Source organism: Ardenticatenales bacterium (genome assembly GCA_020634515.1).
GTDB lineage: Bacteria > Chloroflexota > Anaerolineae > Promineifilales > Promineifilaceae > JAGVTM01.
Genome location: JACKBL010000007.1, coordinates 115,344 through 173,014, shown reverse-complemented (window position 1 = coordinate 173,014; position 57,671 = coordinate 115,344). Strand labels below are relative to the sequence as shown.

Annotated in this window: 37 protein-coding genes and 1 tRNA gene; 17 read left to right on the top strand and 21 right to left on the bottom strand. The window is 58.5% G+C overall.

Annotated elements, in window-relative coordinates; genetic code table 11:
- Positions 1 to 664: 664 nt before the first annotated feature.
- Positions 665 to 2,902, bottom strand: coding sequence for a hypothetical protein (locus tag H6650_18240; protein ID MCB8953950.1), 2,238 nt, complete (start codon positions 2,900 to 2,902; stop codon positions 665 to 667).
- Positions 2,903 to 3,045: 143 nt separating this feature from the next.
- On the bottom strand, positions 3,046 to 4,503 hold the full coding sequence (locus H6650_18235; protein MCB8953949.1) for a PQQ-binding-like beta-propeller repeat protein: 1,458 nt from the start codon (positions 4,501 to 4,503) through the stop codon (positions 3,046 to 3,048).
- A 1,230-nt stretch (positions 4,504 to 5,733) separates the two neighbouring features.
- On the opposite strand from H6650_18235, the gene H6650_18230 reads away from it, so the two are divergent.
- Positions 5,734 to 5,805, top strand: a tRNA-Arg gene (locus H6650_18230).
- Positions 5,806 to 5,871: 66 nt separating this feature from the next.
- Here the strand turns inward: H6650_18230 and H6650_18225 are convergent.
- Complete coding sequence (locus H6650_18225; protein ID MCB8953948.1) at positions 5,872 to 6,315, bottom strand: heme-binding domain-containing protein; 444 nt, start codon at positions 6,313 to 6,315, stop codon at positions 5,872 to 5,874.
- A 374-nt stretch (positions 6,316 to 6,689) separates the two neighbouring features.
- Here H6650_18225 and H6650_18220 point away from each other — a divergent pair, with 374 nt between their 5' ends.
- Entirely contained in the window at positions 6,690 to 9,731 is a 3,042-nt protein-coding gene (locus tag H6650_18220; GenBank protein MCB8953947.1) for a transglycosylase domain-containing protein, read from the top strand.
- A 183-nt stretch (positions 9,732 to 9,914) separates the two neighbouring features.
- The gene (locus tag H6650_18215; GenBank protein MCB8953946.1) at positions 9,915 to 12,116 is read left to right on the top strand and encodes a DUF4397 domain-containing protein; all 2,202 of its coding nucleotides are present in this window, start codon (positions 9,915 to 9,917) and stop codon (positions 12,114 to 12,116) included.
- Between the two features lie 169 nt (positions 12,117 to 12,285).
- On the opposite strand, the gene pdxT is transcribed toward H6650_18215, so the two are convergent.
- Positions 12,286 to 12,900: a pyridoxal 5'-phosphate synthase glutaminase subunit PdxT gene (gene pdxT / locus H6650_18210; protein MCB8953945.1), complete on the bottom strand. Its 615-nt coding sequence runs from the start codon at positions 12,898 to 12,900 to the stop codon at positions 12,286 to 12,288.
- 8 nt (positions 12,901 to 12,908) lie between these two features.
- Positions 12,909 to 13,820: a pyridoxal 5'-phosphate synthase lyase subunit PdxS gene (gene pdxS, locus H6650_18205; GenBank protein ID MCB8953944.1), complete on the bottom strand. Its 912-nt coding sequence runs from the start codon at positions 13,818 to 13,820 to the stop codon at positions 12,909 to 12,911.
- Positions 13,821 to 14,350: 530 nt separating this feature from the next.
- Here pdxS and xylB point away from each other — a divergent pair.
- From xylB to H6650_18180, 5 genes are all read left to right on the top strand, one after another.
- Positions 14,351 to 15,841: a xylulokinase gene (gene xylB, locus H6650_18200; protein ID MCB8953943.1), complete on the top strand. Its 1,491-nt coding sequence runs from the start codon at positions 14,351 to 14,353 to the stop codon at positions 15,839 to 15,841.
- Positions 15,842 to 15,865: 24 nt separating this feature from the next.
- Entirely contained in the window at positions 15,866 to 16,570 is a 705-nt protein-coding gene (locus H6650_18195; GenBank protein ID MCB8953942.1) for a class I SAM-dependent methyltransferase, read from the top strand.
- 140 nt (positions 16,571 to 16,710) lie between these two features.
- The gene (locus H6650_18190; protein MCB8953941.1) at positions 16,711 to 17,292 is read left to right on the top strand and encodes a GrpB family protein; all 582 of its coding nucleotides are present in this window, start codon (positions 16,711 to 16,713) and stop codon (positions 17,290 to 17,292) included.
- Between the two features lie 233 nt (positions 17,293 to 17,525).
- Positions 17,526 to 17,831: a hypothetical protein gene (locus H6650_18185; GenBank protein MCB8953940.1), complete on the top strand. Its 306-nt coding sequence runs from the start codon at positions 17,526 to 17,528 to the stop codon at positions 17,829 to 17,831.
- Between the two features lies 1 nt (position 17,832).
- Positions 17,833 to 18,381 (top strand): dihydrofolate reductase, encoded by a 549-nt coding sequence (locus tag H6650_18180; protein MCB8953939.1) that lies wholly within the window; start codon positions 17,833 to 17,835, stop codon positions 18,379 to 18,381.
- Between the two features lie 96 nt (positions 18,382 to 18,477).
- On the opposite strand, the gene H6650_18175 is transcribed toward H6650_18180, so the two are convergent.
- Complete coding sequence (locus tag H6650_18175) at positions 18,478 to 19,863, bottom strand: hypothetical protein (protein ID MCB8953938.1); 1,386 nt, start codon at positions 19,861 to 19,863, stop codon at positions 18,478 to 18,480.
- 382 nt (positions 19,864 to 20,245) lie between these two features.
- On the opposite strand from H6650_18175, the gene acs reads away from it, so the two are divergent.
- Complete coding sequence (acs, locus tag H6650_18170; GenBank protein ID MCB8953937.1) at positions 20,246 to 22,147, top strand: acetate--CoA ligase; 1,902 nt, start codon at positions 20,246 to 20,248, stop codon at positions 22,145 to 22,147.
- A 52-nt stretch (positions 22,148 to 22,199) separates the two neighbouring features.
- Here acs and H6650_18165 read toward each other — a convergent pair whose 3' ends face one another.
- The 3 genes from H6650_18165 to H6650_18155 all read right to left on the bottom strand — a co-directional run bounded on the left by H6650_18165 (position 22,200) and on the right by H6650_18155 (position 26,776).
- Positions 22,200 to 22,976, bottom strand: coding sequence for a hypothetical protein (locus tag H6650_18165; protein MCB8953936.1), 777 nt, complete (start codon positions 22,974 to 22,976; stop codon positions 22,200 to 22,202).
- Between the two features lie 75 nt (positions 22,977 to 23,051).
- Positions 23,052 to 24,866: an exo-alpha-sialidase gene (locus tag H6650_18160; protein MCB8953935.1), complete on the bottom strand. Its 1,815-nt coding sequence runs from the start codon at positions 24,864 to 24,866 to the stop codon at positions 23,052 to 23,054.
- A gap of 35 nt (positions 24,867 to 24,901) precedes the next feature.
- The gene (locus tag H6650_18155; protein ID MCB8953934.1) at positions 24,902 to 26,776 is read right to left on the bottom strand and encodes a glycoside hydrolase family 13 protein; all 1,875 of its coding nucleotides are present in this window, start codon (positions 26,774 to 26,776) and stop codon (positions 24,902 to 24,904) included.
- A 952-nt stretch (positions 26,777 to 27,728) separates the two neighbouring features.
- Between H6650_18155 and H6650_18150 the strand changes: the two genes are divergently transcribed.
- Genes H6650_18150 through H6650_18135 form a run of 4 tightly spaced genes read left to right on the top strand, consistent with a single transcriptional unit; the run spans position 27,729 to position 37,150 of the window.
- Complete coding sequence (locus H6650_18150; GenBank protein MCB8953933.1) at positions 27,729 to 35,201, top strand: hypothetical protein; 7,473 nt, start codon at positions 27,729 to 27,731, stop codon at positions 35,199 to 35,201.
- Positions 35,202 to 35,229: 28 nt separating this feature from the next.
- Positions 35,230 to 35,601 carry a hypothetical protein gene (locus H6650_18145; protein ID MCB8953932.1) on the top strand — a complete coding sequence of 124 codons (372 nt, stop codon included), beginning with the start codon at positions 35,230 to 35,232 and terminating at the stop codon, positions 35,599 to 35,601.
- Positions 35,602 to 35,624: 23 nt separating this feature from the next.
- Entirely contained in the window at positions 35,625 to 36,764 is a 1,140-nt protein-coding gene (locus H6650_18140) for an RHS repeat-associated core domain-containing protein (protein MCB8953931.1), read from the top strand.
- Entirely contained in the window at positions 36,761 to 37,150 is a 390-nt protein-coding gene (locus tag H6650_18135) for a hypothetical protein (protein ID MCB8953930.1), read from the top strand. The genes H6650_18140 and H6650_18135 overlap by 4 nt, the downstream gene beginning before the upstream one ends.
- Before the next feature lie 78 nt (positions 37,151 to 37,228).
- On the opposite strand, the gene H6650_18130 is transcribed toward H6650_18135, so the two are convergent.
- Positions 37,229 to 38,014, bottom strand: a complete 786-nt coding sequence (locus H6650_18130) for a transposase (protein ID MCB8953929.1) — start codon at positions 38,012 to 38,014, stop codon at positions 37,229 to 37,231.
- 487 nt (positions 38,015 to 38,501) lie between these two features.
- Between H6650_18130 and H6650_18125 the strand changes: the two genes are divergently transcribed.
- Positions 38,502 to 39,842: a hypothetical protein gene (locus H6650_18125; protein ID MCB8953928.1), complete on the top strand. Its 1,341-nt coding sequence runs from the start codon at positions 38,502 to 38,504 to the stop codon at positions 39,840 to 39,842.
- A 631-nt stretch (positions 39,843 to 40,473) separates the two neighbouring features.
- On the opposite strand, the gene H6650_18120 is transcribed toward H6650_18125, so the two are convergent.
- The 8 genes from H6650_18120 to H6650_18085 form a co-directional block, all read right to left on the bottom strand.
- The gene (locus tag H6650_18120) at positions 40,474 to 41,523 is read right to left on the bottom strand and encodes a hypothetical protein (GenBank protein ID MCB8953927.1); all 1,050 of its coding nucleotides are present in this window, start codon (positions 41,521 to 41,523) and stop codon (positions 40,474 to 40,476) included.
- Between the two features lie 84 nt (positions 41,524 to 41,607).
- Positions 41,608 to 42,924: an ABC transporter permease gene (locus H6650_18115; protein MCB8953926.1), complete on the bottom strand. Its 1,317-nt coding sequence runs from the start codon at positions 42,922 to 42,924 to the stop codon at positions 41,608 to 41,610.
- Complete coding sequence (locus H6650_18110; protein ID MCB8953925.1) at positions 42,921 to 43,613, bottom strand: ABC transporter ATP-binding protein; 693 nt, start codon at positions 43,611 to 43,613, stop codon at positions 42,921 to 42,923. Before H6650_18110 ends, H6650_18115 begins: the two co-directional genes overlap by 4 nt.
- Before the next feature lie 78 nt (positions 43,614 to 43,691).
- Complete coding sequence (locus H6650_18105) at positions 43,692 to 45,260, bottom strand: efflux RND transporter periplasmic adaptor subunit (GenBank protein ID MCB8953924.1); 1,569 nt, start codon at positions 45,258 to 45,260, stop codon at positions 43,692 to 43,694.
- A 172-nt stretch (positions 45,261 to 45,432) separates the two neighbouring features.
- Positions 45,433 to 46,776 (bottom strand): HAMP domain-containing protein, encoded by a 1,344-nt coding sequence (locus tag H6650_18100; protein MCB8953923.1) that lies wholly within the window; start codon positions 46,774 to 46,776, stop codon positions 45,433 to 45,435.
- A gap of 9 nt (positions 46,777 to 46,785) precedes the next feature.
- Positions 46,786 to 47,472, bottom strand: a complete 687-nt coding sequence (locus tag H6650_18095) for a response regulator transcription factor (GenBank protein ID MCB8953922.1) — start codon at positions 47,470 to 47,472, stop codon at positions 46,786 to 46,788.
- Positions 47,473 to 47,623: 151 nt separating this feature from the next.
- Positions 47,624 to 47,851 carry a hypothetical protein gene (locus tag H6650_18090; protein MCB8953921.1) on the bottom strand — a complete coding sequence of 76 codons (228 nt, stop codon included), beginning with the start codon at positions 47,849 to 47,851 and terminating at the stop codon, positions 47,624 to 47,626.
- Between the two features lie 212 nt (positions 47,852 to 48,063).
- On the bottom strand, positions 48,064 to 48,630 hold the full coding sequence (locus H6650_18085) for a TetR/AcrR family transcriptional regulator (GenBank protein ID MCB8953920.1): 567 nt from the start codon (positions 48,628 to 48,630) through the stop codon (positions 48,064 to 48,066).
- Positions 48,631 to 49,022: 392 nt separating this feature from the next.
- On the opposite strand from H6650_18085, the gene msrA reads away from it, so the two are divergent.
- Positions 49,023 to 49,601: a peptide-methionine (S)-S-oxide reductase MsrA gene (gene msrA / locus H6650_18080; GenBank protein MCB8953919.1), complete on the top strand. Its 579-nt coding sequence runs from the start codon at positions 49,023 to 49,025 to the stop codon at positions 49,599 to 49,601.
- A 45-nt stretch (positions 49,602 to 49,646) separates the two neighbouring features.
- Here msrA and ppc read toward each other — a convergent pair whose 3' ends face one another.
- Together ppc and H6650_18070 are read right to left on the bottom strand one after the other, a co-directional pair.
- Entirely contained in the window at positions 49,647 to 52,430 is a 2,784-nt protein-coding gene (ppc, locus tag H6650_18075) for a phosphoenolpyruvate carboxylase (protein MCB8953918.1), read from the bottom strand.
- Positions 52,431 to 52,579: 149 nt separating this feature from the next.
- Entirely contained in the window at positions 52,580 to 53,569 is a 990-nt protein-coding gene (locus H6650_18070; protein MCB8953917.1) for a ketoacyl-ACP synthase III, read from the bottom strand.
- Positions 53,570 to 54,502: 933 nt separating this feature from the next.
- Between H6650_18070 and H6650_18065 the strand changes: the two genes are divergently transcribed.
- Together H6650_18065 and H6650_18060 are read left to right on the top strand one after the other, a co-directional pair.
- Positions 54,503 to 55,087 (top strand): class I SAM-dependent methyltransferase, encoded by a 585-nt coding sequence (locus H6650_18065; protein MCB8953916.1) that lies wholly within the window; start codon positions 54,503 to 54,505, stop codon positions 55,085 to 55,087.
- A 115-nt stretch (positions 55,088 to 55,202) separates the two neighbouring features.
- Positions 55,203 to 56,576, top strand: coding sequence for an aspartate aminotransferase family protein (locus H6650_18060; protein MCB8953915.1), 1,374 nt, complete (start codon positions 55,203 to 55,205; stop codon positions 56,574 to 56,576).
- Positions 56,577 to 56,631: 55 nt separating this feature from the next.
- Here the strand turns inward: H6650_18060 and H6650_18055 are convergent, their stop codons facing one another.
- Positions 56,632 to 57,603 (bottom strand): hypothetical protein, encoded by a 972-nt coding sequence (locus tag H6650_18055; GenBank protein ID MCB8953914.1) that lies wholly within the window; start codon positions 57,601 to 57,603, stop codon positions 56,632 to 56,634.
- Positions 57,604 to 57,671 lie beyond the last annotated feature (68 nt).

Genomic DNA, 57,671 nt, shown 5'->3' with positions numbered 1-57,671 from the left:
CATAAAAAAAGCGGGGATACCCGCTCTCGGTTCATTTTGTAGGTACACGGGGTGTACAAAACGTGGGACGTAGGTTTGAAACGAAGCGATTGTAATAGAGTTCACAATCACTGTCAAATGAAACTGACCGGTCATTGGTGCTGATGAGAAAAGGGGGGCAACTATTCTTTGCCACCACTTCCCTGGCGTAACCACTCCGGGTTCGCGCCGGCCGTAGGACAATTTGCCGAAATTGTCCCTTCACGGCGGAGGACAATTCAGCGAATTGTCCTACAGCAGGCAGCAGTCAACTGAAATGAGACACACCCTTTGCCAAATCGCCCGCCCGCACCGTAGGACAATTTGCCGAAATTGTCCCTTCACGGCGGAGGACAATTCAGCGAATTGTCCTATAGCAAGCAACAGTCAACTGAAATGAAACACACCCATTGAGAAGATGCTCCAACAAGCAAGAACCCTTCCAACGCATCCGTCATTTCCAAATCTTAACGCCCTTAACCTATTGCCTGCGCCTTTGGGCCGTTGCCGGAGCCTGCCGAGGGCAATATGGGCTTCGACAAGCTCAGCATGCAAACGGTGAAATGCCGCTTCCAGCTTCCGGAGCCTGTCGAAGGCAGTGTGGGTGTGGACAGGCTCAATCCGGGAGAGGGTGCGCGGTTGCTCCCTAGCGCACAATCTCAATAGCGTCCACCACCTCGCTCCCAAAGCCATAGGCCGACCCATCCCAGTAGAGATCAGGCTCAAAATCGCAAGAAGCATTACTTCCTAACACGATGGGATGGCAAATGAAGATGTCGGACCCGGTGCCGCTCACGCCGCTGACACTAAAATTGCCATCCGTCGTCAGGTAGATGTCACCGTTTGCCGGGTCAATCCACACACCCTTCGTGTCTTCGCTGGACGAGTTGCCCAGACCCACATCAGAAGCATCCAGGTACAGGTTCCACGTGCCGACCGTATCGGTTCCCAGGTTGACGGGAGAAAATAGAACCAGGTCCTCGTCATCTCCCGACGCGCCGCTAACGTTGTAGCTGCCAACAAAGCTCATAACCAAACGGCCATCCGGGCGAATGTGCAGCGCGTCAACGTCTTCACCGCTGGTGCTCAAACCCACGTCGGAACCGTCGAAGTAGAGGGAAAAAGTGCCGGACGTATTCGGCCCAAGCAACGCAGGCGCGAAATGCACAATATCGGAATCATCCACGGAGATGCCCCCCAGGGTGGTGGACGAATCCACGCTCAACAGCAGTGAACCATCGGCCAAGAAGGAGAAGGCATCCACGTCCCCCGTCAGCCCCACGTCGGAGCCATCAAAAACCATGGCCCATTCGCCGCTGCCCGTGTCGTAGCTGATTATGTCTTCATCATTAAAGGAAATGCCGCCCACATTACCGTTCGTCGTGGAACTGAGGTAGATGACGTCATGGGGAGGGGCGACCGGCGCGCCAATTGTCCAGGTGCCATTGGTCTGGTTCGTAAAAAAGATACGGGGGCCATAAGTCCCGGTTGTAATGGGGAACTGTCCAGCGGTGGAGACATTGTCGGGAACCTGCGCCTTCCACAGCAATGAGTGGGCGCTCAGATCAACGGCGACGACATAAGAAGAGGAGACACCGCCACCCTCCTGGGAAGAAGATGCGCCCACGATCATAACGGGGGTGCTGTCCGTCCCCATCAAGGTCATGGCCGAGGAAGGAACGTGAACGCCAGTCTCTCCCACAAGCTCGTCCAGATCGATCTGTTCCAGCACGTCGCCGATACCATCCCCGTTGGTGTCATACATACTCAGGCGATATAGCCAGCGGTTGTCGGAAAGTGGATTTCCGATGGAATAGGCCCACATACCGCCGCGCCTGTCGAAGGCAAACGAGGCTTCCATGTGCCCGGGCATGCCTTTGGTCCACAAGAGCTGGCGGGTTGTGCCCAGGTCGCGCAAGGCGTAGATGGTGGGGGTATCGGCGCCGGCCAGATCGCGGTCACCATCAAAATAGATCATATCGGCGTCGTAGGCAAAAGGGCTGGTGCCGCTGGGGCCGTTAAACGGGTAGTACCAGGCCACCTCCAGGGAGTCGGGGAGGCCGCCGCCGCTGGAGACCATGTCAATCGCGTAGAGGCGCCCGGAGGAAGTGTCAACGTTGTGATTGGTGGAAATGTAAATGCGGTCGCCGCGCACGGCGGGCGTGTTGGCTGTGTGGTAGCGTCCGCCGTTGGCGACCAGGTCCAGGGAGGCCAGCATCGTGCCGGTGGCGATGTCGTAGATGGAAACCGGGCCGCCCGCCGTGCCCATGACGATCACGCCGCTGTCGCTCATCACCAAACTGATGGGGCGTCCGCCGGGGGTGGGGGTGTTCCAGAGGAGGTTGCCGCTGGCACCGAAGCGGACGATGCGCTCGTTGTCGGCGGCTACAACGCTCCCCGACGCCAGCACCAGGGGGGCGGAGCTGAAGGCGGCGCAGTTGAGCGTGGTTCCCGACCCCCACATGCGGTAGGGCATGCCGTCGTTGCCGGCATAACCGTAGGCCACGAGCGTATCGACGACATCTTCGCAGGGGGTGTTGGGGAAATCCTGGGGCAGGCGGCCAAAAGTGCAGACCGCGGAGGTGCCGTTGGCAACGCAGCCGAGGCCGCGCCCGGAACCAATCGGATCACCCGTACTGGTGGTGACGGTATCGTGCCAGATAATTTGCGCGCCGGCATCGGGAGGAGCCATGCCCGCCCAATCGCTCATGCGCGAATCGCAGTGCGCCATGAAGCAGCCAAAAATGCCCAACAATTGCCCCTCCGTCCCTGACTTTTCCGTTTCCGGGGTGGCGGCTGTGGCGACGTGATGCGTGATGAAGAGAATGCCGGCAATGCCCGCTACCAATAACACCCATAAACCCGAACCACGAACCTTATTCATCGACAACAATCCTCCGTGACAACTTTCCGCGTAAGATAGTGGTCAGTATTTGCCGTCCTGCAAGAGCAAGATAGCAGGAAAGCTCAACGTTCGTCCTGGACGTTGAGCTTTCTCCAAACAGACGACAAAAACAGCGCCGACGGCTATGGTGTGCCGATCACCCACGTACCGTTGGTCTGATTCGTGAAGAATATGCGAGAGCCGTAGGCTCCCCCCGTGATGGGGAACTGGCCCGAGGAAGAGACGTTATCCGGAACCTGCACCTTCCACAACAGCGCGCGCGTGTTCAGGTCAATCGCCACAACAAAGGAGGAACTGACACCGCCCCCCTGGAGGTACGCGGAGGCGCCCACAATCATCACGGGCGCGCTGGCCGTGCCGGCCATCGTCATGGCGGAAGAGGGCACATGCACACCCGGCTCGCCAACCAGCGCATCGAGATCAATTTGCTCCAGCACGTCGCCAATACCGTCCCCGTTGCTGTCGTACATGCCGATACGATAGAGCCAGCGATTGCTCACGGGGGGATTGCCCACGGAATAAGCCCACATGCCGCCGCGCTTGTCACGGGCAAAAGAGGCTTCCATCTGCCCGTTCATGGCTTTGGTCCAAAGAAGCTGCGGCGAAGCGCCCAGGTCGCGCACGGCGTACATGGTGGGAGCATCCGCGCCGGCCAGGTCGCGGTCGCCATCAAAGTAAACCATATCCATATTGAAGGCAAACGGGCTGACGCCGCTGGGTCCGTTAAATTCAAAATACCAGGCCACTTGCAGGGAATCGGGCAAACCGCCACCACTGGATACCATATCAATAGCGTAGAGGCGACCGGAGGATGGATTGACGCTGTGGTTAGTGGAAATGTAAATGCGATTGCCGCGCACGGCGGGCGTGTTGGACGTGTGGTAGCGTCCGCCGTCCTCAATCAAGTCCAGGGAGGCCAGCATCGTTCCCGTGGCGATGTCGTAAATGGAAACCGGGCCGCCCGCCGTGCCCATGACGATAGTGCCACCATCGCTCAACACCAGGCTAATGGGGCGTCCGCCGGGGGTAGGCGTGTTCCAAAGGAGGTTGCCGTTGGTGTCGAAGCGGACGATGCGCTCGTTGTCGGCGGCCACGACGCTGCCCGATGCCAGCACCAGGGGGACGGAGCTGAAAGCGGCGCAGTTGAGAACAGTTCCCGACCCCCACATACGATAAGGAACGCCGTCGTTGCCGGCATAGCCATAAGCCACCAGTGTATCGACGACATCTTCACACGGCGTGTTGGGGAAATCCTGCGGCAGGCGGCCAAAGGTGCAGACGGCGAAGGTGCCGTTGGCGACGCACCCAAGACCACGCCCGGAACCAATCGGGTCCCCCGTGCTGTTGGTGACGGTGTCATGCCAGATGATTTGCGCGTCGGCGCTGGGGGGGGCCATGCCCGCCCAATCACTCATACGCGAGTCGCAGTGCGCCATGAAGCATCCCAGGGGAATTTGCATTGGCGCGTCCAGTTGCCATTCCATTTGGGCAAAGACGGTGTGATGAGAGAAGATTAATGTGATGCCGGCAATGACAGTCACCAGAACAAACCACGCGACAAAACCACGAACCCTATTCATTGACAAAAAATCCTCCGTAACTTCCTTCTGTTCTGTCCACACATATCAGTCATTTCACACGTCGCCACGAAAGCGACGAAAAAAACAGGGAGTAGTGACCATTGCTCCTCAAAAACATGTGCCTTGCGCGAATGGGAGCGAAATCTGAAGACAGATTGTTGATTTACGCGGGGAAAAAGTATGCTGCTATTCATTTTTGTCGCCCGGACCGTGGGAAAACCTGCCGTGACTATACAGGTCATCTGCCCAGATTGGACCAATTTGCTCTGGTTGAATCTTATTGATGTCTACAAAATTGGTCCAATCTCTCGGAGACGTGAATAGTTACAACCTGCCGCGCTCACCAGGGTGCCAGACAACTTCATCCTTCGTTCCCAAAATATACGGTTTTCCGTTGTGCGCTACGCGCCTGTAAATACCCAGAAGCGTCCCACTACCAGGGTATTAGCAGGCACAGCTTACCCAACCACGAATCGCATGAGGCCCAACTTCTCAATATTCTGGGGAAACCGCCACCTGAGCCTGTCGAAGGTCGTCGGTTTCGACAGGCTCAACCAACTTTGCCCCACTTTATTGAGAAGACGTAACGACTAACGCTCTGGAGATTAGAAAATTGGTCCAATCTGGCTTAGCAGTTACGAGAAAACACTACAAGGCCAACAAAAGCAGTTGTTCTTTCTATTGAAGATCAGGCAGCACAGCCTTTTTCCACTTTTGCTTTAGAAAATTCGGTTGTCGAGAAAAACGTGGGCGGCTTTCCGTATACGCCAGCGCATTGCCGTCGCAAGTGGTCTTGTCACCGCAAGGTCGGGAACAAATTTACCCCGGTAAGCCACCAAACTGGAACAAGAAGACGACGAATAGCAGTGTGTCCGTTTGATGCAACCCATATTGCCGTATATGACAAATAGCCGAAAATGGTTTTCGATAACCAAGTGGGTATGTACTCAAGTACTAAATTGCATCAGGAATAGGCGCGTGCATATTACATGAAAATCCAGAATTGGCAAGATAATTGCCGGTGAAATCAGGCCGAATACGGAAACTCGTGCGTTGGTGCCCGCCCAAACGCGCCGCAAACCCGCCCACGGCGCACACAGGACAAGAAAAGAAGGGCGGGCACGCTGCCGGGCGGTTGTGGAAGGGGGGCAATCCGTGTTGTGGCCCCCGTGTGCATAGGCGGTATTTGACATTTCCCCCTGGCTATGGCAAACTTGCGTTCACCTAAAGGCCCCCGTAGCTCAGAGGACAGAGCGCTGGCCTCCGGAGCCAGAAGCCCAGGTTCGAGTCCTGGCGGGGGTATGAAAAGTGCCGGCATTTCTGCCGGCACTTTTTCTCTACATACGCCCCCTCCCCCACCAAATGGCGCTACTTTTGCACCGCCGAAGCCGCCAGCGTCGCCTGCAAACCGCGCAAAAGTTGCTCCCGCTCCGCCGCCGTCAGGCGCGCGTTGGCATGAATCAGCGTATACTGCAACGGTGGCATCTCCCCACTATTGAGGGCCTTATCGATCTCATCCGCTTCCTCGCCACGCCGCCGGCTCGTCCCCCATTCAGAAAAATTCAGGTGGCTGCGCCCCTCTTCCACATCCCGCTGCACCAGCCAGGAAGCGGGCGCGATGTTCGTGTACCAGGGCCAGACCGTTTCGTTGCTGTGGCAGTCAAAACAGGCCGTTTGCGCCAGCGCCCGCGTCTCCGGGCTGTCCCAGTTTGGTTCCTTAATCACGGGCGGGTTGGTATGGTTACGTCCATAGGGCACCAGTTGGATCAGCAACAGCAACACAACCAGCCCGATCAGGACATTGGCAATCATACGCCCACGACTACGTTTCTTCATTGACTTTTCTCCTTGCGACTTCTATGCTCGTCCATCGCGGTTCCGCGCCAGTCTGACGACCGGAACCGCCTTACATAAACCCTTGAGTATAGGGTGTTCATCTCCAAAACGGCAAACATGGAGAAGCGTTTATTACGCTAGACTAACCTGCGAGGAATAGTCGCTTGAGCGGGGGAAAGGTTATGGGGCGGATTTGCTTTTGGCGGAAAATGCCGGCACAATCCCCACACATAAACCAGAAATAACGACGAACCCTCGCGTCGGCTAAGCCGGTTGCCGGCAACAGGCTGACAATCAAAAAACACCCGACGCGAACCACGCGCCCTCGCCATCCACCCACGGTAAACCACATGCCGCGAACCACACGCATCATGCAGCGGCGTCTGCGCCGCCAACAAAACCGGGGAGGAGGCAAACGCCTGGCCCTGCGCCTCCTCGCCGTCTTCGTCGCCCTCTCGCTCACCGCCCTCTTCCTCCTCACCTTCACCAGCGTCACCACCGTCGCCGCCGTCTACGCCTACTTCACCCAAGATCTGCCCGACTTCACGGAAATCGAAACCCTGGGCCAGAATACGGACACCTTTGAAACCACCAAAATCTACGCCTGGGGCGCAGATCAGGACCACGACGGCAGCCGCGACCTCGTCCTCATCAATGAAGTCATCGACCCGCGCGGCGGCGACCGACAATGGCTACCCTTCGCCCAGATTCCGCCCGCCGTCATCGACGCCACCGTGGCCATCGAAGACCGCACCTTTTGGACCAACAGCGGCTTCGACCTGCAAGGCATTGGCCGCGCCTTCTACGAATACGTGCTGCAAGGTGGCTCCATTCAAGGCGGCTCCTCCATCACGCAGCAGCTCGTCAAAAACAACCTCATCGCCCCCGAACGGCGCGTCGTCGTCGGCCAGGTCTCCTTCGATGACTATCGCCGCAAAGTGGAAGAACTGCTGCTGGCGCAAGAAATCTCCCGCGTCTACACCAAAGAGCAAATCCTGGAATGGTATCTAAACACCAATTTCTACGGCAACCTGGCCTACGGCATTGAAGCCGCGTCCCGCGTTTACTTCAACAAGCCCGCCGTGCAACTGACCATCGCCGAAGCAGCCATGCTGGCGGCCATCCCTCAATCCCCCGCCCTCAACCCCATCGACAACCCCACGGAAGCAAAAACCCGGCAAGAACTGGTGCTGGATGCCATGTTCCGTGAAGGGTATCTCACCCGCGAGCAGTTGGTCACGGCCAAATACACGCCTATCCAGACGCAATCCAGCGTCGCCAGCCGCTTCGACATCATTGCGCCCCACTTCGCCCTCTACGTGCGTAAGGCATTGGAGCAGCAGTTTGGTCCGGAAATGGTACTGGGCGGCGGGCTGCGCGTCTACACGTCGCTGGACCTGGAGATGCAGCAGCAGGCGGAGTGCGTCATGCGCGCCCAGGTAGCCCGTCTCTCCGGGCGCGTGGGCGACGAACTGCCCGTAGACGAGCGCGCCGCCTGCGCCGCCCTCGCCTATCTGCCGCCCCTGCCCCGTGCCGACGTCGGCATAGACCATAAGGTGAACAATGCCGCGCTGGTGGCCCTGGACCCTACCACGGGAGAGATCAAAGCCATGGTCGGCAGCCTGGACTATTGGAACGAAGCCATTGATGGCTCCTTCAACGTGGCCGTAGATGGCCTGCGCCAGCCCGGTTCCTCCTTCAAGCCGTTTACCTATCTCACGGCGTTGAGCCAGGGGTATACGCCGGCGACGATGGTGCTGGACGTGGAAACGGATTTCGGCACGCCCTACAACGGCGTCGCCTACGTGCCGCAGAACTACGACCGCCGCTTTCATGGTCCCCTGAGCATCCGCCGCGCCCTGGCAAACAGCTACAACGTCCCCGCCGTGCAGGTGATGAGCTGGGTGGGCGTGGATAATGTGATCCGCACCGCGCACAGCCTGGGTATCACCAGCCTGGACCAGGGCGCCAACGCCTATGGCCTTTCGCTCACGTTGGGCGGCGGGGAAGTGAAACTGCTGGACATGGTTTATGCCTTTTCCGTGATGGACAACATGGGGGTGATGGTGGGGCAGCCGATCCCCGAGGAGCGGCAGCGGCTGGGCTTCCGTGGCCTGGACCCCGTGGCGATTTTGCGCGTGGAGGATCGTGCCGGCAATATCCTCTACGAATACAACCAGCCACAGCGGCGCGAAATCCTCACCCCGCAGTTGGCCTTCCTCATGAACGACATGCTCTCCGACCGCAACGCCCGCTGCGCCGGCTTTGGCTGCCCCAATGCCCTGGAACTCCCCGACAACCGCCCCGCCGCCGTGAAGACGGGCACAACCAACGACTACCGCGACGCCTGGACGGTCGGCTATACGCCGCGGTTGGTGACGGGGGTGTGGGTGGGCAACACGGACAACACGCCCATGGAGAATGTGCCCGGCTCTAAAGGAGCGGCCCCCATCTGGCACGCCTTCATGAGTTGGGCACTGGCGGAAGAGCCGTCGCCGGGTTGGAACCAACCTGCCGGCATTGTCGAACGATCCGTCTGCTACCCTTCCGGGCTGCTGCCTACCGACCTCTGCCCCCAAGTGCGCGAATATTTTATAGAAGGGACGGAGCCAACGCTGTACGACAACATGTACCAGGCGTTTCGCGTCAATCGGGAGACGGGGCGACTGGCGACCATCTCCACGCCGCCCGATCTGGTGGAGACAAAGGTGTACCAGATTTACCCGGAACAGGCGGCGGACTGGGTGCGGGAGAACGAAATCGAACAGCCGCCGACGGAATTTGACACGCTGACCGGCGGCGGCGAAAGCCAGGGAGAAGTCGCCATTCTCTCGCCACAGCCCTTCCAGTTTGTCAAAGATCGGCTAACCATCGTGGGCAGCGCCCGCGGCGACAACTTCGCCTACTATCGCCTGGCCACGTTCAAAGGCCTCACGCCGGTGGATGTGACGCCGATTGTGGACAACGTGACGGAGCCGAAAGATAACGCCGTGCTGGGGGAGTGGGACGTGGCAAACCTGAACGGTCTGTACACCATTTTGCTGACGGTGGTGCGCGCGGACGGCACGTTTGCCGAAGCCAGCGTGCAGGTGACAATTGACAACACCCCACCCACGGCGGACATCCTCTTCCCGCTGCCGGACCAGAGCATTTTCACGGACGAGGAGTGGGTGATCATCCAGGCGCAGGTGACGGATGACGTGTCGGTGGCGCGGGTGGAGTTTTATGTGGACGGCGCGGGCGTCCCCTTTGCCATCAGCACGGTGCCGCCGTTCACGGAAAAGTGGACAATACCTGGACCAGGCTGCCATCAGTTTCGCGTGGTGGGGGTGGATGCTGCCGGCAACGAAACCCCCAGTCAACCCGTTCGCGTCTGTCTCGTCGCCCGTTGATCCCCCTTCAAGGAGCCAATCAGCCGCTTTGTCGCTATTTTGTACATGAATCGCACAGATTAAGCGATTCTGAGACATATTTACAAAACATGGACATTATCAGTGCATTTGTTGTATTATCCCTTGTGTCGCGCTGCGATAAGAAGCCCTGAAAAATCACTATGTTTCACACAAGGAGAAACAATGAAACGCCTGACAATCTTTTTGTTCGCCCTGACGGCCTTGATGGCCCTGGCCTTGAATACGGCCCAAGCCGCCGAGCCAACCGCTGCTGATAGCCAGGCTAATGCGCGAGTGCGCGTGGCCCACGCCTCCCCCGATGCCCCCGCCGTGGATGTTCTGGTGGATGGGGCAGTCGCTTTTGCCAATATCCCTTTTGAAGAGATCACGAACTACGCCGCGCTTCCTGCCGGCACGTATAACATCCAGGTCGTCCCCGCCGGACAACCCGGCCCGGTCGTCATCGAAGCCGACCTCACCCTGGCCGCGGGAACAGACTACACCGTCGCCGCCATCAACACCCTGGCGAATATCGAGCCGCTGGTGATGATCGACAACAACAGCCTGCCCGCCGTGGGCAACGCCCACGTTCGCTTCGTCCATGCGTCGCCTGACGCCCCCGCCGTGGACATTGCCGTCGCCAATGGCGGCCCCGTCCTCTTCGGCAACGTGGCATTCGGCGAAGTGGGCGACTATCTGCCCGTGGCCGCCACGACGTATGACCTGGAAGTACGCATTGCCGGCACAAATACCGTCGTCCTCTCTTTGCCCGGCATCGCCCTGGCTAACCGCACCGTCTACACCGTTTTCGCCACCGGCTTCGCCCTCGGCGGGCAGCCGGCGCTGAACGCCGTCCTCGTCGCCGACGCCGGCCCCACGCGCGTTCGTGTCGTCCATGCCTCCCCTGATGCGCCCGCCGTGGACGTTCTCGTCAATGGCGCTGCCGCTTTCACCAACATTCCTTTTGAAGACGTGACCGATTACGCCATTCTTCCTTCCGGCAACTACCAGGTCCAGGTTGTGCCGGCAGGGCAACCCGGCCCCGTGGTCATTGACGCCTACCTCGATCTGGAAGCGGGCACGGACTACACCGTCGCCGCCGTGAACACCCTGGCGAACATTGAGCCGCTGGTGCTGGTGGACAACAACGACCTGCCGCAAGACGGTTGGGCGCACGTCCGCTTCGTCCACGCCTCCCCCGATGCCCCTGCTGTGGACATCGCCGGCGAGGGTGGCAACATCATCTTCAGCAACGTCGCCTTCAAGGAAGCCACCGCGTACACGCCCCTGCTCGCGGGCACGTATGGCGCGGAAGTGCGCCTGGCGGGCACGAACACCGTTGTTCTCTCCATCCCCAGTGTGACCGTGGATAACCAGATTGTGTACACCGTCTTCGCCACGGGCTTTGCGCTCGGTGGGCAGCCGGAACTGAACGCCGTGGTCAGCGCGGACGCCGGCGCGGCGCGTGTGCGCGTGGCGCACCTCTCGCCTGACGCGCCTGCCGTGGATGTGCGCGTGAATGGCGCCGTGGCTTTCGCCAATGTGCCCTTCGAAGAAATTACTGACTACGCGGCGCTGCCCAATGGCGCTTATCTGGTGGAAGTTGTGCCGGCAGGCCAGCCAGGCCCGGTCGTGATTTCCGCGGTGCTGGACCTGCAACTGGGCACGGATTACACGGTGGCCGCCGTGAATACGCTGGCAAACATTCAGCCACTGGTGTTGGTGGATGACAACACAATCCCGATGGCGGGTAAGGCGCACGTACGCTTCCTGCACGCTTCGCCGGATGCGCCGGCGGTGGATATCGCCGTCGCCAATGGTGGGCCGGTGTTGTTCAGCAACATTGCTTTCACGGAAGTTGGCGGGTATTTGCCCGTTGATGCCGGCACATACGACCTGGAAGTGCGTCTTGCCGGCACGAACACCGTCGTCCTCAGCCTGCCCGGCATCCTGCTGCAAGCGAAAACCGTCTACACCGTTTACGCTACCGGCTTCGCGCTTGGGGGAACCCCCACACTCAACGCCGTCATCAGCCGCGACGCTGCCGGCATCAAGCCTGTCCTGGAAGTCAACTTCCTCTTCGACGATGGCGACGGCTACAACCTGAACAACTTCACCCTCTACAGCAACCTCTCCTTCGTGGACGGCAACAACGACACCGGCTACTGGATCTTCCAACCCACCAACGACCGCCTCTACTTCGCCTATAACAACGGCGGTTGCGATGGCGCTTACCTGGGCGCGGTCAACGGAAACAGCATTGCCGGTCTGTACATCTGCCGCGACGGTTCCGGCCAGGCGGGCATCTGGTTCGGCACAGTCAACGGCGCGACGGCGCAGCTCCCCGTGAGCAACGACGTTCCCGCCTCCTTCTGGGCGCGTTAAAAGCCCATTTGCTTCTGGTCTCCTAAAAAAAGAGACGGTCCCCTCGGGGGCCGTCTCTTTTTTGTATCTACTAACGCTCTCTGGAGATTGGACCCATTTCACCAGAGAAAATTGGTCCAATCCAGCTTGGCAGTTACTCTTTTTTCCGTTTTCGTAACGGCTAACTTTCTCAACCGGGCGCCGTTTGCGCCATTGCCACCATGCGCAGGAAGTATTGATGAAAGCGAGGGTCGTCGGTGAGTTCCGGGTGGAACGACGTGACCAGCCAGTGACCCTCCTGCGCGGCCACGGCGGTTCCGTCCGCCAGGCGCGCGAGGATGGTGACGCCATTTTCGGCGGCCACGAGGCGGGGCGCGCGGATGAAAACGGCGTGATAGGGCGCGGGGGCGCTGCCGTTGGCGGAGGGGAGAGAGGGCAATGCCGGCACTTCCAAATCCACTTCAAAGCTATCTACCTGCCGCCCGAACGCATTTCGCTCCACCACGATGTCCATCACACCCAGCAGCGGCTGGTCCCGTCCAATATCGCGGGCCATGAAGATCATGCCGGCACACGTCCCCCAAACAGGCTTCTCGCGGGCAAACCGGCGCAGCGGCTCCATCAAGCCAAACGCCTGCGCCAGTTTGCCAATCGTCGTGCTTTCGCCACCCGGAATGATCAACCCATCCAGGTCCGCCAGGTCTGCCGGCAGCCGCACCTCCACCGCCGCCGCGCCCAGCTTCCGCAGCATCCGCACATGTTCACGAAAAGCCCCTTGCAAGGCCAAAACACCAATTCGCATCACTTTCCTCATCACCAGCCGCGCGTCGCCAACTGCTCCGCCTCTGGCAAGCTGCTGACGCTGATGCCCACCATCGGCTCGCCCAGATTCTCGCTCACCTGAGCCAGAATCTCCGGGTTGTTGTAGTGGGTGGTCGCTTCCACAATGGCCTTCGCCCGCCGCGCCGGATCGCCGCTCTTGAAGATGCCGGAGCCGACGAAAACGCCATCAACGCCCAACTGCATCATCAGAGCCGCGTCGGCGGGCGTGGCAATGCCGCCGGCGGCGAAGTTGACCACCGGCAGACGCCCCAGCGACTTGGTTTCGCGCACCAGTTCATACGGCGCGCCGATCTCTTTGGCATAGGACATCAGCTCTTCGTCCGGCATCAATTGCAGGCGGCGGATTGCGCCCAAGACGGCGCGCGCGTGACGCACCGCTTCCACCACGTCCCCCGTGCCGGCCTCCCCTTTGGTGCGGATCATGGCCGCGCCTTCGCCAATGCGCCGCAGCGCCTCGCCCAGGTTGCGGCAGCCGCAAACAAAGGGAATCTTGAAGGCGTGCTTGTTGACGTGGTGGGCTTCATCGGCGGGAGTGAGAACTTCGCTCTCGTCCACGTAATCAACGCCGATAGCCTGCAAAATCTGCGCCTCGACGAAGTGCCCGATGCGGCATTTTGCCATCACGGGAATGGTGACGGCGGCCATGATCTCCCGAATCAGACCGGGATCGGACATACGCGCCACGCCGCCCTGCACACGAATATCCGCCGGCACGCGCTCCAACGCCATCACCGCGCACGCCCCCGCCTGTTCCGCGATGACGGCCTGCTCCGGCGTCACCACATCCATGATCACGCCTCCCTTCAACATCTGCGCCAACCCGCGTTTGACGTTGACGCTGCCTAGTTCGCGCTGTCCATTTTCACTGTGCCCGGTGTCCATGTTTTACCTCCAAAGTTGTTTGCGCCCCCTGAAGGCCGGACATGCCCGCAAGCGAGATGAGCGGAATGATCAGCGTGGCGCGAAAGTTTTCAGATTTTCCAGCTCCGGGAGCGAGATGGCGACCAGTCCCATCACGCCGGAACCGTTTTGGCTTGTTCGCCGACGAGGCGCATTGCCGCCCACGCACGGAAAACCAGTCTGCAATCTATTTTAGAGACAGGGCAAGCCGGTTTCAATGGAATTGGCTCTACTGTTTTTTGTCAAAATGCGCCAATTCGCGTCCAATTCCAAAAGAGCGGGGGAGGACGCAGGGGCAAAAGGGGGCGCGGCGCAGCGGACCACGGACAACCACCGACTGACGACTTTCTGGCATGAGGATGTGGTGGATTGACCGCCACATGATAGAATGCGGGGCGCAACCTGACCCGGCGCGGCATTGCGCCGCGTGAATCCGCCAAAGCGAGTAACGACTAACGCTCTCTCTGGAGATTGGTCCAATCGGGCCTGGCCGTTACCAAAGCGAGATGATTATGGATTACTTCATCGGCATTGATAGCTCAACCACGGCCACCAAAGCCCTGCTCATGGCCGCGGATGGCCAGGTCGTGGGCGTGGCCGCGTCGTCCTATGATTACGAGACGCCGCACCCGTTGTGGAGCGAGCAACAGCCGGAACGCTGGTGGGCGGCCACGGTGGAAAGCATTCGGCAGCTCCTGGCGGAGACCGGGGTAGACGCGGCGGCCATTCGTGGCGTGGGTCTCACGGGGCAGATGCACGGGCTGGTGCTGCTGGATGCCCAGGACCGGGTGCTGCGCCCGGCGATCTTGTGGAACGACCAGCGCACCGAAGCGGAATGCGACGAGATGCGAGCCAGGATAGGGCGACAGCGCCTTATCCAGATTACGGGCAACGATGCCCTCACCGGTTTTACCGCGCCCAAGATTTTGTGGGTGAAGAACCACGAGCCGGAGGTGTTTGCCCGCGTCGCGCGCATCCTGCTGCCGAAGGATTACGTGCGCTTCCGCCTCACGGGCGAATTTGCCACGGATAAGGCGGGGGCTGCCGGCACGCAGTTGTTCGATTTGCGTCGGCGTGACTGGTCGGGGGAGGTGCTGGCGGCGTTGGGCATTGACGAAAAATGGTTGCCGCCCACCTTCGAGGGCACGGCGATCACGGGGGCCGTCACCGCCGCCGCCGCCGCCGCCACGGGGTTGCCTGCCGGCATTTCCGTTGTGGGCGGCGGGGGAGATCAGGCGGCGAACGCCGTGGGCACGGGCGCGGTCGTGGATGGCGTGGTCGCCCTCAGCCTGGGCACATCCGGCGTGGTGTTTGCCAGCAGCGACATCCCCGTGGTGGAGCCGGAGGGCCGCCTGCACGCCTTTTGCCACGCGGTTCCGGGCAAGTGGCACATGATGGGCGTGATGCTGTCGGCGGCGGGCAGCCTGCGCTGGTATCGGGACACCGTGGCGCCGGAGGTGGCCTTCGCCGATCTGGTCGAATCCGCCGCCGCCATTCCGCCCGGCGGCGACGGCTTGCTTTTCCTCCCTTACCTCACCGGCGAGCGCACGCCCTATCCCAACCCGTTGGCCCGCGCCGCGTTTGTGGGTCTGACGGTGCGCCACACGCGCGCGCACATGACGCGCGCCGTGTTGGAGGGGGTGGCGTATGGGCTGCGGGATAGTTTTGAGTTAATGAAGAATGCCGGCATCTCCCCCATCAACCAGGTACGCACCTCCGGCGGCGGCGCGCAAAGCCCGTTGTGGCGACAAATCCTGGCGGATGTGTTCCAGGTCGAGTTGCTCACGGTGAACACGGTGGAGGGCGCGGCTTATGGGGCGGCGCTGCTGGCGGCCACCGGCCTGGGTGCGTTTGGGACGGTGGCGGAGGCGTGTGATGCCGGCATCCAGATCACCGGCATCACCTCCCCCGGACCCAACAGCCCCGCCTACCAGACGCACTACCCACTCTACCGCGCCCTCTATCCGGCGCTAAAACCAACCTTTGATCATCTGGCCGCCTGACAAACGACAGCAACGAGGCTTTTGATGCGCCAAATAGATGCAGGATTGACGACAACCGAGGCGCGCGCCTACTATGATAGCTTTGGCGCGAAGCAGGATACGCAGGGCTTCTATGAGGACCCGGCGCTGGACGATCTGATCGCGCACGCCGATTTTGGCGGGGCGCGGCGCGTCTTCGAGTTTGGCTGCGGCACGGGGAAATTGGCGGCGCGTTTGTTGGCGGAGGCGTTGCCGGCATCGGCGAGCTACCTCGGCTGCGATGTCAGTGAGACCATGGTGGACCTGGCGAGGCGGCGGCTGGCCGATTTCGCTGCGCGGGCGGTGGTGCAGCAAACGGATGGCGCGGTGCGCTTCCCCCTGGCGGACGAGACGGTGGATCGGGTTGTCTCCAGTTATGTGTTGGATATTTTGCCGGCATCCGCCATCCACGCCGCCTTTTCCGAAGCGCACCGCGTCTTGCAGCCCGGCGGCAAACTCTGCCTCGTCAGCCTCACCCACGGCGTCACCATCCCCTCCCGGCTGGTATCCACCCTGTGGACCGCCGTCTTCCGCCTGCGCCCCGCCCGCGTCGGCGGCTGCCGTCCCATCCACCTGGCCGCCTACGCCGACCCCGCCCACTGGCGCATTGCCCATCGCCGCGTCGTCACCCCCTACGGCATCCCTTCCGAAGTCCTCGTCCTGGACCGCGGCGAAGCGTCCCAACGCCCCCAAGCGCATCAAGCCGGGTAGAAGCCATTGCCCGCCTGATCGCCGCCCAAAAAGGCTGACAACCCCGCGTCATTTGCATGGCAACTTGCCATGACTTTTGGTATGCTTGCACTCGCCGCGCTAACCGTTTCCGGCGAAACAGACATCCATTACACCACCCGATCATGATCATCATTCACGACTACAACCCGCTCTGGCCGCAAGAATTCGCCACGCTGCGCCAATCCTTGCGCCTCGTCCTCGGTTCGCTGGCCGAGCGCATTGACCACATCGGCTCCACGTCCGTCCCCGGATTGGGCGCGAAAGACGTGATCGACATCCAGGTGACGGTGCGCGCCTTGTCGCCGGAAATTGTGGAGCGTATGACGGCGGCGGGGTATCGTCAAAGCCGGCATACGCGAGACCATGTGCCGGCAGGCGAGGACGAAGACCCGCGACTGTGGACGAAGATGCTGTTTACGGAACCGGAGGGGGAACGGCGGGCCAATGTGCATGTGCGTATTGCCGGCAATCCCAACCAACAGTACCCCCTCCTCTTTCGTGACTACCTGCGCGCCCACCCCCGCGCCGCCCGCTCCATCGAACGCATCAAGCGGGAGATCGCCCGGCGGCACGCCGACGACGTAGAGACGTACTACGACATCAAAGACCCCGTCTACGACCTCATCTGGGAGGCCGCGCAAGAGTGGGCCATCTACACCAACTGGCAGCCAGCCCACACCACCCAACCACCCATCTCCTGAAAAGACTTCATGCGCCGCGGCACACCACCATCAATGACAACATCTTCCCGGAAGCTGTTGCCCAGAGCCAGCATCCGTGACGAAGCTTCCGGGAAGATCATTTTCGCAGGAGACTTCACCGGCTGTCGCCGACCACCATGAATGAAAATGATGTGCCGTCGTAGCCCGATTTTCCAAATCGGGCGGGCGATTTGGAAAATCGCCCTAAATTTTCAGAGGAGAGGTAAACGAGCATGACACTTTTGCCGCTGCGCGGAAACGCGCTGGGAATCATGATGCTGGTTGTGAGCGCGTTAATCGCCTTTGCCGGCGGCTTCTTACGCAAACTGCCGGACGCGCCCGTGATGATCGCCGTCGGCGTCGGCCTCATCCTGATGGACGCCGTCGCGCGCCTTCGTTTTCGTCGGCAGCGGGGCTGGCTCACCAGACGCGACTTTGGCGGCTACCTCTTTGTCCTCCCCGTTTGGGGCATTGGCCTCATCGTCATCCTGATCAACGTCATCAATACCGTTGTCGCGCAGGCGACGCCAGGAGGGTAACATGAAAGCATCCGTCTACATTGCCACCTCGCTTGATGGATTCATTGCCCGCGAGAACGGGGCGCTGGACTGGCTGCCCGGCAGCGATGGCGCGGCGGGGGCGGGCGACGAGCAGGAAGATTACGGCTACCAGGCGTTCATGGACTCCGTGGACGTGATCGTGATTGGGCGCAAAACGTATGAAATCGTGCTGACATTTGGGCCGTGGGCTTATGGCCGCCAGCGCGTGGTGGTGATGAGCCGCACGCTAACGAAGCTGGCGGAAGGATTGCCGGAGACGGTTTCGCTACACGCCGGTTCCGCGTTGGAACTATGGACGGAACTGGAAGCCGCGGGCGCGCGCCATCTCTATGTGGATGGGGGCAAAACGATACAAGGCTTCCTGGCAGGGGGACTGATTGACGAGCTAATCATCACCCGCGTGCCCGTGCTGATTGGCACGGGCATCCCTCTCTTCGGCCCCTTGAATGCGGACATCCGCTGGCAACACGTGGAAACCATCGCTTACAAAAGCGGATTGGTGCAAAGCCGGTATAGGAGGGACGAGTAGCGAGAGGTGAGGGGCGAGGGGCAAGTAGCATCCTTCATACCTCATACCTCATACCTCATACCTCATACCTCATACCTCATCCTTCTGCCTTCTTTTTCAAAACTGTGGCAGGTAGTCGGCGAACTGAGTCAGGTAGTCGTCCAGGATGGCCTCGGCGCGGGCGATGTCGTCGATCATGGGGTCGAGAAGCAGGGCTTGCAGGGCCAGTTTGCGGTCGCCGCTGACGGCGGCGTCTACGACGAGTTCGACGAGGGCGGCTTCGCGGCGGCATAGTTCGGCGATGGCGGGCGGTAGGGGGCCGACGGGTAGTGGTTGGACGCCCATGCGGTTGATCAATGCCGGCACTTCCACCACCACCTCCGCCCCCAAATTCGCAATCGCCCCCCGATTGGGCACATTCACCGTCTCGTCATACACATTCAAATTCCCCCACATCCCCTCAATCAACTCCACCGCCCCCTCACTCCGCGCCTCCTGCATGGCGGCCACCGACATCTTCCCCACCGCCATCTGCCGCAACAAATAAAGATTCAAATCCCGCCAGTTTTCATTTCCGCCCCAATCGTACAGCGGAATCTCGTACCGCTCCCACGGGCGCGCCTGCGCGTCGTGCAGCCAGGGCAGATATTCGCACAAATGCGTGTCGCCAGGGACGGGGCAGTAGCCAAAAATACGGAACAAATCCATCGAGAGCGGCTCCATCGTCGGCGGCGCATCCGCCCGCGCCGCGCGCAAGGCGGGGTACAAATCCTCTCCCGTGCGGCGGTCGCGCACGTCCAGCAGCCAGATAAAGTGATTCAGCCCGGCCACCTTGATTTTCACATGCTGCTGCCCCGCCTCGGCCATCACGCCAATGTTGGAGACATTGCCCGGGTCGGAGTGAAACCGCACGCCCGGCGGCACGGTAATGCCATAGCGCCCGGCCAACAGGGTGGCCACAATCGCGTATCCGACCTTGATCTGGTGGCATTTCCCCACTGTTTTGATGCGCGTGTATTTGCTGATGGCGCGTGTCAGGCGGGGGAGGGGGTTGCTGAAGTTGATCAGCCAGGCGTCGGGGCACAGGGTTTCCATGTCGCGGGCGATGGCTAATAGGGGAGGGATTTGCCGGCATGTGTGCATAAAACCACCCGGTCCGCCATTTTCGCCATAAGGCTGCCGCAGCCCATGCTTGAGGGGAATCTCCCAATCCATGCGCCACAACACCTCGCGCGGCGGCACTTCAATGGACACCACCACGAAATCCGCGCCGGGTAGCACCTCCCGCCGCTCCGTGCTGGCGCGAATCGTCATCTCCGCGCCCCACTCCGCGTTCATGCGCCGCGCGACCTGCGTGACCAGGTTCAGGGATTCCTCATTCAAGTCTACCAGGCTGAGGTGGCTGCCGCGCAGCGCCTCGCTGCGCAGGAGCGTTGCCACCGTGCCCGGACCAAAGCTGGCGCTACCTGCGCCAATGATGACGATATGGGGTTGTGCCGGCATAACCAATTCCTCTTCCGAAAACACCCTATAGGGCGAAAAGATTGGCAACTACTAACGCTCTCTGGAGATTGGACCAACTTCACCAGAGAAAATTGGTTCAATCTGACTTAGCCGTTACATTTTTTCAAGATTCAAAAATCGGCGCGACAAGCATGGGGCGCGCCGTTTTACGTTTTGCCCATTCCTAATTATACTTAGAGATGGGAGAGGGAAAATATATTCATATTCCGAGGCTGCGACGTATCCACCCACACGAGGCAACGCCACGAAAAAGATTCACCCACATGGAAAGGAATGTGTCGCCCTTTTCACTTCATGTGACACGGCTGGCGCGCAGTTTCCGGCAATCGTCAACCAACAATCATCTTGAGGAGATCCCCACATGAGTGACAAACAAATGACTGGTGACGTCTATTATCCCGCGCCGGAAGTCGTGCGCGCGGCGCATGTGCCCGACTACGACGCCGTCAATGACGCGGCAACCACCGACCTGCCGGGATTCTGGGGCAAAATCGCCGCCGACAACTACGAATGGTTCAGCCCCTGGACAACCGTGCTGGACGATAGCAATGCGCCGTTTTACAAGTGGTTTGTGGGCGCCAAAGTCAACATTGTCCATAACGCCCTCGACCGCCACATGCACACTTCCGTGCGCAACAAGGCCGCTCTCATTTTTGAAGGCGAGCCGGGCGACACCCGCACCTTCAGCTATCATCAATTGAATATCGAAGTGTGCAAATTCGCCAGCGTTCTCCGCTCCATGGGCGTGCAAAAAGGGGATCGTGTCACCATCTATATGGGGCGTATCCCGGAATTGATGATCGCCATGCTGGCCTGCGCCAAGATCGGGGCCATGCATTCCGTCGTCTACGGCGGCTTTTCCACGGAAGCCCTGTTGGGACGCATTGAAGACAGCGGTTCCAAGCTGTTGATTACGTGCGATGGGGCCTGGCTGCGCGGCAAGATCATTGAGTTGAAGAAAATAGCCAACGAAGCGGCGGATCGTGCCGGCACGCTCCAATCCGTCATTTGCGTCAAACGCACCGGGCAAGAAGTAGACATGGTGGCCGGGCGCGACTACTGGTATCACGACCTGATGGCCTTGCCCGTCGTCGATCCCAAATCCCCCACCGAAGTGATGGACGCCGAAGACCCGCTCTTCATTTTGTACACGTCAGGCACAACGGGCAAGCCGAAGGCGATCCTGCACACCCACGGCGGCTATATGGTGGGAACCAGCACCACGCTCAAATGGGTGTTCGACATCAAGCCGGAAGATGTGTGGTGGTGCGCCGCCGATCCCGGTTGGATCACGGGACACAGCTATATCGTCTATGCGCCCCTCATCCTGGGGGCGACCAGTTTCATGTACGAGGGCGCGCCAACGCACCCGTACCCTGACCGCTGGTGGTCGATGGTGGCGAAATATGGGATCACCCTTCTCTACACGGCTCCGACCGCCATTCGCGGCCTGATGCGCTTTGGCGAAAGCTGGCCCAATCGGCACGATCTCTCCAGTTTGCGGCTATTGGGTTCCGTGGGCGAGCCGATCAACCCGGAGGCGTGGAAGTGGTATTATCGGGTCATTGGCAAGGAAAAATGCCCTATCATGGACACGTGGTGGCAGACAGAGACGGGGAACTTCATGATTACGCCGCTGCCCAGCGTGCCGTTGAAGCCGGGTTCGGCTACGCGCGGTTTCCCCGGCGTGCAGGTGGATGTGGTGGATGAGGAGGGGGATTCCGTGCCGGCAAATGAAGAAGGCTACCTCGTGATCAAAACACCGTGGCCGGCCATGCTGCGCACCATCTTCGGCGATCCCGACCGCTACGTAGCCCAATACTGGAGCCGCTTCGCCGACCAGGGCTGGTATCTCCCCGGGGACAGCGCCAAGCGCGACGAAGACGGCTACATCTGGGTCATTGGCCGTATTGACGACGTGATCAAAGTTTCCGGCTACCGCCTGGGCACGGCGGAAATCGAAAGCGCCCTCGTCAGCCACCCATCCGTGGCCGAAGCCGCCGTCATCGGCGTCCCCGACGAGCTGCGCGGCAACATCATCAAGGCATTCTGCATTTTGCGGCAGGGATTTGAAGGCAGCGAAAAGCTCTCCATGGAACTGCGCGACCACGTAGCGCACGAAATGGGGCCAATTGCCAGGCCCACCACCGTGGATTTCGTAGACAGCCTGCCCAAGACGCGCTCCGGCAAAATCATGCGCCGCGTCCTCAAGGCGCAAGTGCTGGGGCACGAGATGGGCGACCTCTCCACGCTGGCGGATTAATTGCGCCCCAAAAAACCGGGTTTTCAAAAAAACCCGGTTTTTTTAGCCTGCATCAAACGGCATACGAGCGCCGGCGGACCAATCGCCCTCCCCAAATGATGAAGGTGACGAGGACCGTCCAGGCGGCGATGAGGCGCGCGGACGTGGCGTTGACCGTGGTTGTGCGCATGGCGACGGGGTCGTGGGGGAGGAGAAAGGCCGCATACACGAAAAGAAGAAGGCTGACGGCGGAGAGAATGTCCATCAGCCGGCTCGGTTCAAAGCGGCGGGGATCCAGTTTCCGGCCACGCACGGTCAGGTAAAGGACAAACGCGCCCGCGGCGAAGACGAGCAGCATCATCAGGTAGCCAATGGGGCGGCCACGGGGGATTTCGGGACTGCGCTGGAAGAGAAAGATTACGAACAGATTCAGCAGCAGGGCGATCCCCCAACCGCCACGCGACAACGGCCGCGCGCTCCAATCCCGCGCCACCACGCGGTTAGCAATGTAGAACGTGAGGACGGACTGCACCGTGCCCCACCAGAAGATGAGGGTGAATAGCACCTGCCCCCAGTTGATGCCCAGGAAAGTGGGTTCCTGAAACGCCACGCCGGAGAAAAGGCATTGGTAAACCATGCCGTAGGTGAAGGCCAGAATGAACAGGTGGTAGTCGCGCAGGTGGTAGCGGCGTATGAGTCCGTCTTGCAGTGTGAAGAGGGTGAAGTAGGCGGTGAACATGATGACGATGAAGAAGGGGCGGGCGAGGAAGGCGTTGATGCCGCGCAGGGCGTACTCAAACAGGACGTTGAAAAGCGTGGCGACCAGGGTCAACTGAAGACGGTTGGACATATTCTATCCTTTCTGACGTGGATTTCTGTTTCCAGAGCGTGGAGCAGTTTTGAAAACTGCCCCAGTCTGGAAGATTTACGGTTGTAGCGTCCAGACGCCACGAGCATTGAGACCGCTACTCAAGTTGTCGAAATCTTGTGCCCGCAGCCATGCCTGGTAGGTTCCGCAGCCGCCGGGCGGGCAACTGGTGAAGGTGACGCGCCACTGGATAAGCAGCACGTTTTCGCCATAGGCGCTGACCTGGCTGTGGGCGCAGTCTACCTGGGCATAGCTATGTGATAGGGTAGCGGTATCTCCTGGTTGACAAATGCCGGCAACGCCTGTACCGGCCTCATTAAGCAAGATCAATTGGTTCTGGCCGGCGTCGTAGAGCAGACCAAGCCCGTTGGCCGGCGTGGGTTGCGTATTCAGCCAGAAGAAGGCGCGGCGCACGTTGCCGCCGCCATTGGCGTCATAGGTGGCGGTGAACAGGTTTTGCGGCGCGCCCACCTGCCCGCCACCGCCATTGGGCGCAAACAAGACATTGATGGGAGCGGTCGGGGGCGGGCCATCGTTGCGCAGGTGATAAATGTCAAACACGCCACCGGTTGGTTTGCCGGCATAAACCACCTGAATCGCGCCTGTTCCATCCACAACAGACTGCGCCCGTTCCACCGACCCATACCGCACCGGCGTGAGCGCGGCAGGGCTGCTCCAACCCCCAGGCCCCAGCACAACCTCGTAGATCGTCACCCCGCTGTTGCCGAAAATAGCCACGCTATCCCAGAGCAAATGCAGCGCCCCATCCGCCCACAGCAACGTCGCGGTGAAGTCCTGGGCCGTGTTGGGCGTCTGGCTGATGTTTTGCGGCGGGGACCAGTTGTTGCCGGCATCGCGGCTGGTGTAGAAAATGTCCGCCTGCCCCGGCGTCCAGTCGTAATAGGCCACATGCACCACACCATCGTCGCCAACCAGCAGCGTCGGATCGTTGGCATCACCAGAACTGTTGGAGACGTTCTCGAAGCTGCTCCAATTGCCTCCCGCCGGCTTGCGCGCATACACGATGTCGCCCGCGCCGAAGCCCGGCCCTTCATCCCAGACGGCGTGCAGTATTCCGTTGGCGTCCAAGACCATGCGCGCGTCGGTGGACCAGTTGCTGCTGTTGCTCACGTTGACGGGCACGCTCCAGTTGGCGCTGCCGGCCAGCCGCTCGGTGTAGTAAACGTCATAATCGGAACCGGGATTGGGTTTGTCGTCCCAATACATCAGATAGAGGTTGTCGCCGTCTACGATGAGTTGGGGGTCGTTGGCGTCGCTGGTGGAGTTGGATACGTTGACCGGTGGCAGCCAGTTCCCCCCGGCCGGTTTTTCCGCGAAGTAGATGTTGTAGACGGCTCCTGTGCCGGCATATTCCTCCCACAACACGTACACATCGCCCCCATCACTCACGGCCACGCTGGGGAAAAAGCTGCTGTGCGACGTGTTGGAAACATTCACCGGCTGCGACCAGACATTGCCCGATTTGGCCGCGTAGTAAATCTCCTGCCCATCATAACTGCCATCATCCCATACCACATGCACCACGCCGCTTCCATCCACGGCGATGTCCACGTACTCGGACGGCGTCGTCGGACGATGGGAGATGTTGGTGGGCGCGCTCCATGGGCCACCGGGGGCGCGGCTGACGTAGTAGATGTCGCCATCTCCCAGGAAGGGGGCTTCGTGCCAGGCTACGTGCAATGTTCCGCCGGCGTCGATAGCCATTTCGGGCCAGTTGGCGTCTTCATCCGTGGCCGCCACCAGCAGGGGAGCTTTCCAGGTGCCGACGGCGGCGGACGTTATGCCTGTGATGAGCAGCAAAAATGCCGGCATTATCAGACCCGCGAGATGCCATTTTTTCTTGTTATTCATTGTCTTTCTCCCGTTCATCGCCAGGGTCATTTTCGTTACAGTTGCGCGATGAGGCCGGACCATGCCGGCATTCCCCTCACCCGCACACCCCCCTCATCCGCCATCACTTCTCCTTCGCCCCACAGCAACAGCGGCGGCGCGCCCGTCAGGGGCAACACAACCTGCGCCAACCCTTCCGCCCGCACGATTACCACCAACAGACGCTCCTCATCCTGCTCACGCACAAACGCAAACGCCTCCGCCCCCGCCCACACCAGCGACCACGATCCCGTCCGCAGCGCCGCGACTCGTTTCCGCAAAGCAATGAGCGAACGGGTCCAGGCCAGCGTCTCCTCGTCCCATTGCGCCCGCGCCTCCCAGGGAAAGGCGCGGCGACAGTCCGGGTCATGCCCCCCCGTCATGCCAATTTCATCTCCATAGTAGATGCCGGGTGCGCCCGGCAGCGTCATCTGGAACAACGTCGCCAGCCGCCAGCGGCGCGCATCCTCCCCCGCCAGATGCAAAAAACGGGGCGTATCGTGGCTGGAGAGCAAGTTCTGGTTCACCAGCGTCACCGGCCAGGGGTACATCGTCAACATTTGTTGCACGCCGTCCACGAAATCCGCCGTCGTCAGGCCGCCCTGCGCGAAATAATCAAGGCACAGGCCGCGGAACGTGTAGTTCATGGTGGCGTCAAACATGTCCCCTTGCAGCCAATGGGACGTATCTCCCCAGACCTCCGCCAGCAGATAGGCGTCTGGCTTCACCTGCTTTACCACGCGCCGAAAATCGCGCCAGAAATCATCCACCACATGCTGCGCCACGTCCATGCGCCAGCCGTCAATGTCAAACTCGCGCAGCCAGTAGGCGGCCACATCCAGGAAATAAGCCCGCGTCTCCGGGTTGGATTGGTTGATTTTGGGCATGGTGAGGACGCCAAACCACGCTTCGTAGTTTGCCTCCACCACCGGACCATCATCCTCTACCATCTCCACGGGGACGCCGCTGCTCTGGGAGAAGCGCGCCAGCCACGCCCGCATTTCCGCCTCGCTGCGCTGCCAGTGAGCGGGCGCCTTGTGTGGCCGCGCCCGCACCTTAATGGGGAATTCCCGCACCGTAAACCAGTCACGATACGGCGAATCCGCGCCCCGTCGCAGCAAATCCTGGAAAGCAAAAAACTGGGGATGGCAATGGTTAAAGGAGGCGTCCAGCACAATCTTCATTCCCCGCCGGTGCAGCCCCGCCACCAGTTCGCGCAGCGCCTCGTCGCCGCCAAAGGCCGCGTCTACGTGGTAATAGTCGGCGGTGTCGTATTTGTGGTTGCTGGGCGAGGGCATAATGGGCGTCAGATACACAACGTCTACGCCGAGGGCGTGCAGGTGGTCGAGGTGGGCCGTAATTCCGGGCAGGTCGCCGCCGTGAAATTGGTGGCTGCGCGGCGGAGTGTCCCAGGCGACTGTTCCGGGTGGGTCGCTGCCGGGGTCACCGTTGGCGAAGCGTTCCGGGAAGATTTGGTAGATGATGGCGCCGGACATCCATGCCGGCATTTCCATCGGCAACATCGCCGTCATATTCAGCACATAAGGAGACTCCACCGCATTGCTGACGCCATGTCGCCCCAAATTAATGATCATGCCATCCGCCCGCTTCAAGGCAAATGAGTAGAGCACGCGGGCGCGCGCGGGCTGCACCACCACTTCCCAAAACTGAAAGCGGCGGGTCTGCCCCCAGAGGCGCATGGGCGCGGACCGCGCTACGCCATCATTGTAGACCAGCACCACTTCGGCGAAGCCAGGCTCGGTTTGCAACCGCACGCGCCAGCGCCCATCGGGCCGCGGATCGCAAAAGGCGCGGTCCGCCTGGTCATAACGAATATCGAAAGGGTAAAGAGAACTGGGAAGGCCAAAGTAGTTGACTTCGTTGATCGGCATAGCGTTCAAATTAAAGATTGGTTCATTCTCCAAGAATGAACCAATCTTGGGGAGAACTAAATTCTGGACGCTCACGAAGGACGCATCCGTTTAAGATTGGACCAATCTCACGTGTTGTCGCAAATTCAGCGTAGGAAATGGCGCAAAGCGTGCCGTATTATAACAGGGATCGCGCAATTCCTGGCAAAAGGATTCGAGAAGCAAATTGGCTCTTTAGAATTTCAAGGTAACTGTCAAGCCTGATTGAATCCATTTTCTCTGGTGAAATGGGTCCGCTCTTCAGAGAGCGTTAGTAATTGCATTTCAAGGAGGAAGCCGCGAATTTCGCAAATGAACACGAAAAAAATCCGCAAAAATCAGCAGCATTCGCGGCATTCGCAGCATTCGCGGCAAAAATAGGCCAGCCCCCGCCAAATCCGAAAGACCCAACGAATTTTATTGAAAGACAAAATGGGGAGAAAAATCGAAAAGAACGAGTATAGTAAATTGCAACATACCTATTGCTTCTTGAGCCAGAAGCTCGTTTTGACTTGTTATGGGAGACAGTTATTCGTTTAAGGCAACTACTAACGCTTTCGGGAGATTGGACCCATTTCACCAGAGAAAATGGGTCCAATATGGTTTAGGAACGGGAATTAAATAAAATGACGAAGTTGTTTCCTTACTATTCCTGTAAACTGACGATGCAATTCCATACTTTATTTCATCGTCAGTCCTTAGTAGTTACTGTTTAAGAAGATAAGAGCCATAAGCCATATATCAGGAGAGTCATATGGGTTTTGCCAAATTATTGCCTGCGCACGTTGTCGGCCACGTGCTAGCAGTATTCAGCCTTTTGTTTCAATTGTTGTTCACCCCCTTTGCCCCCCTTCCCAACGCATTTTCACACGAGAAGAAATCGCCTCCCATCATACAAAGCCACCCGCCTGGTCGCGCGCGCGAATTCGTTATTATGACTGCGCCACCGGTTTCCACGTCGGCAAGCGCGGCATCTCCTTATTTAACGCTGACCGCCGCGCCGCTGACGCTTCCGTTCAGGGACGGCAACGGCGTGGCGCTTGCTGTGTATGTCAGAAATAACGGCACGGAAACGGCTGAAAATGTGCGCCTGTTTGTCGATAAGTCGTCGTATGTTGCCGGCAGCGACGTCACCGTAGGCGACATCGCGGCGGGCGAGACGAGAGACGTGCACTTACATGTGCTATTGACAGGCCGGCTCTATACTGCCCCGGTATATCTCTTGTTGACGGCGGTGGCCGACAATCAGTATACCCGTTCCCAGACGACGACGACTCTTACTTTTCCGCCGGCGGAAACACAAGATTTGCGCACGATGTCGGAGATACAATTGCGTGGCCTGGGTGGGGAAAATGCCGGCATCACCGTCGAACCAGTCGCGGAACGATATGCCACGGCAGAGGATCCCGTGTTTTGGTTCCGGTTCCGTTTGCATAACTGGCCGGAGACGGCAGGAGCGGACGATTCGCGCATCCAATGGCGCTTATCCAGCTACGCGGGTGCAGCCCCTATTGACCAGGCATCTTTGCAACTGACCTTCCAGCCGACCGGAAGCGACGCGATTGCCGTCCCAATTCCCTTCCTTTTCGACGAACGACAACAGACGTTGTCCTTTACGCCGCGTGGCGATGGGACTTATACGGCGGGCATCCTGGATGAGCCGGAACCCCCCTCAAGCTGGACGCCCACTTACCGTGAACCCGTCGTTTCCCTTTTTCAGGGTAGTGCCAGCTACCGTTATGGCTTCCTTACCCCGCCAGGACCGAACGGTTTTGCCCCTACGCTGGCGCTTGTTTACGATAGCAATGCCGGCAACGGACAAACGGGTAAAGCCCAAAGCGACCCCGCCGGATTTGGTTGGCAGCTATCCGGTCTGGTGGAAATCGCGCAGAGCTTGCGCCTATGCAGCTTGAACAACACGGTCTGTCCCCTCTTGACGTACCAGGATGCCGCCGGCGTCCACACCGGCGACCTACAATTTTCGTTGTCGCTGGATGGAACAGGATACGCCCTGGTACATGAAAATGGAGCAGCCAACAACGGCGAGCCTGGACGTTACCTGGCACGAGGGTTAGCCTCACTGTATGTCGAAATGTGTGACCACGACGAAGCGGCGCCCACACCTGTTTGTGACAACGAAGCAGGCGGCAACGCCGCCGACCAAATTTCGCGCCGTTACTGGGTGGTGAAGACAGGAGATAATACCACCTACCGCCTGGGCTACACGGGCGAAAGTGAACAAGAAGTCGTGGGCATGATCCCAGACGCGGACGTGGAAAATCCGGAACACCTTCTTCCTGCCCTGCGCTGGCGCGCCGACTATGGCCGTGACCGGTTTGGCAACAGCATCAGCTACGCCTATCTGGAAGACGCAACCCCGATCAGCCAGCCCGACCCCGCCGACAACTACGCTTTTACCCCGGCCAGCTACATTGACCACATCAGTTATGGCCTGAGCGACATCAACTTCACTTATTCGTCCACCGGTTCTTTCTATGCTCCGCTGCTCAATGGCAGGGTCTTATCCTGGCAGACGAAACACTTAACGGGCATGGCCGTGGAGTACGATAATCAGCCCGTTCGTTCCTACGTCTTCACCAAAACGGCAGCCCGACATGGAACGGGCAGCGCCAATGACTACCCTAACCAGACCGCATGGTGTCAAAATTGGCTGGCCGATAACCTGACAGGCTGGAAACACGTCATGCTCACGGCCATCACCGAGTACGATGCCGCCGGCAACGCCCGCGTTGCCAACCGGTCGGACGTTACCTTTGACTACGTGATGCAGCGCACCGGGCAAACATTCTATAATCCCCCTGATGGCTTCTTCATGTATTGCTACCCATACATGGACAAGGTCAAAACGCTCTACCATCCGTCCGGTCAACCCACGGTCCAATTCATTTACAATCCAGACAATGTGCGCTTCCCCTTCTACTCATATGACCCTCCTGATACGGAAACGCATTTGAGCTACGTCACCACTCAGCGCATTGACAGCGGTTGGGCCGCCGACGCGCCCCCCCGGCGGATGAGCTTCATTTACGACCAGCCGGCTTACGGTGGGCGCTACGTGGATGCCTTCGGCAACGACTCGAACCTGTTCGCGCGCACGTTTCAGGGCTTCCATACGACGACACGCCAGGCATTTGCGCAGGACACCGATACGACGCCACAATTGCACGAGATAAACCACTTCCTCGTCTACAATTACAATGAGGATACCGGAAACGAGAATCCGGCGCTCAATGGGCGGCTGCAAATGCAGGAGATTAAGGACAGCGACGATCGATTGCGTAGCCAAACCGACAACGTGTGGACACTTTTGGCTACGGGCGGCTCGCAACAGCGGCAGGCCGTTCTCATGCGGACCATTACCACCGACAAACTCAACGGGGCCGTCAATCGCACGGAGTTTGTCTATGACATGTATGGTCACCAGCAGGAAGTGCGGGAGTTTGGTTCTGATTTGGGCGGGGCAGCGCCGACGCGGACGCAGGAGACGAAATACCTGGCGAACATAAGCGCGGTTGATGGCAGTGATGACGTGTGGTTGGTCAATCTGCCCTGGCGCATCACGACCTGGGATGGTTTGCCAGGGGCCAACACCCAAATCGTTTCGCGTGTGCGGCTGCGTTACGATGGCGCCAGTTGCGGCGCGCCCTCCACGACGCCCACAATGGGTTTATTGACAAACCAGGACAGTTATTTGCCGGATGTCGGCGTGCCTCCTTGTGATGGCTGGCTAATAACGACCAATGAGTACGGCGGCGGGGGCGGCAGTCAAGGGGCGTGGTGGCAGTTGACGCGCGTGGTGGATCCGGCGGGGCGCTGGCGACGGATTGATTGGGACAGCACCGATCTGACACGTGTCAATCAAGGCGAAGACGTCATCGGCGTCACCACGTACACGTATGCGGATACCCACACGCCCTGGCTGCTCACCGGCATCACGCAACCGAATGGCAGCGAGGCGGCCTATGCGTATGATAGTTTTGGTCGTCTGACGGAGGTGTACGCGCCTGCCGGCATTGACGGCGCGCCCACTCTAAAGACAATGTATAATTATTATGACGCGGGTATCAGTGGCAACCTTCCCCTGGCCGTAGAAGAAATCACTTATCTAAACGAAGCCGGCACGAATACAGCGCACACCCGCACTTTCTACGATGCCCTGGGGCGTCCCTTGCAGCAGCGTTCCTGGGGCCTCAGCGGCGATTTCGACAAAACCCTCGTTGACTACGAATACAATGGGCGGGGACAATTAGCGTGCCAGACGGAGGTCGTTGCCGGCAGCGCCAACACCTTCAATGGCAACCTCCGCTGTGAGACGCAATACCCCACGGACCACACGGAAACCCGGTACAACCTCTTTGGCCAGGCCACAGGTGTCACAACTCCAGATGGCGTTACCACCTGGCAGCAGGCGTTGGGGCAAACCCAGCTCACCTTGAACGGCCTGGCGCAACCGCGGGTGACGCAGCAAGACACGCTCGGTCTATGGCAAACCATCGAAGAATTCAATCCTACGTATGATGGCTTCGACACGGAGACCAGCGCTTTTGATTTGGTGGGCAGCCAGTGGTGGTGGCAGGTAAATGACGCCACCGTGAACCCGGCGTATGATCTGAATGGGCAGACCGTATTGAAACTCAAGAGCTATACCACCGGTTGGAGGATGCTGCTGCACCGTAACAGTTTCAACCTGACGCCGGGCGATGGCGTTCTGTTGCGCTTTCAATTGGAGCAAACCAATTATGAAGGTCGGTTAAGCCTCTCCACGGGCGATGGCGTCAATGATGCCTTCGTGGGTCTTGCTTTTCATGGAAACCAGATTTATCCTGATTATAATCTGGGCGGCGGCGACCAAAGTTTTCCGGGTGTTGCTTTGTCGCAGCAGGGCGGCGTCTGGTACTGGCTGCAAATGAACGTGGGCACGGATGGCGTTGTTTCCTGGCGTGTCTGGTCTGAAGAGGACCCGGATGCCGCTCTGGCCTTTACCAGCGACATCCCCGCCGCTGTCTTGCTTAATGACGCCTTTCGCTTCAAAGCAGCGGTGGATACTGACGCCCTCTACATCAGTCACTACCTGGAAGGGGAGATAGCAACTACGCATTACGACTACAACCTGCGCGGCGACCTGGAGTTCATTGCGGATGCGGCTGACAACGTCTTCGCCATGACTTACGATGCGCTAGGACGAAAACTGACGATGGACGACCCCGATATGGGTAGTTGGACATACGCCTACGACGCAAGTGGCAACCTGACGCAGCAGAAAGACGCTCTCCATCAGACCCTCTGTTTTACTTACGACGCCGCCGGGCGGATGCAACAAAAATACGACGAGGGGACAGGTCCTAACGTCACCTGCGATGGTCCGGGAGCTGGCGACAATCTCCTGGCGACTTACACGTACTACGGCAGCGGTCCTGGTCTTGGTCAAGTACAAACCGTCACGGCTGCTTCCGAGGGTGTTACCATCCAGGATATTTTCAACTACGATTACGGCGGTCGCCTCCTATCGCAGAGTCGGACGCTGGATGGACTGACTTACGTCATGAGTACTACCTACGATCACCTTGATCGTCCTACCCAGACAACCTACCCTAATGGAGATGTTGTCACGTATGCTTACGACCATCTTTATCCCGAAACCCTGCACGTCAATGGGGAACCTCTGGTCACCGGTATGGTCTACAACCACCGTGGTCAACTGACGCGGATTGATCGGAACAACGGCATTGACACCGCCTTCACCTATTATGGCGGTGTCAACAACTACCGCCTGCACACCATCCAACATGGCGGAGATAGCGATGCTTTTCCCGATTTCGGCTATGCTTACGATGCTTTGGGGAACATTCTGGAACTGGATACCGACAGCAACAGCGGTGTGGATGCGCAGACGTTTGCCTACGATGCCTTTAACCGCCTTGTCGCGGCCCAGGCAACAGGGGGCGTTGCCAACTATGACCATACTTATGCTTACGATTTGTTAGGGAACATGGTCAACTACGATGGGCGCGCTTACGCTTACAACGACCCTAACCACGTACATGCGGTGACAAATGCCGGCAGCGACACCTTCAGCTACAATGCCAACGGCAACATGACCAGTCGCCACGACGACAGCGGCAACTACACTCAGGTCTTTGACATTGAAAACCGCCTCATCAGCGTCACTACTGGTGGACAGACAACCGACTTCGCCTATGATGCAAACGGCCAGCGCGTGAAAACAATCCATCCCGACGGACGTATCGTTTACTTCCCTTTTCCGCAATTCGAAGAGGAACACGTCCCCATTCCCCCCACGCCAACCCCCACCGCCACCAACACCCCCACGCGTACCCCTACCCCCACGCCGACCAACACCCCTACCCGTACACCAACCAACACCCCCACCCATACTCCGCCGCCCACCCACACGCCCACGGCTACACCCACGCACACGCCGACAGCCATTCCCACGGCCTCTGCCACGCCTACCCCCACATCGACGCGCACTCCCATTCCCCCCGGAACCGTCACCCCCGAGCCAACCGCGACCCCCAGCGCCACCGCTACACCTCTTCCCACCTGTCCACCATCGCTCATCTCTCCCCCCGATGCCGGCATCGCCCTCAACAAAACCTTTACATGGCAACCCTGCGCCGATGCCGTCCGCTATTCCCTCAACATTCGCGGCGACGGCCTGCCCCTACAAGGCATCACCATCCCCACCGCGGAGACAAGCACCACCGCCCCCTGGCTCAACCTCATCCCCGGTGGCGGCTATAGTTGGAACGTGAAAGCGTGCTACACGCTAGATTGCAGCAGCGACAGTGATTGGTCCGCCCCCTTCACTTTCTGGTATCTCTACCAGCCCACCACCACACCCCCCGCCCCTACCCCCACGCCCGGCGGGGGGACCATCGCCCCCAGCCCCACCCCCTTCGAATGCCCCACCGCCCTGCAAGAGCCGCCCGACGGCTCCACCCAAAACGAACCGCCCACCCTCCTGTGGACCGACCCTTGCACCCCCGGCGGCGGCGGCAACGGCCCCCTCAGCGGCGGCTGGTACCAGGTGGAAATAACGGGGCAGAACCAGTCCCCCATCATCGTTATCGTTGCCGCCGAGCAGCTCGACACCGGCTGGCTACTGCTACTGCCGGACAGCTATTCCTGGCGCGTGCGTACCTGCCAGGATGAGGATTGCATCCAGACTGGCCCCTGGCCCGACGCCTGGTCCTTTACCTACCAGGACGCCCCCACCCCCACGCCACAAAGCCCACAAGCGCCCGACGGCAACGACGGCGGCATCCAAACCGGCTACGCCATCACCCAACGCAGCGTCTACTTCCTCGGCGGGCAGGCCATTGCCGTGCGACAGGTGGTCGAGGGTGGACCCAGCAACACCTTGCACCTGCACACGGACCATTTGGGTAGTACCAGTATCATGAGCTATAGTGGTGGGGGGGGCGTAGTTGCCGGCAGCACCGCCCGCTACCTCCCCTTCGGCGACTACCGCACCGCACCCACCCAAACCTACACCGACCGCGGCTTCACCGGCCAGAAGCACAACGACGGCCTCGGCCTCATCTATTACAACGCCCGCTACTACCTGCCCGGCGTGGGGCGGTTTGTGAATGCGGATGCTTTTATCCCCAATCCAACGAACCCACAATCATTCAATCGCTATGCGTATACTTACAATAATCCTTTAGCTTTTGTTGATCCGAGTGGGCATTGCGGAGTTGACCCATACGATGAATACTACGATTACGGATGTTGGCAACAGTACCAGTCTTTAGTCAATCAGTTCCTATTGAATGGTTACAGCTTGGATCAACTAATAGAATTAATTGGAGATGGAAAGAATTACAAATACAGGGACATGCGGATTATTGATATCTTTGACCGCTTTGAGAACTGTGGGCATGATTTTAGTTGTGAGAATAATGCTCCCTCGATGTGCGGTGACAATAATGGCTATTATCCATGTAATCAGCAGACGCAATATCGTCCGTGTCAGTACTGGCAACCATGCTGGGAACAAGAACATCTCACTACGCATACTGAGTATAGTTTTGGGCCTTGGGCCGGTGAAATTGTAGAGGGACCCGAACTACAGCCTGTCGAACCGCCAGGATTTGCAGCGTGTGCTATTGGTTGCATAGGTTATGAGAATAAGAAGGTTCAACAAAACGGAGAGACTACAATTATCAGACAAGTAGATTTGGGGATGGGAATCGGCGTTACAATTCCCCTGCCCATTATTGGTGAATTAAATGTTCAAATATCTGTGATGATAGGCCGCTATTGGATAACACGACCAGACGGAACAGCTATCACCGGAAATACCATGATTTGGCAGATACCAGGTGTATCTCTAACGTCTACGTTAGATTTAGCCCCCTGACCCGAAGAATAGAATGGGAGGTGATTCTATGGTTCAAGAAGACCCAAGTCGGCCGATTTTGCTAAGCATATTTCTGTGCTTGATTCTTTTAAGTAGTATTTATCAAGCTGGCGAAAGATTGTTCATATTGTTGGCAGCCATCATACAAAACACATATGATGCCGATTTGCTAGTCGTTTCCATTGGCTTTCTACTCTCGTCCCTAATTGCAGTGTTTGTCTATTTGACTCTCAAATGGAAGAAGTATGGATTGTATGGGTTTCTCATACTTATAGTTGGTTCATCATTTGTTGGCTCACTTTTGCTGCAAAAAGATATTATTCTTAGTGCCGTTGTCATTGTTATTTTGCCGTTGTGGTTTGCGGCTATGTTTTGGTCATCAATCAGGTATTTCAAATAGGACAGGTGTCATTCCGAAATGGCATGCACGTATTGACAAAGCGCACGCACCAAACCGAATACCCCATCACCCAACGCAGCGTCTACTTCCTCGGCGGGCAGGCCATTGCCGTGCGACAGGTGGTCGAGGGTGGCCCCACCAACACCTTGCACCTGCACACGGACCATTTAGGCAGTACCAGTATCATGAGCTATAACGGTGGGGGAGGCGTAGTTGCCAGCAGCACCGCCCGCTACCTCCCCTTCGGCGACTACCGCATCGCACCCACCCAAACCTATACCGACCGCGGCTTCACCGGCCAGAAGCACAACGACGGCCTCGGCCTCATCTATTACAACGCCCGCTACTACCTGCCCGGCGTGGGGCGATTTGTGAATGCGGATACGATTGTGCCGGATGCCGGCATTCCCCAAAGCTTTAATCGCTACTCATACGGATATAACAATCCTGTCAAGTATTCTGATCCAACTGGACATCTTTCAGTCGATGAAATTAACGCATATTTTGGAGAATATCAAAATGAGCAAGAGATGATAGAGGCTGGGTACTCTGAGGAACTTGTATATTGGCTTTTTGATGAAGATGTAATGTTTGGCGATGTTTTCACTTATGAAAGTGGCGAAGCAATGTTAGTATTGTTTGAGGCAAATGAAGCAGGATCAGAGGTATATATAGGTGGGTTTTACGGCTTAAATGGGAATCGAGAAGGACAACAAGTTTATGCTTCAAACATCGGATGGCTAAATGATCATACCCCCGAAGCTCGTGAGCTGGAAGATCTATACTTTGATAACTGGGAGAATCTGCCGACAATGAGTGGTTCAGATGGAACACCCTACTATATTCCGTCAACATATGTTAATACATTAACCTGGGAAGCTGGGCTAGCAGGTGTTGGTATAGTTGGAGGGGGTGCGTTAGTAACAGGTTGTATAATCTCAGTCGGATGTGCAGGTGCTTTCGCCACAGGAACTGCTATTGTCGGAAGTGGGTCTACAATAATTGGCACGGCAGCTGCTATGTGGGATGTACTTACACCAGATAAAACACTTTTTGATGTGTACCCCACAATTTTGCTTCCTGAGATGAATGTATTAGGGCAATTAGAATATAAGGCTCCACGCCATTTTCATATTACCGCTCCTGAGGGAATTTACGAATGAGTACGTTATCAATCTTGGTCATAACTAATTTGCCTCTTCTCACATGGATATTTGTCGTTGCTTTTCACTATCCAATAGTGAAAAAGTGGGGGTATCCTCAATCAATAAAAAATAATCCGTTGATACTCAAGTTAGTACCCGTACTTTTTTATGGATTGCTTTTGACTGTACTTGCTGTTTATATGGTAGCTCCCTTACAGGCTCGCACTATAGGCATTTGTCTAGCCATTCCAAGTTTGCTTGTAACCTATTTATCATACAAAATGATATTCCGCCATTCAGGATCAACAACGCTTGATAAGGCACTAATCGTGATAGATTTTGCAAGAATATCTGCAATAATGATTCCTGTAGGTTATCTGCTTGTTTATTTTATAGAACACTAAATTCTTCAGTCTGATTCCTTATTTTTGTACAAAGTCGGCGGGTTTTAACTTTTTCATTCAAACTGGAGCGGTTTCAACTCAGGAAAAACGCTCAAAATAGTATCTTTCCAAACAAATTAACAGATCAGTTGAAATTTTCATTTGACTTAGCAACTTAACATAAACGAGTTTTCCTTGCTCATCAAATATAAGTGTACCAGGTACACAAAGAAGGTCGCGCACAATTCGCTTCAACCCATACGTTTCAAATCGTGACCCAATCAGAGCGTGTCGTTTGAAATCGGCAAGCAAATGATGGGCTAAATCCGTCAACAAAATGTAAGCAGTTTGTCCATTGAAGGATGCTTTTCGGCGGACTGCCATTGCCAAACCACTCTTATCTTGGCGAAATTGCTCTACTTCTGCACCGCCACGCTCCTGATAAAGGAACAAAAACTGCTTTTTGGAGGGCAAAGTCAAGGTGCTAACGAAATAACTGTGCAAAATCTTGTCCTTTTTTAATCGACGTTGCACAAAAACTCGTATGGGGCGTCCCCAATCAAAATTGGTTTTTACCTCGCCAAGCCAGATATTATCGTAGGAATCCCATCGGGTAACTTGCTTGGCTAGGGCAGCCGCCCGACTGCTGGAAAGCCCTTTGGCGTGGACATGATAACCTTGCCCTAGCAAAAGTCGGAAGTTATCTTCGCTGCCACCGCCACCATCAAAACGCCAAACGGTGCGATTACGTTGCTTTTGGTCTAAGTCTAATGAACTTTGCACACCTTCCATTGCATTTGGCAGACAATTAACAGTATGCTGATTACCTGCAAAGAGTTGTGACCAGATGGTTTCTTGGTGATCTACAGCACTAACACGAGCCAATTGTCGTCCTGTAGCGTTTTTTTACCGCTAAAATAGCCTCTTTCGCTTCCTTCAGCCTGCTGGCTACATATCAGACCGCTCAGATCGTAGTCAAGCCAGAGAAATCCACGCCAATCATGTCTTGGCGTTTTGCCATATCTTTGCTCTATTTGTGTAGTGGCATCTCTCAATTGCTCAATGTTCATTTGACTTGTCCACTTTTCCCTAACCGATAAGCTGGGACAGGTGTTGGTGAGCATTTTGAGTGGATGTGACACCATTTTTGAGGTCAATACCAAACTCCGAGGTGGCATCCCTTTAGCCAAAGCTGGCGGTTGGGAAGGCTTTGCCGACCAATCAACCCTCTCCCTAGCCTTAGATTCTCTAAGTCACTTTGGTTTTCCCTAACTGAGAGAAAACAGGGGGTGCAAAAAGGGGCGTGTTGATGGATGATTAGTATGTGAAAACAAACACCAACACCAACACGCCCACAGCTATCCATTATCAGGTGCAACAAGCAATTGAGCAAATGGTTGCCACGCTGCCGAAAGGAACCGATTTAGGAATCTGTGATGTCATCAGCGCGATGTACAGCGGATACTTTGTCGAATCAGGCGGTGGCATCATGCCCGCGGTCGACCAGTATTTGAGCGCATTCATTGATGATGAGGCAGAACGAGCCGCAAGGAGTCGTCGGGCAGCCAAAGCGATCACGTACGGTCAGTTCAATCTGGCGGAGTTGCTCGACGAGTTGAAAAAGCAAGTAGACGCGGCTGGTCAATGGCAGGCAACGGTGATTCAAGGGTACCAGCTGAAACCCGTCGATATGACGGCATACAAAAGGGCACGAGTGAAAGGGCTGAAGAGCAAAACGTATGATTCAGATGCCCACAAAGCGGTGCCCGGTGTGCCATTTGGCATGATGGGGACAACAGGGCGTGTTGGAGAACAACGGGTCGCCATCCTGGAACTACTGGTCTGCGGTGATACGAGTCAAAACGCGCCATCCGCGGAGATGGAAAAGGTGTACAAGCAGGTCGGCAAAAAGCTGACGGAGACGGACCTGGCCCTCTTTGATGCTGGATTTTCATTGGTAGATGCGGTTAGGCATGGGGTGAATAACTGTGTGGTACGGCTAGCCAAGAACTGCACCTTCGGCAAAACAGCAGGCAAGATACCGCCGCGAACCTCCAAGAAGGGGCCAACGCCCAGCCGCCACCAGGCTGAAGTGGTGCGCCCATTGGCGCGAAAACATGGGGACAATCTCCTGCCAGCGTCTCAACCAACGCAAACGCACACGCTTGTTGCTGAGGATAGCGTTGAGATAAAGGTTGAGGTCTGGTCCCCCGTCTACTTCCTGGAGCGTCATCTAGATCGGGTTGAAGACGAAAAGCGTAAGCGCAAATTGCGACACACGCCGCTCCAGGTTGTCGCCATTCACCACCCCGATTTCGAAGACCCGCTGCTGCTGGGTACACCTGTGTTGGAACTGACCGCGGCCTCCATGCAGGCGATTTACCCAGAACGCTGGCCGATAGAAGGAGTTCCGCAAACGGGCAAGTACATTTTGTCTGGTGGCGGCGGTCGGCATTATGTCCACCACCCGACCGCGCTCACGCGCTTGCCGGCGCTGACCATGATTTTCGGGTCGCTATTGAAATATCTGGCGGCGACCCTACCGCCAATCCGGACTGGCTTCTGGGACAGAGCTGCCAAACCGACGTATGGACGCCTGATGAAGCATTTAAAAAAAGTTGGTCTGCCACTTTCCAACCAACTTTCTAAGAAGGCTTCGGTTACGGCACATTTGCCGCCTGGATACGAAGCTATCCGGCTCGCAAAGGCCTGATTTCGGGTTTGAAGCACCAAAATTCAAACCCCATTTACGGAAAACTAAAGTAACATTGTCTTTTTGGTCATTAGTCATGGGCGATTTTTATCAGAATCGCTCTCAATTGTGTAATGTGACATTGTCAAAATAGTTACTTCGGGGGATTATAAGCATGGCGACCTGTTCCGCAAAGCAGCCTTCATTTGCTACAAGTTTGCTCACCATGCCAGGCTAGATTACGGAACCCACCTCATGACATTTGCTTTTCCCGGTCGCCATCTGCTGCATACCACCCTCCAACTGGATTACGCACGCCACATTCTGGCGACGCCGCCGGCGGATTGGTCTTTTTGAGGAACGGTAAGGAACCAACTTCGTTGTCTTATTTGATTTCCGTTCCTTAGCCGTTACCGAGGAATCTACGTTTTGGGATTTCGCGCAGTGGAAGGAGGCGCTACGCGGGGCGGGCTTCCGCATCGTGGAGGACCCACACGGTCCCGCCAGAGGTTCGCGTGTCTACACGAATCCCTGGATTATGCAAAACCGCTGGCAAGGCAAGGTGGCCCTGTTCCGCCGTGACCAAAATGGACTGGAGCCGCTGCCCTTTCCCCCGACGAATATCGTCCTGGTGGGTGAAAAACAGTAGCGACTACGGCGTGGGGGTGGGCGTCTCCGGCGGGGGACCAAACCGGGCAAAACTGCTGTTCAAGAAATCGTCCACGCGCTGCTCCACGTTCTGCATGTCCGCGTTGGGCTGCGCGTTGAAGGCGTCAATCAAGGCGGCGCGCACGGCGTCCACGTCGCCACCAAGGGCGGTGATCGCTTCGGCGGGGGTGGCTCCGTTCGCCATCTCCGTTTGCAGGTTTTCCACGCTGATGCCGGTTGTCTCGCTGATAAGGGGCAGGAAACCAAAGGAGGGGTCATTTGTGCGCAGGGTGGTCATTTGTGATTCGTCGATAATGCCGGCAATCACCTGCAACCGCTCAATCAACCCCGCCAACATCGCCTGACCCAGAAAAGTATTCATCTGCTCCGCATCCCCACTCCCCACGCGCTCCGCCACCCGCGTCGCCCGCTCATCCTCCGTCAACGCCGTCCCCCCCGGAGGGCCACCCGCAAAACCCCCTTCTGGAGGACCACCCGCAAAACCACCGCCGGTGCGCCCTCCCGTCGGGCCACTGTTCTGGCCGTCGCTACCTTGACCAAACCCAGCGGGGCGGAAACCAATCCCCGCCTCCTGCATCGTCGTCTGCAAATCGGCGCCGGTCAACTGCATATCCGCGATAGCCTGCAACTGCTCCGCACGCATCGTCTCCTGAATCTGCTTCAGCACCGCGTCCAACTCCACCGTCGCCGTGGTATCACTCTGGCTCAGGCTTTGCACCGCCTGCCACAGTGGAACCAACGCGGTCGCTTCCGTAGCGTCCACCGGAAAGTCCGTGTCCGCCAGCTTTAGCGTTCCCACGATCAACTGCGACTGCACCGGCAGCGCATTGTCATAATCCATCGCCAGTCCGGCAGTCGCCGTCGCCGTCTCCCCGCCGCCATCGGCACGGCAACCAACCATGAACAAAACCAAAGCCATTAGAATCAAAGATAACCGCTTCATGGTGAACTCCTGCAAAAACACCTTGTAGAGCGAATAAACAACTCGCCAGTAGCCGTCCGAAAATAACTTCACGTTTTCAGATTGGTTCATTCTCCGTAACTACGCTCTGGAGATTGGACCAATTTGCCGTTACCATTCTCCACGAATGAACCAATCTTTCTAACCCCTGATTGTTTACTCATGTCGCAGCGCCTCAATGGGGTCAAGCTGCGCCGCTTTGTTCGCCGGGAAAAAGCCAAAGAAGATGCCCACGGCGGCGGCGGAGCCAAACGCCAGACCAATAGACGACGGAAGGACCACCGTGCGCATGTCGCTGGTCGCGCCGAACAAGATCGCCCCCCCCACGCCGGCCAACACGCCAATCAGGCCACCAACCAGGCTGAGCATAACGGCTTCCGTTAGAAATTGTAGGCGGATGTCCGCCGGCGTTGCGCCCACGGATTGGCGGATACCGATTTCGCGCGTACGCTCCGTAACACTCACCAACATAATGTTCATAATGCCAATGCCGCCCACCAGCAGGGAAACGCCGGCCACCCAGGCCAACAAATTGCGGAAGGCGGCCGTCGTAGCCCCCTGCGTATCGATGATGTCCTGCTGCGTTTGAATGACGAAGGGGAGTTCATCCACGGAGATACCTTTGGAAGCTGCCAGCTTCAGTTCGATTTGTTGAATGACGGCGTCCTTGTCCGCTTTCGGGTCCAGTTGGGCGTAAATAATGCGCACGTTATCGCCGGCGAAGCGGGCAAACTGGCTGGGCATGAATTTGTCGAAGATGAGGTGAATAGGGACGTAAATCTGGGCGTCAAAATCGGTGTTGCCCACGACCCCTTTTTCCGCGGCCACGCCAATGACGGTCAGTTTGGTTGTGCCGGCAATAATCGACTGCCCAATCGGATCACTATCACCAAACAGACTCTCCGCCACCGAAGCTCCCAACACCACCACCTTCGCCGAACGGTCCACCTCCGTCTCGTTAAAGAAACGCCCCTGGGCAATATCCACCGAGCGCACCGATGGGAAATCCGGCGTCGTCCCTACCAAGGGAACCTCCGTCAAAGTTTCGCTGCCCGCCTTCACCGTCTGCGAAGCCATCTGGTCTACCACCGTGCCCAGCACACCGCTCACATTTGCCACAATAGCCGCGTCATCATAGACCAGGCGCGGCGTATTCCGGTCATTGAACGCGCCGGGTCCGCCGCGCCCAAAAGAAGCCTGAATAAAGACCAGATTCGCGCCCAGGCCCTCGATTTGTTCGGCAATGGTGGCCTCCGTCCCCGCGCTGATGGCGATCATGATGATGACGGCGGCCACGCCAATGATCACGCCCAACATCGTCAACAAAGAGCGCACTTTGTTGCGCATCACGCCTTCCCAGGCAATGCGCACGATTTCGCCAGGACGGATCAGGCCACCCGCAACGTCCTCCTGCACTACCGTTGCCACAGTACGTGAAACAGGCAAGGGGTCATGCGTTGTCGTCGCCATCATTCACCTCCCATCTGGCCGTCGGTGGCTACGCGACCATCCACCATCATGATCGTGCGTTCCGTTTCGGCGGCAATGTCTTGCTCATGTGTCACCATCAGGATCGTCCGCCCCCGACCATGTAGTTCATGCAGCAGGTCGAGGATTTCATGCCCCGTTTTCGAGTCCAGGTTTCCGGTCGGCTCGTCCGCCATCACCAGCAGCGGGTCGTTGATCAGAGCGCGGGCAATCGCCACCCGCTGCCGCTGCCCGCCGGAGAGTGCGCTGGGTTCGTGATTGGCCCGATCCGCCAGCCCAACGGCTTCCAACGCGGCCATAGCCCGTTCCTGGCGCTCTTGTGGCGAAAATCGCTGTGGTCGTTGATACACCAGCGGCAACATGACGTTGTGCAAGGCGCTGGTGCGCGCCAGCAGGTTGAAGGATTGGAAGATAAAGCCAATCTGCCGGTTACGGACAGCGGCCAACTGCACTTTGTCCAATCCGCTCACGTCTTTGCCTGCCAGCAAGTAGTGGCCCTCGGTGGGGCGGTCGAGGCATCCGAGAATGTTCATCAGGGTGCTCTTGCCAGAGCCGGAGGGACCCATTACGGCCACGAATTCGCCGACGTTGATGCGCAAATCCACGCCATCCAGGGCCGTGACGAGGACTTCGCCCATGCCGTACACTTTGCGCAGATTCCGCGTTTCGATAATTGCTTGCGCGTTCATCACATTTCCTCAAAACCCTCAAAAACCGGGTTTTTGTGAAAAACCCGGTTTTTCATCACCTCTTTAATTGGTTTGCACAATGCCAGTCGTGACCACATCGCCTTCATTCAGGCCAGACAGAATCTGGGCAAAGGTGAAGTCCATCAGACCCACTTCCACGGTATGCAGCTTGGGTTCGCCGTTTTCCATGACGAAGACGGCGTATTGGCCGGGCGACAGTTCACGCAAGGCTTCGACGGGAACGAGGAGGGCGTTGTCGGCGCGTCCGCCGATGACTTCTACGGTGGCGTTCAGGCCAACGGGGAGCGTTTGCGGTTTGGCGAAGGAGTCGGCATCAAGGAGTACCAGGGCGCGCAAGGTGGTGACGCCGTTGCTGCTGGCAAGCTGTGGGTCAATCTGGATGATGTGGCCGACAAAGGTGTCGTCAGGCAGGGCGTCGAAGGTGACGTCTACTTCGTAGTCCAGGCCGGCCATGTTCATGTCGGATTCGTCGAGGTAGATTTCCAACAGGGGTTGCTCCAGGTCGGCGAGGACGATTACGCCGCTGCCGGCATTTTCGCCCACCGCCGCGTTCACCTGCATCACCGTACCCGCCATCGGCGCCGTCAGCACCGTCCCATCCAGCGTCTGCTGCGCCGCCGTCACATTCAACTGCGCCTGCGCCAGCTTAAGCTGGTTCGCCTCCGCATTCAGCCGCGTCTGCTGCAACGCCAATTCCGCTTGCCGCACCGCCTGCTGTGCCGTGTTTATTTCATCCGTTGTCGGTCCCGTCTGCGCCGCCGCCAGGTCCTGCTGCGCGGAGAGCAGATTTGTCTGCGCGCTGACCGTGCCGCTCTGACTTGTCGAAGAAACGGTTGAATTGTAGTTCAGTCGCGCGATTTCCAGGTTTTGCTGTGCCTTTTCCAGCGCGTCGGTTGTCTGATCCCGCTCCCGCTCCAACGCATCCGCGCGGCGAGGATCGTTTAGCTCCCAGTCACGCGCCGGGTCCCAGGCGGTGTCATAGGCGGCCTGCGCGTCGGCCACGGCCTGCTCCGCGTTTTGCACAGTGTAGCTCTGCACGGTGATGTTGTTGCTGCTGGCCGCCGCCTGCCCACGCGCGGCGTTGTAGGCGGCCTGCGCCGCATCCAGGCGAGCCTGCGCCAGGGCAATCGCATCGGCGTCCGGCGTCCAGTTGAGCAGTTCGTCCAGGCTGGTCTGAGCCTGGTCCAGGTTCATTTGCGCCTGGGCGATGCTGATGTCGTCGTAGCTGACGCCGACCTGGGTGGCGGAGGCGTCTGTCTGCATTTTGGCCTGATCAAGCTGCAATTGGGCATTAACCAGCGCCTGTTGCGCGTCGCTGTCGTCAATGCGGGCCAGCACGTCGCCTTCGCTGACATGGTCGCCGACCTGGACGTTGAGTTCGGTGAGGGTGCCGCTGCCGGCAAAACTGAGGGTCAACTCCTGCGCGGGAATAACGGAACCGGCGCCCGTGGCGGAGATGATCAGACTTCCGCGACGCACAACCGATGTTTGCACGGCAGGCTCGGTTGCCGCCTGCGCCGGGGTGGAGGATTGGCGATAGAACCAGTAACCGCCCGCGCCCCCTGCAATCAAAAGGATCACGATGATCCAGGTAATTCTTTTCCGAGACATTTTTCTGCTCCTACGCCGTGAGAAGGTAAAGACGCAATCCGATGGCCCTGGCACGCCTGCTCGCGCATGGTCAAGGCCTCCCCGTCTGGCTATCGTCCGGGGTTTTGCCATCAGTGTATGCCGGCATTGTGAGGACGGTGTTGGGAAATAGTGAAGAAATTGTCAAGAACAATCAGGCGGGGGAAACAGGCAGTTCCAGATGAAAAGTCGCGCCCTGTCCCATTGCGCTGGCGGCCCAGATGCGCCCCTGGTGACTTTCCACAATCGACCGGGCAATAGCCAGCCCCAGGCCGGAACTGCCTTCCTGTCGCTGGCGCGCCTTGTCGCCGCGATAAAAGCGATTGAAGATGTGCGCCAGGTCATCCGCCGGAATGCCCGGTCCGCTGTCCCGCACCCAAAAGTGAACCATGTCATCCGCCGCCGCCGCCCCCAGCGTAATTTGCCCGCCCGCCGGCGTGAAGCGCAGCGCATTGTTCAGCAGATTATCAAACACCTGCGCCATGCGATCCGGGTCCACGTTGATTGCCGGCAGATCAGGCGGCGCTTGCAACGTCAGGGAAATATCCTGCTTCTGCGCCTGGGGCGTGTAGGCCACCAGGGCGCGCTCCAGCAGCGCCTCCGGGGCCACCGCGCGCGGTGACATTGGCAGTTCGCCCGCTTCCGCCAGGGAAAGGGTGCGTAATTCTTCCACCAGGCGACTGAGGCGCTTGGCCTCATCGTGAATGATGTAGAAGGTGTCCGGCGTGGGCGGGAGGATGCCTTCGTGCAACGCTTCGCTGTGTCCCAGGATAATGCTCAGGGGGGTGCGCAGGTCGTGGGCGATGTCCGCCGTCATTTGCCGCCGCTGGTCGCGCGCCCGCCCTAGCTGCGTACTCATCTGGTTGAACGCGGAGGCCAGTTGCCCCAACTCATCTTGCGAACGAACGGGAACCTGGAGGGTCAGGTCGCCCTGGGCCACGGCGCGGGTGGCCTGGGTCAGTTCTTGCAGCGGGTGGGAGAGGCTGCGGGCCAGCAGCACACCCATGATCAGGGCCAGGGCCGCCGCGCCTAAGGCCGCCAGGATGAGGGTCTGGTTGACGCGCTGCAGGAAGTCGAGTTGGGCGCGGTTAGGATCAAAGGCGCTGCCGGGGTTGCGGGGTGGCTCACGCCCAAGAAAGTAGCCCACCTCTTGCCCGTCAACAACGATCGGCACGGCGCGGCGCAGCATGTCGGGGGGAATCTGTGTGTCGCCGGCGGGAATGACGACGTGCCCGGTGGTGTCGGCGACGAAGTAGCCGCGCCCCCATTCCAGTTGTGGCAGAGGGCTGGTTCCTGTCTCGTGAAGGGGGCCTTGCCAGCCGTTGTTAGCGGTGTAGTATTCGGCGAGGCGGTTGACGATGGCGTCCTGGTTGAAGGCGTTGACGAAGGTGTTGGACTCGGTGCGGACGATAATGCCGGCAAATAACGCCACCAACGCGATCCCCGTTAGACTGACCGAAAGAAAGGCAAAGGCAAGTTTGGCGGCCAGAGTACGCATAGATGAAGCTCACACGTCGGCGGCAAAACGGTAGCCGACGCCATAAACGGTTTCAATGTACCGTGGTTTGCGGGGATTCGGTTCAATTTTGGCGCGTAAATTGCGGATGTGGACGTCAATGGTGCGTTCGTAACCTTCGTAGGCGGTCCCTTGCAGCCGGTCCAACAGGTCCAGGCGGGAGTAGACGCGCCCCGGAGAGGACATCAGCGCGGCCAGCAGGTCAAATTCGGAAGGGGTGAGATCGATGCGTTCCTCGTTGACCTTGACGATGAAGCTTTCCTCGTCCAGGACGATGTCGCCCACCCGTAAAACATGGCCGCGCGGCGATTCTTTGCCGGCACGCCGCAGCACCGCCCGCACCCGCGCCAACAACTCCCGCGGGCTGAATGGCTTCGTGATGTAGTCGTCCGCGCCCAGTTCCAAACCAACCACCTTGTCGTTTTCGTCCACTTTGGCCGTCAACAAAATAACCGGCGTTTCCCGCTCCCGATGGTGAACGCGCATAAACTCGTGCCCATCCATCTCCGGCATCATAATGTCCAGCAAAATCAGGTCCGGCTTTTCCTGGCGCGCCACAAACAGAGCCACGCGGCCATCGTTGGCCGTCACCACGCGAAAGCCGCCCTGTTCCAGGTAGGCTTTTACGAGCGAGACCAACCGCTCCTCATCATCAACCACAAGAATCGTCTTGGACATACCTTTCCCACCACTGTTCACAGGCGTCACCTCCGAAGAGGGAGACGCTTTCTCCGCTAAATCCTGGCATCAGAATACTAAAATAATATGAAGGAAATGTTAAGAAGCGGCGCAGAATTTGTGTGGCTCCCCCGGCGCGCGCCGTGCGCCACTACCTGCGCCGCTGCACCCATTTCTCCAGAAGTACCAGCAGCAGGTAAAGCAGGGCAATCACGCCCGCGCCGCCGAGCAGGCAGGGCAGGGCGGCGAGCAAGGCGGACCAACCGTAAATGAGGGCGATCACGGCTCCGCCGACGAGGATCAGGGCGGCGGCTACCAGGGCCAGAAGCTGGCGTTCATCGCGCCGACGGCGCTGCCTGTTGTCCGTGGGTGGGGTCATGGGATTATGCCAAAGGAGTTTCCCACGGGCGGGGTAGCCACGAGGGATGCGGCGTCACAAGGTGTGCCGGATTGTGATAATCAGGATTTCGCGGATTTGTATTCTATCCGCGTAGCTGCCAAGCCAGATTGGACCAATTTTCTCTGGTGAGATTGGTCCCCTCTCCAGAGAGCGGTTGTGGTTACCTATCCGCGTTCTTCTACGCTCTATTATCAAGAGGAGGAGGTGAAAGCAACGGTTTCGGTGGGGCGCATGATGAGTTCGCTGTAGATGTAGCCCATTTGGGCGATGGTGTAGGGCATGTCGTGGTCCAGCCACCATTTGATCAGGGCCATGGTGGAAACGGCGATGTGGTTGGCGGCGATTAATGCCGGCACAGGACTCCCCTCCCGCGCCACTTTTCCCACCAGCACCTCCCGCGCGCTCACCTCCTGCACATGCGCCAGAATATCCTGCGTGCCTTGCCCACTGAGCAAAATCCGATAAAGATCGCGCTTCTCATGCACATGCGCAAAAATTAACGCTCCTTCCGCCGCCGCCGAAGCCTCGCCCGCCTGCGAGAGCAAATCCTTCAACTCCTGGATGAACGCATTCATCACGTCAATCAGAAGTGCATCTTTATCTTTGTAATGGCGGAAAAAGGTCGCATACCCCACGCCCGCCCGCCGCGTAATATCGCGGATCGTCACGGCTTCGTACCCTTGCGCCAGCGTCAGGGCGCTGAGGGCCTCCGCCAGCCGTTTGCGCGTGCGCTGTACGCGCTTGTCCGTATTCTTCATAGTTCAGTCATCAATCCATTAATTCGTCAGAAGCGCGCCACCCAAGCCTGAACGCGACGCGCCCGGATCATACCACACTCGCCGTCACGGAATGTAAACCCTGAAGACTGGCGATGAAATCAAGCACGGAATTGCATCGTCAGTTTGAAGGAACGGTAAGGAAACAACTTCGTTGTCTTATTTATTTCCCGTTCCTTAGGGCTTGGTCTATGTTCCCACCCGCGCCAACGCCCACCTGGAGAGGAGACGGTTTCTTGAACATCTGCTGAGAAGGGGAGCATAGCGGTTTGTTGCCGACGCCGCGCTCGTTACAATCAAATATGGGCGACTGTTTTGCAACAGGCGCCTGGTCTGCCGTACTTGAATATTTTCGCAAAAGGAAGAGCTATCTTATGCAATCGAATTCTGCTCCGCAAGCCGCCACAAACATGGAAGTCGCCACATTGGGCGGCGGTTGTTTCTGGTGTCTGGAAGCTGTGTACGATGAGTTGATGGGCGTGTTGAGCGTGGAGTCCGGCTACGCGGGCGGTCGCATGCCCCATCCCACGTACCAGCAGGTTTGTGCCGGCAATACCGGCCACGCCGAAGTCATCCGCATCACATTTGATCCCGCCATCATTTCCTACAAAGAAATCCTCCAGGTCTTCTTCACCATCCACGACCCCACCACCCTCAACCGCCAGGGAAACGATGTCGGGCCGCAGTATCGTTCCGTCATCTTCTACCACTCGCCTGAGCAACAAGCGACGGCTTTTGCGGTGATTAAGGAAGTGGGAGATGCCGGCATTTGGGACCGCCCCATTGTCACCGAACTCACCCCCGCCCCCGAATTCTACCTGGCCGAGGAATACCACCAGGAATACTACGCCCGCAACCCATATCAAGGCTACTGCCGCGTCGTCATCGCCCCCAAAGTCGCCAAATTCCGCAAGCAGTACGTGAACCGCTTGAAGAAGCAACCGGCTCTGTGATCCCCCCCGGAGCGCGGGCGCAGCCCTGTTTCCCGCGCTCCTTTTCTACCCCGTATTTTTCAACCCCGAAGCCACCCCGTTAATCGTCAACGCAATCACGCGCACCAGTTGCCGCGCCTCCTCGCTATCCGCATCCGGCAGCGCCCTTAGCCGCCGCAGCAGGCTCACCTGAATAAAGTTCAGCGGATCCACATACGGATTGCGGCGGCGAATAGACCGCTGCAATATCGGCTCGTTGTCCAGAATCTCCCGCTGTCCGCTCACCAGCAGAATCCAGCGCACGGTGCGCGCAAACTCGGCGGCAATCGTGCCGAAAATCTGCTCGCGCACTGCCGCGTCCGTCGCCAGATCCGCGTAAATACGGGCGATGCCCATGTCCGCCTTGCCCAACGACACCTGCGCGTTGTTCAGCACCGTGTAAAAGAAAGGCCACTCGCGGTACATCGCGCGTAGCAGCTCCAATTGCTCCTCCCCACCAAGCGCATACTGCTCCAGTGCCGTCCCCAGGCCGAACCAACTGGGCAGCACAAAGCGGCTCTGCATCCAGCTAAAGCCCCAGGGAATCGCCCGCAGCCCGCTGAAGACATTGCCCCCTTTGCGCCGCGCGGGGCGGGAACCAATGCGCAGTCCGTTGATCTCGTGAATGGGCGTGGCCTGCTGCCAGAACTCAAGAAACGGCGGCGTCTCGTACACAAAGGCGCGATATGCCCGGTAGGAAATGTCGGAGAGTTGATCCAGCGCGGCGCGCCAGGCGGGTTCCGGCTCCACGCCGCGGCCAGGGGCGCTGGAGAGCAGCGTGGCGTGGACGACCTGCTCCAGGTGGCGGCGGGCGATGGCCGGCTGCCCGTAATGGATGTCGATCACTTCCCCTTGTTCGGTAATGCGGATGCGCCCGCCAACGGAGCCGGGGGGTTGGGCCAGGATGGCGCGATTGGCGGGGCCGCCGCCGCGGGCAATCGTGCCGCCGCGCCCGTGGAAGAGGGTGAGGAGGATGGCATGATGCCGGCATACCTCCGCCAACCCCTCCTGCGCCCGATACAACTCCCAACTCGCCGTCAGATACCCCGCGTCCTTGTTGCTGTCTGAATAGCCGATCATGATCGTCTGCTGCCGCCCCAGTCGCTCCAGATGACGGCGGTAGGCAGGATGCGTGAACATAGCCGTCATAATGGCTGGGCCGGCCTCCAGATCGGCGCGCGTTTCAAACAGGGGGGCAATCGCCAGACCTTCCGGTTGGTCCGGGTTCAGGTCCAGGCCATGCCAGTAAGCCAGCAGCAGCGGCGACAGCATGTCCTGGACGCCGCGCGTCATGCTGATGATGTACGGGCCGATCACCTGGGGGCCATAGGTGCGCACGGCGCGTGTGAGGAGGCGGAACAGGTGCAGTGTTTCCTGCGTTTGCGCGGAAAAGGGATGCCCGGCCAGCGCCCACACGTCCGGGGCCGGTTCGTCCAGAAGCCGCGTCAGCAGCGCGGCGCGCTCATCCGGCGGGAGCGCGCCGTAGTCCGGGCAAAGACCCAGGTGGCGCAGCAGTTCCGTGAGGACGGCCTCGTTGTAGCCGCTGTCCTGGCGAATGTCCAGGCGGGCGGCGTACAGGCCAAAAACGCGCGCCTGGTTCAGGAAGCGCGTCAGTTCCGTGTCGGCGATGGTCTGGAAGCCATTCTGGCGCAGGGAGCGGTCCAGCAGCGCCAGCGGATCGAGCAGATCATCGCCCGTGAGCAGGCGCGGCGGCGGCGACGCAGTTTCCGGCGCTTCCAGGCGAGCCACCACGTCATCTTGCGATGCTTCGCCCAGGTCGGCGGCAAGGATGGCGGCCAGCAGGCGGTACGGTTCATGCGGATACCGCTGCCGCAGGTAGCCCACGTGCGCGGAGTCATGAGCGGCGGCGGCTGACAGAGCGGCGTCCAGTTCCGGCCCGATCTGCATGAGGCGGTCGGACATGCTGAGGGAGCGGTTGAGTTCGCCCGCGCCTTTGCGGTGGCGCTCAACAGCCAGCCCACGGTGGAGGCGCAGCGTTTCCGCCGTGACGGGGGCGGTGACGAAGGGGTTGCCATCCCGGTCGCCCCCCATCCAGGAGGCAAAGGTGAGGAAGCACGGCGGCAGGTCGAGGGTGGGGTAATGTTGGGCCAGGGCTTTGTGCATGGCCTGGTAGATTTCGGGGAGGATGTCCCAGACGGTGCTGTCCAGGTAGTAGAGACCGGTTTTTACCTCGTCGCTGACGTCGGGTTTGGTGACGCGGTTGCGGCTGGTGGCCCAAAGGCTGGTGATTTCGGCGGTGATTTCGGCGATAAGGGTGGCGCGTTCGCTGGGGACGAGGTCGCGCACTTCGAGTTCGTGCAGGGCGTGGCTGATGCGGCGCAGTTTGGAGAGGACGGTGCGGCGGCGGGCTTCGGTGGGGTGGGCGGTGAAGACGAGTTCGACGCGCAGGCGGTCGAGGAGGCGGGCCATTTCTTGCTCGTCCATGCCCATTTCCCAGAGGGTGGCAATGCCGGCAGCAATCGATTCCTTCATCGGCGTGGGATACAGGTCGCGCTCCCGCTGCCGCAGCACGCGAATGCGGTGCATCTCCTCCGCCAGATTGACCAGCTCGAAATAGGTGGTGAAGGCGCGGGCCACCGTTTCCGCCTGCGCCAGCGTCAGGCTATCCACCAGGCGGGAGAGATGGGCGTCTATTTCCGGCGTCTGGTCCACGCGACGCGCTTTGGTGAGGGCACGGATGCGTTCCTCCAACTCGTAGAGTTCGATGCCGGCCTGCTGGCGAATCACTTTTCCCAGGATGTCGCCCAGGAGGTGAATATCGGCACTGAGTTGATCGCGGTCTGTTTGCATTTTAGTTTCCCGAAAAACCGAAAAACCGGGTTTTTGAGAAGAACCCGGTTTTTTTAACCCGAAAAAACCCGGTTTTTTTGTTCTGAGAACCCGGTTTAACCCGAAGAAACCGGGTTTTGGGTTTTGGTGTTTTGATGTCGGCGCGCAGGCTAGGGGGACATTTGTAGAACAGCGGCCCCCCAGGAGAGGCCCGCGCCGAAGGCAACCATGAGCAGGTTGTCGCTGGGCTGCACCTGGCCTTTGTCCAGGGCTTCGATCAGGGCCAGGGGCACGGAGGCGGAGGCGGTGTTGGCGTATTCCTGGATGTTGACGATGAAACGGTCCAGCGGCAGCCCTAGCTGGCGCGCGCCGGCGTCAATGATGCGTAGGTTGGCCTGGTGGGGAATGATCCAGCGGATGTCGTCGAGGGTGAGGCTGGCTTTGGCGACGGCCTGCCGGCAACTCTGGCCGATGACGCGGGTGGCGAATTTGAAGACTTCGCGCCCGTTCATTTGCACATATTGCCGCCCGTTGGCGTAGGTGTCGGGTCCGAAGGGTTCGGCGGAGCCGCCGGCGGGCACGAGGAGGTGGTGTCCCTGGCTGCCATCGGAGCCGAGGACGAAGCTCTTCAGGCCGCAGGGTTGGTCGGTGGCCTGGACGATCATGGCGGCGGCGGCGTCGCCAAAGAGGATGCAGGTGGCGCGGTCGTTCCAGTCGAGGGAGCGGCTGAGGAGTTCAGCCCCGACGACGAGGATGTTGCGGTAAGCGCTGCTGTGGATGAACTGGTAGGCGGTGCTGAGGGCGTAGATGAATCCGGCACACCCCGCGCCTAGCTGAAATGCCGGCACATCCTTCGCCCCCAACGCATCCTGTACCTCACTGGAAAGGGCCGGAATCAGGTGGTCCGGGGTGGATGTCGCCACAATGATCATGTCCAGATCATTGGGCGTGAGGCCGGCCCGCGTCAGCGCCTGGCGGCTGGCCGCCACCGCCATCGTACAGGTCGTTTCCCCCGGCTCCGCGACATGGCGCGCATGGATGCCCGTGCGCTGCACAATCCACTCATGGTTTGTGTCGATTTGCTTTTCCAGGTCATGATTGGTGATAATTTTGGCGGGGGTGTATTTGCCCCAACCAGCGATCCGACCGTATTGCTTCATATTTATTCCCAGATGCGATAACGTGAGCGACGGCGGCGAATGAAGGGTGCGCCAGGGTTATTTGGGTGAGGGTGTGTTTCAAATGGGTTGTTCAGGCTGCCCGCGCCGTAGGACAATTTGCCTAAATTGTCCCTTCACGGCGGCGGACAATTCAGCGAATTGTCCGCCGGCAAGCAACAGTTAACTGAAATAAAACACACCCTTTGGGTGATTGTGCCGGCATACAATGAGTGACAACGCGAGCGTGACGCCAGAAGCGGGCGCATCCAGCCAGGCTGGAAAGCCAGTTTGATGTTAGCATAAAGTTGCCTGAGAACAAAACATTATAGACGAAGGGGGTGCATTGAACTAAGATACGGCATGGAGACAGGTCGGGCGTCCAGGGCGCATCCGTATTTACGATTAGAGATAATGGATGCGCCCATAGCGATTGGTTCCTTCTTGGAGAATGAATCAATCTTAGTGACCGTCTATAAAAACTTCCCGTTTTTAAGATTGGTCCAATCTTCAAGATTGGACCAATCTCAGCAAGTTAATTTTGGACGATTACTTAGGCGCTCTCTGGAGATTGGACCAATTTCCGGCGCTCAATGACCCTATTCACCGAAGAAAATTGGTCCAATCTGGCTTAGCAGTTACGGGAGAACGTAACTATTAACGACCACCTTCCCGGAAGCTGTTTTGATGCCATACAACCCGAATGATGCGGCGTTTGGGGCTTGAAATCGAGCTTCCGGGAAGATATTTGGGACTATATTCCCCAAGGCTGGACAGTCACGGGAGAACTAAATTCTGGACGCTCACTAAGCGCGGATGAAGGGCACAACGCGCGGAACACGGGATGGCCTGTGTCAAATGACACAGGAGCACAGCGCAATCGCAGTAGTTCGGGGTCGGGAAAGCCGACCACGGGTCAAAGTAAAGGCACGGTTCATGACCAATTATGATAAGCAATATCAAGTCGAGAGCAACTTGTTCGGCTCTCCGTACGCTGAGTTTGAGGAATTTGTAAAGCAACACGCAAAACAGGGAGGTACCGCCCTCGATTTAGGGTGTGGGCAAGGAAGAGATGCCTTGATGCTGGCCAGGTATGGCTACAGGGTTATCGGTGTTGACACTTCGTATGTTGGCATTGCTCAAATGCTAGAAAGAGCCAAGAAAGGGGATCTTCCTGTAAATGGGGTCGTTGCAGACATTTATGAATATGAGCTGCATGATAAGTACGATGCGGTTGTGCTTGATTCAATTTTGCATTTCGAGAAGGCTGACAAAAACAAGGAGGTGGATTTGCTCAACACCCTAATAAATCACATTAGCGAGAATGGCTTTTTATTCCTTTTTGTACACAAATCGCCCAAAAAGGAAAGGGAAGTTAAGCGTTGGTTGAAAGCTGTAGCAGCGGAGTTCGCGGTAGCCGAGGAAGGTTACATTGACTATCTTTATGAAGAGGTAGCGACAGGTTTTCAGTCAGCATTTCAGTATTACATGCTTATTCTGAAGCGGATACACCCCGCCTGACTCCCTCGCGGGCTGAGCTTGTCGAAGCCCATCTTGCCTTCGGCAGGCTCAGGCAACAGCCTAAAGGCTCAGGCAACGGCCTATAGGCGCAGGCAACGGCCTAAAGGCGCAGGCAATGGGCCAGGTAGTTACCAATTTGGAGGGCAACGTGAGTTTTGATCAGGAAAGCTGGAAACTGCTAGGGGAGGCGTTGGCGCGGCTGGACGCGGGATTCGCGGATTTGCCCGCTGTGTCATCCAACCCGGATTTGCCGCGCCTGCAAGCGGTTTTGCGCCAGGTGGCGGAGCGGCTGCAGGATAATTACCCCTATCACCATCCGCTCTACGCGGGGCAGATGCTCAAGCCGCCCCACCCGGTAGCGCGGCTGGCGTATGCGCTGGCGATGTGGCTGAACCCGAATAACCATGCACTGGATGGGGGACGAGCCAGTTCGGCGATGGAAAAGGAAGTGGTGGCGGAACTGGCGGGGATGTTTGGCTGGGAGACGCACCTGGGGCATTTGACCAGCGGGGGCACGCTGGCGAATCTGGAGGCGTTGTGGGTGGCGGGGCGGCAGCGACCGGGCCAGACGGTTTTGGCATCCACACAGGCGCATTATACGCACAGCCGCATCAGCGCCGTGTTGCAACTGCCCTTTGCCGCCGTGCCAACGGATAGTTGGGGGCGCATGGATGTGCCGGCATTACACGCACGCCTGGCGCAAGGAGATGTGGGAACGGTTGTGGTCACGCTGGGGACGACGGCCACGGGCGCGGTGGACCCGCTGCCGGCGATTCTGGATTTGCGGGCGCGGCATGGCTTTCGCGTTCACGTCGATGCGGCTTACGGGGGGTATTTTACGCTGGCGGACAACCTGTCGGCATCAGCGCGGACCGCTTTCGACCATTTAGGCGCGGTGGATTCCATCGCCATCGATCCACACAAACATGGTTTGCAGCCGTATGGCTGTGGCTGCGTTCTGTTTCGGGACCCGGCGGTGGGCGCGTTTTACCGGCATGATTCGCCGTATACGTATTTTACGTCGGCGGAGCTGCACCTGGGGGAGATCAGTCTGGAGTGTTCGCGGGCGGGGGCGGCGGCGGTGGGGTTGTGGGCGACGCACCAACTGCTGCCGCCGCGACGTGGGGGGGATTTTGCCGCGGATTTGGAGAAATGCCGGCAGGCGGCCCTCCTCCTGGCGCAACGATTAGACGAAGATTCCCGTTTTCGGTTGCCATTCATGCCGGAGTTGGACATTGTGGTGTGGGCGGTAAATGCCGGCAGCGCCAGCGAAGCCTCCGCCCGCGCGCAGGCCATCTTCACCGCCGCCGCCGCCCGCAACTTGCACCTGGCCCTGGCCCAACTCCCCGCCGCCTTCTTCGCCCCCACCTGGCCCGACCTCATTGCGGATCAGGACCACATCACCTGCCTCCGCTCATGCCTCATGAAGCCGGAACACCTCGACTGGCTCGACGCCATCTGGCAAATCCTCGACGAAGTGAGTGGGTGAGCGTCACGAAAAACCGGGTTTTTGATAAAAACCCGGTTTTTTCATCACCCGCCTTCTACCGCACCGTATTCGGATCAATGATGTACTCCCACCAGTTGTAGGAGATGCGGTTGGCCTCGCCCGTAATGTGCGGCATGTGTTTGAACCACCATTTGTGGTGGGCGCGGATCTCGCCGCCACCCCATTCGGCATTATCCACGATGCGCGGCTGGCCCGACAGATTGGGGAAGTTGTACCAGGTATCGCAGCGGCTGGGGACTTTGCGCTTGTTGCCCCAGTCATAGTCCCGCTCACTGTTCGGCGCGAAGTGCATGATGCCCACCTCCGCCTGGCCCGGATGCGTCTGATCGTAGCGGGCAAACCGCTCCCACAGATTGTCTTCACCCTTCGTTTTCCGGTAAACGTGGCGCATAATCGACTCGGCGCGATGCCCCAGGTTCTCCAGCATTTCGCCCACGCCGCGCTGATAGTTGAAACCCATGATGACAAAACGGCGGCGGCAATTGTCCGTGCCTTCGAGCGCGGGCGCGTTGCACCAGAAGGCGCCCGGCCCGGCCATGATGGATTCGTAGTAACCGGCGTAGGGGAAGCCAAACAGCCATATTTCGTCGATGCTGCCGGCATTCACCCGCTCCACCATCTTAAACTCCCGCACCAGGGCCATGTAGTCCACCTGATCCGGGTCGTGGAAGCCACTCTTGGCCTTCCACAATTTTACAAACTGTTCCGCGTTATAGTTGAAACCATCCGCCTTGACGGGAAAGCCTTCGATCACGATTTCGTCCACGACTTCGTAATTGGCGTAGCCGTAGCTGATTTCCTTCAGGTCGCTGATGTAGCCTTCCGTCAGCTTCTTGTGGTCGTTCCACCCCAGCACTTCGGAGAGACGGCGATTGCCGGCACTGGGGACACGCGCCTCATGGACGATTTTCAGCACCTTGCGCCGCACGGGGTCCGGCTTCCCGCCTACCGGCTTGCTAGATTTCTGGTCAAAAAGGCCGCCAACCACGTCTAGTAGATTGCCCATAATGTTCCCAATCCTTTCTCAGTTTGCGCCGGCGCGCCCCACCGGTGGGCAACAACAGAGAACTCAAC

Coding starts and splice junctions, on each gene's coding strand:
- H6650_18175 (MCB8953938.1), bottom strand. CDS start 19,863: ATGCCGGCACAACCCCATATCGTCATCATTGGCGCAGGTAGCGCCAGC.
- H6650_18100 (MCB8953923.1), bottom strand. CDS start 46,776: ATGCGTACTCTGGCCGCCAAACTTGCCTTTGCCTTTCTTTCGGTCAGT.
- H6650_18235 (MCB8953949.1), bottom strand. CDS start 4,503: ATGAATAGGGTTCGTGGTTTTGTCGCGTGGTTTGTTCTGGTGACTGTC.
- H6650_18115 (MCB8953926.1), bottom strand. CDS start 42,924: ATGATGGCGACGACAACGCATGACCCCTTGCCTGTTTCACGTACTGTG.
- H6650_18065 (MCB8953916.1), top strand. CDS start 54,503: ATGACCAATTATGATAAGCAATATCAAGTCGAGAGCAACTTGTTCGGC.
- H6650_18180 (MCB8953939.1), top strand. CDS start 17,833: ATGAAAGCATCCGTCTACATTGCCACCTCGCTTGATGGATTCATTGCC.
- H6650_18145 (MCB8953932.1), top strand. CDS start 35,230: ATGGTTCAAGAAGACCCAAGTCGGCCGATTTTGCTAAGCATATTTCTG.
- pdxS (MCB8953944.1), bottom strand. CDS start 13,820: ATGGACACCGGGCACAGTGAAAATGGACAGCGCGAACTAGGCAGCGTC.
- H6650_18060 (MCB8953915.1), top strand. CDS start 55,203: ATGGGCCAGGTAGTTACCAATTTGGAGGGCAACGTGAGTTTTGATCAG.
- H6650_18120 (MCB8953927.1), bottom strand. CDS start 41,523: ATGAACCAATCTGAAAACGTGAAGTTATTTTCGGACGGCTACTGGCGA.
- H6650_18220 (MCB8953947.1), top strand. CDS start 6,690: ATGCCGCGAACCACACGCATCATGCAGCGGCGTCTGCGCCGCCAACAA.
- H6650_18150 (MCB8953933.1), top strand. CDS start 27,729: ATGACTGCGCCACCGGTTTCCACGTCGGCAAGCGCGGCATCTCCTTAT.
- H6650_18135 (MCB8953930.1), top strand. CDS start 36,761: ATGAGTACGTTATCAATCTTGGTCATAACTAATTTGCCTCTTCTCACA.
- H6650_18215 (MCB8953946.1), top strand. CDS start 9,915: ATGAAACGCCTGACAATCTTTTTGTTCGCCCTGACGGCCTTGATGGCC.
- acs (MCB8953937.1), top strand. CDS start 20,246: ATGAGTGACAAACAAATGACTGGTGACGTCTATTATCCCGCGCCGGAA.
- H6650_18185 (MCB8953940.1), top strand. CDS start 17,526: ATGACACTTTTGCCGCTGCGCGGAAACGCGCTGGGAATCATGATGCTG.
- xylB (MCB8953943.1), top strand. CDS start 14,351: ATGGATTACTTCATCGGCATTGATAGCTCAACCACGGCCACCAAAGCC.
- H6650_18165 (MCB8953936.1), bottom strand. CDS start 22,976: ATGTCCAACCGTCTTCAGTTGACCCTGGTCGCCACGCTTTTCAACGTC.
- H6650_18085 (MCB8953920.1), bottom strand. CDS start 48,630: ATGAAGAATACGGACAAGCGCGTACAGCGCACGCGCAAACGGCTGGCG.
- H6650_18095 (MCB8953922.1), bottom strand. CDS start 47,472: ATGTCCAAGACGATTCTTGTGGTTGATGATGAGGAGCGGTTGGTCTCG.
- H6650_18070 (MCB8953917.1), bottom strand. CDS start 53,569: ATGAAGCAATACGGTCGGATCGCTGGTTGGGGCAAATACACCCCCGCC.
- H6650_18160 (MCB8953935.1), bottom strand. CDS start 24,866: ATGAATAACAAGAAAAAATGGCATCTCGCGGGTCTGATAATGCCGGCA.
- H6650_18155 (MCB8953934.1), bottom strand. CDS start 26,776: ATGCCGATCAACGAAGTCAACTACTTTGGCCTTCCCAGTTCTCTTTAC.
- ppc (MCB8953918.1), bottom strand. CDS start 52,430: ATGCAAACAGACCGCGATCAACTCAGTGCCGATATTCACCTCCTGGGC.
- H6650_18105 (MCB8953924.1), bottom strand. CDS start 45,260: ATGTCTCGGAAAAGAATTACCTGGATCATCGTGATCCTTTTGATTGCA.
- H6650_18055 (MCB8953914.1), bottom strand. CDS start 57,603: ATGGGCAATCTACTAGACGTGGTTGGCGGCCTTTTTGACCAGAAATCT.
- H6650_18225 (MCB8953948.1), bottom strand. CDS start 6,315: ATGATTGCCAATGTCCTGATCGGGCTGGTTGTGTTGCTGTTGCTGATC.
- msrA (MCB8953919.1), top strand. CDS start 49,023: ATGCAATCGAATTCTGCTCCGCAAGCCGCCACAAACATGGAAGTCGCC.
- H6650_18140 (MCB8953931.1), top strand. CDS start 35,625: ATGCACGTATTGACAAAGCGCACGCACCAAACCGAATACCCCATCACC.
- H6650_18195 (MCB8953942.1), top strand. CDS start 15,866: ATGCGCCAAATAGATGCAGGATTGACGACAACCGAGGCGCGCGCCTAC.
- H6650_18090 (MCB8953921.1), bottom strand. CDS start 47,851: ATGACCCCACCCACGGACAACAGGCAGCGCCGTCGGCGCGATGAACGC.
- H6650_18240 (MCB8953950.1), bottom strand. CDS start 2,902: ATGAATAAGGTTCGTGGTTCGGGTTTATGGGTGTTATTGGTAGCGGGC.